Origin of the sequence: Jiella soli (genome assembly GCF_020615385.1) — a bacterium.
Classification (GTDB): domain Bacteria; phylum Pseudomonadota; class Alphaproteobacteria; order Rhizobiales; family Rhizobiaceae; genus VKMB-3413.
In genome coordinates, this window is record NZ_JAJAVB010000002.1 from 56,401 (window position 1) to 110,271 (window position 53,871).

At 67.5% G+C, this 53,871-nt stretch carries 65 protein-coding genes and 2 pseudogenes (1 of these 67 only partly in view); 25 read left to right on the forward strand and 42 right to left on the reverse strand.

Going from position 1 to position 53,871, the window contains the following annotated elements:
- The 3 genes in view from LH400_RS00535 to LH400_RS00545 are tightly spaced (each overlapping or abutting the next) and all read left to right on the forward strand, a layout consistent with a single transcriptional unit that may run on beyond the window.
- Positions 1–13, forward strand: partial view of a thermonuclease family protein gene (locus tag LH400_RS00535; protein WP_229150695.1) — the end only. The gene continues 407 nt to the left of window position 1, outside the view; the window shows 13 of its 420 coding nt (coding positions 408–420); the start codon falls outside the window, past its left edge; the stop codon is at positions 11–13.
- Positions 10–258 carry a hypothetical protein gene (locus LH400_RS00540; RefSeq protein WP_229150696.1) on the forward strand — a complete coding sequence of 83 codons (249 nt, stop codon included), beginning with the start codon at positions 10–12 and terminating at the stop codon, positions 256–258. The genes LH400_RS00535 and LH400_RS00540 overlap by 4 nt, the downstream gene beginning before the upstream one ends.
- Positions 255–614 (forward strand): hypothetical protein, encoded by a 360-nt coding sequence (locus LH400_RS00545; RefSeq protein WP_229150697.1) that lies wholly within the window; start codon positions 255–257, stop codon positions 612–614. Before LH400_RS00540 ends, LH400_RS00545 begins: the two co-directional genes overlap by 4 nt.
- A 212-nt stretch (positions 615–826) precedes the next feature.
- On the opposite strand, the gene LH400_RS00550 is transcribed toward LH400_RS00545, so the two are convergent.
- The 9 genes from LH400_RS00550 to LH400_RS00590 form a co-directional block, all read right to left on the reverse strand.
- Positions 827–1,327, reverse strand: coding sequence for a hypothetical protein (locus LH400_RS00550; protein ID WP_229150698.1), 501 nt, complete (start codon positions 1,325–1,327; stop codon positions 827–829).
- The gene (locus LH400_RS00555; protein WP_229150699.1) at positions 1,314–1,589 is read right to left on the reverse strand and encodes a hemolysin XhlA family protein; all 276 of its coding nucleotides are present in this window, start codon (positions 1,587–1,589) and stop codon (positions 1,314–1,316) included. Before LH400_RS00555 ends, LH400_RS00550 begins: the two co-directional genes overlap by 14 nt.
- A 402-nt stretch (positions 1,590–1,991) precedes the next feature.
- Positions 1,992–2,252 (reverse strand): hypothetical protein, encoded by a 261-nt coding sequence (locus tag LH400_RS00560; protein ID WP_229150700.1) that lies wholly within the window; start codon positions 2,250–2,252, stop codon positions 1,992–1,994.
- On the reverse strand, positions 2,252–3,622 hold the full coding sequence (locus tag LH400_RS00565) for an N-acetylmuramidase domain-containing protein (protein WP_229150701.1): 1,371 nt from the start codon (positions 3,620–3,622) through the stop codon (positions 2,252–2,254). Before LH400_RS00565 ends, LH400_RS00560 begins: the two co-directional genes overlap by 1 nt.
- A 505-nt stretch (positions 3,623–4,127) precedes the next feature.
- Complete coding sequence (locus tag LH400_RS00570) at positions 4,128–5,216, reverse strand: phage late control D family protein (protein WP_229150702.1); 1,089 nt, start codon at positions 5,214–5,216, stop codon at positions 4,128–4,130.
- Between the two features lie 12 nt (positions 5,217–5,228).
- Complete coding sequence (locus LH400_RS00575) at positions 5,229–5,459, reverse strand: tail protein X (RefSeq protein ID WP_229150703.1); 231 nt, start codon at positions 5,457–5,459, stop codon at positions 5,229–5,231.
- A gap of 2 nt (positions 5,460–5,461) precedes the next feature.
- On the reverse strand, positions 5,462–5,905 hold the full coding sequence (locus LH400_RS00580) for a phage tail protein (protein ID WP_229150704.1): 444 nt from the start codon (positions 5,903–5,905) through the stop codon (positions 5,462–5,464).
- Between the two features lie 3 nt (positions 5,906–5,908).
- Complete coding sequence (locus LH400_RS00585) at positions 5,909–8,269, reverse strand: phage tail tape measure protein (RefSeq protein ID WP_229150705.1); 2,361 nt, start codon at positions 8,267–8,269, stop codon at positions 5,909–5,911.
- Positions 8,270–8,271: 2 nt separating this feature from the next.
- A complete protein-coding gene (locus tag LH400_RS00590) occupies positions 8,272–8,796 on the reverse strand; it encodes a phage tail assembly protein (protein WP_229150706.1) in 525 nt (174 codons plus the stop codon).
- A 19-nt stretch (positions 8,797–8,815) separates the two neighbouring features.
- Between LH400_RS00590 and LH400_RS00595 the strand changes: the two genes are divergently transcribed.
- A complete protein-coding gene (locus LH400_RS00595) occupies positions 8,816–9,226 on the forward strand; it encodes a hypothetical protein (protein ID WP_229150707.1) in 411 nt (136 codons plus the stop codon).
- Positions 9,227–9,244: 18 nt separating this feature from the next.
- On the opposite strand, the gene LH400_RS00600 is transcribed toward LH400_RS00595, so the two are convergent.
- The 5 genes from LH400_RS00600 to LH400_RS00620 form a co-directional block, all read right to left on the reverse strand.
- Positions 9,245–9,769 (reverse strand): phage major tail tube protein, encoded by a 525-nt coding sequence (locus tag LH400_RS00600; protein ID WP_229150708.1) that lies wholly within the window; start codon positions 9,767–9,769, stop codon positions 9,245–9,247.
- A 131-nt stretch (positions 9,770–9,900) separates the two neighbouring features.
- Positions 9,901–11,127 (reverse strand): phage tail sheath protein, encoded by a 1,227-nt coding sequence (locus tag LH400_RS00605; RefSeq protein ID WP_229150709.1) that lies wholly within the window; start codon positions 11,125–11,127, stop codon positions 9,901–9,903.
- A 121-nt stretch (positions 11,128–11,248) separates the two neighbouring features.
- Positions 11,249–11,740, reverse strand: coding sequence for a hypothetical protein (locus tag LH400_RS00610; protein WP_229150710.1), 492 nt, complete (start codon positions 11,738–11,740; stop codon positions 11,249–11,251).
- A complete protein-coding gene (locus LH400_RS00615; protein ID WP_229150711.1) occupies positions 11,737–12,333 on the reverse strand; it encodes a hypothetical protein in 597 nt (198 codons plus the stop codon). The genes LH400_RS00610 and LH400_RS00615 overlap by 4 nt, the downstream gene beginning before the upstream one ends.
- Complete coding sequence (locus tag LH400_RS00620; protein WP_229150712.1) at positions 12,330–12,659, reverse strand: hypothetical protein; 330 nt, start codon at positions 12,657–12,659, stop codon at positions 12,330–12,332. The genes LH400_RS00615 and LH400_RS00620 overlap by 4 nt, the downstream gene beginning before the upstream one ends.
- A gap of 230 nt (positions 12,660–12,889) precedes the next feature.
- Between LH400_RS00620 and LH400_RS00625 the strand changes: the two genes are divergently transcribed.
- Genes LH400_RS00625 through LH400_RS00635 form a run of 3 tightly spaced genes read left to right on the forward strand, consistent with a single transcriptional unit; the run spans position 12,890 to position 14,684 of the window.
- Positions 12,890–13,666, forward strand: a complete 777-nt coding sequence (locus LH400_RS00625) for an FkbM family methyltransferase (RefSeq protein ID WP_229150713.1) — start codon at positions 12,890–12,892, stop codon at positions 13,664–13,666.
- 9 nt (positions 13,667–13,675) lie between these two features.
- Positions 13,676–14,515, forward strand: coding sequence for a GT-D fold domain-containing protein (locus LH400_RS00630; protein WP_229150714.1), 840 nt, complete (start codon positions 13,676–13,678; stop codon positions 14,513–14,515).
- A gap of 1 nt (position 14,516) precedes the next feature.
- Positions 14,517–14,684, forward strand: a complete 168-nt coding sequence (locus LH400_RS00635; RefSeq protein ID WP_229150715.1) for a hypothetical protein — start codon at positions 14,517–14,519, stop codon at positions 14,682–14,684.
- On the opposite strand, the gene LH400_RS00640 is transcribed toward LH400_RS00635, so the two are convergent.
- The 20 genes from LH400_RS00640 to LH400_RS00735 form a co-directional block, all read right to left on the reverse strand.
- Entirely contained in the window at positions 14,685–17,648 is a 2,964-nt protein-coding gene (locus LH400_RS00640) for a hypothetical protein (RefSeq protein WP_229150716.1), read from the reverse strand. It abuts the gene before it with no gap.
- Between the two features lie 3 nt (positions 17,649–17,651).
- Positions 17,652–20,039, reverse strand: coding sequence for a hypothetical protein (locus LH400_RS00645; RefSeq protein WP_229150717.1), 2,388 nt, complete (start codon positions 20,037–20,039; stop codon positions 17,652–17,654).
- A gap of 4 nt (positions 20,040–20,043) precedes the next feature.
- On the reverse strand, positions 20,044–21,306 hold the full coding sequence (locus LH400_RS00650; RefSeq protein WP_229150718.1) for a phage tail protein I: 1,263 nt from the start codon (positions 21,304–21,306) through the stop codon (positions 20,044–20,046).
- Positions 21,306–22,235: a baseplate J/gp47 family protein gene (locus tag LH400_RS00655; RefSeq protein ID WP_229150719.1), complete on the reverse strand. Its 930-nt coding sequence runs from the start codon at positions 22,233–22,235 to the stop codon at positions 21,306–21,308. The genes LH400_RS00650 and LH400_RS00655 overlap by 1 nt, the downstream gene beginning before the upstream one ends.
- Complete coding sequence (locus LH400_RS00660) at positions 22,232–22,630, reverse strand: GPW/gp25 family protein (protein WP_229150720.1); 399 nt, start codon at positions 22,628–22,630, stop codon at positions 22,232–22,234. The genes LH400_RS00655 and LH400_RS00660 overlap by 4 nt, the downstream gene beginning before the upstream one ends.
- Complete coding sequence (locus LH400_RS00665) at positions 22,627–22,908, reverse strand: hypothetical protein (protein ID WP_229150721.1); 282 nt, start codon at positions 22,906–22,908, stop codon at positions 22,627–22,629. Before LH400_RS00665 ends, LH400_RS00660 begins: the two co-directional genes overlap by 4 nt.
- A 9-nt stretch (positions 22,909–22,917) precedes the next feature.
- Positions 22,918–23,160, reverse strand: coding sequence for a PAAR domain-containing protein (locus LH400_RS00670; protein ID WP_229150722.1), 243 nt, complete (start codon positions 23,158–23,160; stop codon positions 22,918–22,920).
- Between the two features lie 19 nt (positions 23,161–23,179).
- A complete protein-coding gene (locus LH400_RS00675) occupies positions 23,180–23,641 on the reverse strand; it encodes a baseplate assembly protein (protein ID WP_229150723.1) in 462 nt (153 codons plus the stop codon).
- Positions 23,638–24,453, reverse strand: a complete 816-nt coding sequence (locus LH400_RS00680; protein WP_229150724.1) for a hypothetical protein — start codon at positions 24,451–24,453, stop codon at positions 23,638–23,640. The genes LH400_RS00675 and LH400_RS00680 overlap by 4 nt, the downstream gene beginning before the upstream one ends.
- Positions 24,453–24,833 carry a hypothetical protein gene (locus LH400_RS00685; protein ID WP_229150725.1) on the reverse strand — a complete coding sequence of 127 codons (381 nt, stop codon included), beginning with the start codon at positions 24,831–24,833 and terminating at the stop codon, positions 24,453–24,455. The genes LH400_RS00680 and LH400_RS00685 overlap by 1 nt, the downstream gene beginning before the upstream one ends.
- A gap of 13 nt (positions 24,834–24,846) precedes the next feature.
- Positions 24,847–25,896: a major capsid protein gene (locus tag LH400_RS00690; protein WP_229150726.1), complete on the reverse strand. Its 1,050-nt coding sequence runs from the start codon at positions 25,894–25,896 to the stop codon at positions 24,847–24,849.
- Positions 25,897–25,994: 98 nt separating this feature from the next.
- The gene (locus LH400_RS00695; RefSeq protein WP_229150727.1) at positions 25,995–26,708 is read right to left on the reverse strand and encodes a head decoration protein; all 714 of its coding nucleotides are present in this window, start codon (positions 26,706–26,708) and stop codon (positions 25,995–25,997) included.
- A gap of 49 nt (positions 26,709–26,757) precedes the next feature.
- Positions 26,758–28,023 (reverse strand): S49 family peptidase, encoded by a 1,266-nt coding sequence (locus LH400_RS00700; RefSeq protein WP_229150728.1) that lies wholly within the window; start codon positions 28,021–28,023, stop codon positions 26,758–26,760.
- An 11-nt stretch (positions 28,024–28,034) separates the two neighbouring features.
- A complete protein-coding gene (locus tag LH400_RS00705) occupies positions 28,035–28,289 on the reverse strand; it encodes a hypothetical protein (RefSeq protein WP_229150729.1) in 255 nt (84 codons plus the stop codon).
- Positions 28,289–29,881, reverse strand: coding sequence for a phage portal protein (locus LH400_RS00710; protein ID WP_229150730.1), 1,593 nt, complete (start codon positions 29,879–29,881; stop codon positions 28,289–28,291). The genes LH400_RS00705 and LH400_RS00710 overlap by 1 nt, the downstream gene beginning before the upstream one ends.
- Positions 29,881–31,854, reverse strand: coding sequence for a phage terminase large subunit family protein (locus tag LH400_RS00715; protein ID WP_229150731.1), 1,974 nt, complete (start codon positions 31,852–31,854; stop codon positions 29,881–29,883). Before LH400_RS00715 ends, LH400_RS00710 begins: the two co-directional genes overlap by 1 nt.
- Positions 31,851–32,435, reverse strand: a complete 585-nt coding sequence (locus LH400_RS00720; RefSeq protein ID WP_229150732.1) for a hypothetical protein — start codon at positions 32,433–32,435, stop codon at positions 31,851–31,853. The genes LH400_RS00715 and LH400_RS00720 overlap by 4 nt, the downstream gene beginning before the upstream one ends.
- 225 nt (positions 32,436–32,660) lie before the next feature.
- On the reverse strand, positions 32,661–33,263 hold the full coding sequence (locus LH400_RS00725) for a hypothetical protein (RefSeq protein WP_229150733.1): 603 nt from the start codon (positions 33,261–33,263) through the stop codon (positions 32,661–32,663).
- A gap of 94 nt (positions 33,264–33,357) precedes the next feature.
- Positions 33,358–34,206: a hypothetical protein gene (locus tag LH400_RS00730; RefSeq protein ID WP_229150734.1), complete on the reverse strand. Its 849-nt coding sequence runs from the start codon at positions 34,204–34,206 to the stop codon at positions 33,358–33,360.
- 360 nt (positions 34,207–34,566) lie between these two features.
- Positions 34,567–36,393, reverse strand: a complete 1,827-nt coding sequence (locus LH400_RS00735; protein ID WP_229150735.1) for a DNA primase family protein — start codon at positions 36,391–36,393, stop codon at positions 34,567–34,569.
- A gap of 99 nt (positions 36,394–36,492) precedes the next feature.
- Between LH400_RS00735 and LH400_RS00740 the strand changes: the two genes are divergently transcribed.
- A complete protein-coding gene (locus LH400_RS00740) occupies positions 36,493–37,128 on the forward strand; it encodes a hypothetical protein (protein ID WP_229150736.1) in 636 nt (211 codons plus the stop codon).
- A gap of 128 nt (positions 37,129–37,256) precedes the next feature.
- Here the strand turns inward: LH400_RS00740 and LH400_RS00745 are convergent, their stop codons facing one another.
- From LH400_RS00745 to LH400_RS00770, 6 genes are read right to left on the reverse strand one after another with little or no spacing between them, the layout of a single operon-like run.
- Positions 37,257–38,546, reverse strand: coding sequence for a DUF7146 domain-containing protein (locus LH400_RS00745; protein WP_229150737.1), 1,290 nt, complete (start codon positions 38,544–38,546; stop codon positions 37,257–37,259).
- A complete protein-coding gene (locus LH400_RS00750) occupies positions 38,543–38,812 on the reverse strand; it encodes a hypothetical protein (protein WP_229150738.1) in 270 nt (89 codons plus the stop codon). The genes LH400_RS00745 and LH400_RS00750 overlap by 4 nt, the downstream gene beginning before the upstream one ends.
- Positions 38,809–39,693: a DNA adenine methylase gene (locus LH400_RS00755; protein WP_229150739.1), complete on the reverse strand. Its 885-nt coding sequence runs from the start codon at positions 39,691–39,693 to the stop codon at positions 38,809–38,811. The genes LH400_RS00750 and LH400_RS00755 overlap by 4 nt, the downstream gene beginning before the upstream one ends.
- The gene (locus LH400_RS00760) at positions 39,690–40,286 is read right to left on the reverse strand and encodes an MT-A70 family methyltransferase (protein ID WP_229150740.1); all 597 of its coding nucleotides are present in this window, start codon (positions 40,284–40,286) and stop codon (positions 39,690–39,692) included. Before LH400_RS00760 ends, LH400_RS00755 begins: the two co-directional genes overlap by 4 nt.
- Positions 40,283–41,410, reverse strand: a complete 1,128-nt coding sequence (locus LH400_RS00765) for a hypothetical protein (RefSeq protein ID WP_229150741.1) — start codon at positions 41,408–41,410, stop codon at positions 40,283–40,285. Before LH400_RS00765 ends, LH400_RS00760 begins: the two co-directional genes overlap by 4 nt.
- Positions 41,407–41,877 (reverse strand): hypothetical protein, encoded by a 471-nt coding sequence (locus LH400_RS00770; RefSeq protein ID WP_229150742.1) that lies wholly within the window; start codon positions 41,875–41,877, stop codon positions 41,407–41,409. The genes LH400_RS00765 and LH400_RS00770 overlap by 4 nt, the downstream gene beginning before the upstream one ends.
- 95 nt (positions 41,878–41,972) lie before the next feature.
- On the opposite strand from LH400_RS00770, the gene LH400_RS00775 reads away from it, so the two are divergent.
- Positions 41,973–42,266: a hypothetical protein gene (locus LH400_RS00775; protein WP_229150743.1), complete on the forward strand. Its 294-nt coding sequence runs from the start codon at positions 41,973–41,975 to the stop codon at positions 42,264–42,266.
- 119 nt (positions 42,267–42,385) lie between these two features.
- Here the strand turns inward: LH400_RS00775 and LH400_RS00780 are convergent, their stop codons facing one another.
- Entirely contained in the window at positions 42,386–42,769 is a 384-nt protein-coding gene (locus tag LH400_RS00780; RefSeq protein ID WP_229150744.1) for a hypothetical protein, read from the reverse strand.
- An 88-nt stretch (positions 42,770–42,857) separates the two neighbouring features.
- Between LH400_RS00780 and LH400_RS00785 the strand changes: the two genes are divergently transcribed.
- The gene (locus LH400_RS00785; protein ID WP_229150745.1) at positions 42,858–43,574 is read left to right on the forward strand and encodes a S24 family peptidase; all 717 of its coding nucleotides are present in this window, start codon (positions 42,858–42,860) and stop codon (positions 43,572–43,574) included.
- Between the two features lie 13 nt (positions 43,575–43,587).
- On the opposite strand, the gene LH400_RS00790 is transcribed toward LH400_RS00785, so the two are convergent.
- Positions 43,588–44,097, reverse strand: a complete 510-nt coding sequence (locus LH400_RS00790; RefSeq protein WP_229150746.1) for a hypothetical protein — start codon at positions 44,095–44,097, stop codon at positions 43,588–43,590.
- 159 nt (positions 44,098–44,256) lie between these two features.
- On the opposite strand from LH400_RS00790, the gene LH400_RS00795 reads away from it, so the two are divergent.
- The 15 genes and pseudogenes from LH400_RS00795 to LH400_RS00860 all read left to right on the forward strand — a co-directional run bounded on the left by LH400_RS00795 (position 44,257) and on the right by LH400_RS00860 (position 53,836).
- Positions 44,257–44,637 carry a hypothetical protein gene (locus LH400_RS00795; RefSeq protein ID WP_229150747.1) on the forward strand — a complete coding sequence of 127 codons (381 nt, stop codon included), beginning with the start codon at positions 44,257–44,259 and terminating at the stop codon, positions 44,635–44,637.
- Between the two features lie 9 nt (positions 44,638–44,646).
- Positions 44,647–45,000, forward strand: coding sequence for a hypothetical protein (locus LH400_RS00800; protein WP_229150748.1), 354 nt, complete (start codon positions 44,647–44,649; stop codon positions 44,998–45,000).
- The gene (locus tag LH400_RS00805) at positions 44,997–45,143 is read left to right on the forward strand and encodes a hypothetical protein (RefSeq protein ID WP_229150749.1); all 147 of its coding nucleotides are present in this window, start codon (positions 44,997–44,999) and stop codon (positions 45,141–45,143) included. The genes LH400_RS00800 and LH400_RS00805 overlap by 4 nt, the downstream gene beginning before the upstream one ends.
- The gene (locus LH400_RS00810) at positions 45,140–45,334 is read left to right on the forward strand and encodes a hypothetical protein (protein ID WP_229150750.1); all 195 of its coding nucleotides are present in this window, start codon (positions 45,140–45,142) and stop codon (positions 45,332–45,334) included. Before LH400_RS00805 ends, LH400_RS00810 begins: the two co-directional genes overlap by 4 nt.
- Positions 45,331–46,788: a hypothetical protein gene (locus tag LH400_RS00815; protein ID WP_229150751.1), complete on the forward strand. Its 1,458-nt coding sequence runs from the start codon at positions 45,331–45,333 to the stop codon at positions 46,786–46,788. Before LH400_RS00810 ends, LH400_RS00815 begins: the two co-directional genes overlap by 4 nt.
- A complete protein-coding gene (locus LH400_RS00820; RefSeq protein ID WP_229150752.1) occupies positions 46,785–47,528 on the forward strand; it encodes a hypothetical protein in 744 nt (247 codons plus the stop codon). The genes LH400_RS00815 and LH400_RS00820 overlap by 4 nt, the downstream gene beginning before the upstream one ends.
- Positions 47,525–48,421 (forward strand): ParB N-terminal domain-containing protein, encoded by an 897-nt coding sequence (locus LH400_RS00825; protein WP_229150753.1) that lies wholly within the window; start codon positions 47,525–47,527, stop codon positions 48,419–48,421. Before LH400_RS00820 ends, LH400_RS00825 begins: the two co-directional genes overlap by 4 nt.
- Positions 48,418–49,095, forward strand: a complete 678-nt coding sequence (locus LH400_RS26210; RefSeq protein WP_370638298.1) for a DUF2312 domain-containing protein — start codon at positions 48,418–48,420, stop codon at positions 49,093–49,095. The genes LH400_RS00825 and LH400_RS26210 overlap by 4 nt, the downstream gene beginning before the upstream one ends.
- The gene (locus LH400_RS00835; RefSeq protein WP_229150754.1) at positions 49,092–49,970 is read left to right on the forward strand and encodes an AAA family ATPase; all 879 of its coding nucleotides are present in this window, start codon (positions 49,092–49,094) and stop codon (positions 49,968–49,970) included. Before LH400_RS26210 ends, LH400_RS00835 begins: the two co-directional genes overlap by 4 nt.
- Positions 49,967–50,218 (forward strand): hypothetical protein, encoded by a 252-nt coding sequence (locus tag LH400_RS00840; protein WP_229150755.1) that lies wholly within the window; start codon positions 49,967–49,969, stop codon positions 50,216–50,218. The genes LH400_RS00835 and LH400_RS00840 overlap by 4 nt, the downstream gene beginning before the upstream one ends.
- On the forward strand, positions 50,215–50,700 hold the full coding sequence (locus LH400_RS00845; RefSeq protein ID WP_229150756.1) for a hypothetical protein: 486 nt from the start codon (positions 50,215–50,217) through the stop codon (positions 50,698–50,700). Before LH400_RS00840 ends, LH400_RS00845 begins: the two co-directional genes overlap by 4 nt.
- 99 nt (positions 50,701–50,799) lie before the next feature.
- Positions 50,800–51,993 (forward strand): DUF5131 family protein, encoded by a 1,194-nt coding sequence (locus tag LH400_RS00850; RefSeq protein WP_229150757.1) that lies wholly within the window; start codon positions 50,800–50,802, stop codon positions 51,991–51,993.
- Positions 51,986–52,336: pseudogene (locus LH400_RS00855) on the forward strand (DUF4326 domain-containing protein); the annotation flags it as partial. The gene LH400_RS00850 and the pseudogene LH400_RS00855, both read left to right, overlap by 8 nt.
- Positions 52,337–52,499: 163 nt before the next feature.
- Positions 52,500–52,673: pseudogene (locus LH400_RS26215) on the forward strand (helix-turn-helix domain-containing protein); the annotation flags it as partial.
- A 14-nt stretch (positions 52,674–52,687) separates the two neighbouring features.
- On the forward strand, positions 52,688–53,836 hold the full coding sequence (locus LH400_RS00860) for a tyrosine-type recombinase/integrase (protein WP_229150758.1): 1,149 nt from the start codon (positions 52,688–52,690) through the stop codon (positions 53,834–53,836).
- Positions 53,837–53,871 lie beyond the last annotated feature (35 nt).

Here is a 53,871-nt window from a genome sequence, read left to right on the forward strand (position 1 = left end):
CTGCGAGCGATGAGCGAGATCGTCCTCGACACGCTCGGCCGCCTTGCCGCTCGCAATCACGGGCTGGTCTTCTACTGCGACGACGCGGACTGCCGCCGCAGGCTGGACCTGACGATCGAGCGCGCGATCGAGATCTACGGTCCCGACCAGAACATCATCCGCTGGCGCCCGGCCGGTATCCGCTGCGCCGCCTGCGGCTGTCGGGAAGTTGAGTGTAGGGTGCAGGCGCCAAACCCCGACGGGAGCACCGGCCGATGACAGCCGACAACAGGAAATGGCGCCCGTCCATCCCGGCGGATCAAGAGTTGGCGCGAGTGCATCAAACTATCCGGGAGATCGAGGGCGAAGAGCTCGCATCGTTAAACCATGCGACCGCGCGAAACACCGTTCAGGAAGAGCTTGGCCGCTTCGGCGCTCCTGAAGACGCCTACAACCTCTCGGACCAAACGCGCGATATCCTCCTCGTCCACTCCCGACAGGACGCAGCGTGGGGAGCGCTGAATTCTCAGTCCATTCTGGAGCAGATCAAGGGGATCAGGCGCCTGCTGCTAGCTCTCCTGATGCTCACGAGTGCCGGCGTGCTTCTGCTTCTCTGGCATATTCGGGCCTCGTGAAGCGTAAAAGACCCGCCGACCCGGTGAAGGATCGGCGGGCGCTTCATCGCGACTGCAGAATGTCAGGTAACCAAAACGATCGCCCATGACGCGACGGCGCACAGCGCGCACGCCATCATCAGATTGCTCTTGAACATCGCTCGGTTGGACGCCTCGACGAGTGGCGCGACGTCTCTGCGGAGTATCATTCGCATTGGAAAACCTGCCAGTCGTTAGGTGTCTACGCCAACCTGGAAGGGCGGCGTCAGTTCCGTCACGACGGGGTTATCTCTCCGGTGTGGGCAGATATGCTTGACGCGAATGCGGACGAGCGAGCCGGGCGAGACGGCGGGCAGTTCGATCTGCCATCGACCGAAGTCCTGGAAGCCGGCGGGCCGGCTCGAGTCCGTCCGGTCTGTGATGAAGGTGATCTGGCTCTTGACCGGGACGCTCTCCGGTGTCGCCTGAATAAGCGCCGTGACCATCTGGCCAGGGATGTATTCGCAGCTCTGGTCGACCTTCCGGCCGGAAACCCTGAACGACCAGCGCTGCGTCTCCGGGTCGAGGCGCCAGCCGCGGGCGTGGAAGTCGATCGCCACCGGATTGACCCATTGGAACAGCCGGTCGCCGAGATTGTAGAGGAATGGCTGGGCGGCAAAGAGCGGCGGCAACACGATCAGCAGTGCGATGATGAGTGTGCCCACCTTGCCTGTCGCGCGGTCAAGGAGCGACATGGAGCCCCCCCTTGACCATGAAGGTGATGAACGCTGCGATGATCGCCCCGACGAGGACCCGGATAATCCAGGTGAGGTGACCATTGAGCTTGCCATAGTCGACCTTCAGGCCATCGAGCTTTTCGAGGACCTGTTTCTGCCGCTCTTCATCGACAGCTGCCTGGCGCTCCAATGTCGTCATCCGTTGGTTGATGGCCCGGTGGTCGATCCGAAGCTCGACGATGTCGGCCTTCAGCTGGGCCGTCTCTTCGGGTGAAGTCATCTGCTATCGGCTCCGGATGATCGGTCTCCAGCGCTCCCAAACCACGCACCCGCGCGCATCCAGAACGGAGACCATTAGAAACCCTTGGCGATCTACCTTGACCGCCCTGATGGTCCCGCCGCGATTGCAGGAGACGTCGGAAATTCGCCGAGGCTGTTCTGGGATCGGTGCCGATTGCGCCGGCTGGTACAGGATTGCGACGGCGCCAACGATGACCCCAGCGACGATGACCTTCGGCGACAGCAACCACCTCACCGCGGCACCGCGTTGTGCCGACGGCACTCCTGAGCCTTGTAGAGGCCGATCCGGCATCCACCCGCCACCGTGTCATCGATGCTCTCCTGATCTTGCGGGGTGGCGCCCCGCGTGCCGGGGAGCGCTGTCCCGAGCGCGCGGCGCAGGTCAGGGGTTGCCGAGACACTTGCCAGGCGGGGTGAAGTCCCAGCGCAGCCCGCGAGTGACGCACTCACGGCGATCAAGACGAGCGTTCTCGCCAGCATTGCCGGTCTCCCTGTTCTGGTTGATGGTGGTGGTGCGCTCAGCCTGACGCCCGCCGTCTTTGGCGCTGTGCAGCGACCAGGCGAGCCAGATGCCGGCGACGGCGGCGACAAGGCCGATGACGATCCATTTCGGCTGGCTGAGCAGCCCGAGCAGCGCGGCCATCACGCCGCCGCCTTCACGGGACCGGCGACGGCGACGTTACCGGTGATCGCGTCCTCGACCCGCGCCTCTCGAATCGCGTTGGCCGCTCCGATCTGCGTCTTCGCCGCGTCCTCGGATGCCTTCGCCTTCCGCGCGCCATGCACCTCGAGCCATATGATGACGATCAGCAGGATCGCGACGGCGAAGCCGCCGAGTGCGTAGAGCGCGGTCGGGTTCTCGACGAGCATCGACAGGATCGAGGTGAGGCTCAGGCCGCCCATGACTGAGCTGAGCCCGCCCCGGGTGATCGCCTGGCGCACCATCTCCTTGCCGTTGGCGATGAGCTGATCGGCCGTGTCCTGGATCACGTCGGTGTTCGCGATCGTGCGGCTGCCTTCATTCTTCAGCTGCTTCGCGGCGTTGCCGATCGACTTCACGGCGAGATCGGGCCGCGCGATCGGGATCGGCAGATTCGCCGGCAGGGAGGCGATCGGCATCGGCCTTTCCGCCGGCGCCACCTTGAGCCCATCGACAGCCGAGGCGAGCGCCTTCGTCGTCTTCTCGCCGACCCACCCGTCGTCGAGGAGGCCGTGCGCCGTCTGGAATGCCTTGACGGCGGCTTCCGTGGCGGGGCCGAAGTCGCCGTCGATCCCCGCGCTGTAGAGCCCGAGCTTGGCGAGCGCCTGCTGGACCGTCTTCACTTGGCTGTTCCGGTCCCCCCTTCGCAGGACGATCGTCGCAGTGCCTTCGACGACAGGCGCCGACCCGGCTGCGCCGTCCCACGGCGTGTCCGGCCGCTTCGACCACCAGGCGAACCGGCTGGCGAGCTTGGTGTCGTACTGGTTCTTGCGGTAGCCGGCGCCGTTATAGCCGCGCGCGAAGGCCGCCCAGTCGTGCCGCCGAATCTCGTCGTCGAGGCCCGACCCGATGATGAACTGCACCATCGCTTCGAGGTGATGCTCCTCGTCGTCCATGATCGCGCGCCACATCTCTTCCGGCGTGTCGTAGCCGCAGAGCTTGTGGTTGAAGGCCATCGTCTGGCCCATGCCGATCGAGCAGGACATCAGCGCAGCGGTCTCGTCGATCGCCATCGCCTTTTGCAGACGTGGATAGCTGTCGGCCGGATAGGGTTGCTCGCCCCAACGCGGATAAGCGAGCCCCTGCCGCTGCGCCTCCGCGCGCTTCGCCTTCGGCAGCTGGCGATAGAAGATGTGCGGCTCGAACAGCATCTTCGGCCGCCCGTAGGGGTCGAAGCCCTTGCCGTTGCCGGTCTCGACGTCGATCACCGCGTGCAGCTCGTCCTCGCCCGCGCCGATCCGGTTGGCGATGCGCGGAATGTCGATGTCGTCCAGGCGCTTCGCCGCGCCCTGGAACCCGTTCCAGTCGGTCATGATGGGTCTCCGGTCAAGAAAAAGCCCGCCGGCGGGATGCGGACGGGCGGCAAGGTTCGCTCAAGCTTCGACGGTCAGCATCCCGTCATGCGGCGAATGCAGGTGGTCCGAACGCGACAACGGATGCCACCGCAGAAGCGGCTCGGCGGGAGAAACGAAAGTCAGATCCCGCCGAGCCCTTTAGTCACACGTCAATTCCGCCCTTGGACATTACGCAGAGTAATTGCTGCATGGCCAAGTAGTTGATAAGATGCGGGGCTGCTTGCGCTCACTCCAGCAGCAGGGGGCTCGGTGGGGCGTGGGGCGGCCTTTCGCCGAGCCCTTTCGCATACTCAAGAGATCGACAGGACGTTCAAACGATAGCGGCTGGCGCTTAAGGTAACCTAAAGTTAGGACATACAGCGCAAGATGTTTCACATCTCTCCTAGCGCTGCGGGGGACGAGCAGACTTCCGCAGCACCGTGGCCCGGTGGAAGCCCCCCGCTTCCGCCGGGCCCTTTTCGTCTCACCGCGGCGCCGGCGTCGGCACCGGCACATTCGCCGGCGGCTTAAGCGCGCTCGTCGTCGGCTTGCGCGTGTCCTTGCCGGCGCCCTCCTGCGGCTGCGCCAGGTCGAGCTGTGTGACCGCCCCGCCCCCGCGGTTCGCCCGCTGGGTGGCGCCGGAGATCCGGTAGAGCCCGTCGATCCCAGGCCGCGCGCCGGAAAGCGTGAACCCACCCTCGGCCATCGCGGTCGGATCGAGATCGATCTCGACCTGGCCGACGCCGGCGTCGCGCTCGGCGTCGCTCTTGTGGCCGTCCGCCATGTCCTTGGCGTGATCCTTGTCCGCCGCCAGCCAGCGCTGCGTGTCGATCGCCTCGCCGACATCCGGCATCTCGATCGTCACGTCCTTCTCGACGAACTTCGCCGCCTTCCGGTCGAACCAGCGGACCCGCTTGGTCTTCGCCCGCGGCCGCCCCTTCGACGGGTCGATGTTCACGCTGATCACGTTGCCGCCCTGGCCGCAGACGCCGCGCACGACCGGCAGCGCCGCCCCGGTCACCGACTTGCCGGAGCCGCGCTTGGCGAGCACGGCCTCAGTCCCGCCCTTGATCTTGAACGTCGCGCCCAGCTCGGCGCGCAGCCGCTCGCCCCATTCGATGAAGTGCATCCCGGCGGGCGACCAGTAGTCGCGGACGATCTGGCCGAGCTCGGGATCGACCGTCACGTCGATCCCGGCGAGCTTGCCGGCCTTCTTCAGCGCCTCGGAGAGCGGCTTGTCGTCGAGATGCCAGAACTGCGGCTCGATCGCCTTGCCGCGCGTGTCGAAGGCCTTGGCGTTCACCTCGAGCACGCGGCCGCCGCCGCGCGTCAGCCGCCAGGGCGTCGAGTCGACCACGCCGTCGAAGATCACGACGCCGTTCAGAAGCACCTTGATCAGCGTCTTCGGCTTCGGCAGGAAGAGCTGCCCCTTGGAGTCGTCGAAGACAAGCCGGCAGCGGTCGCTCTCGATCCCGGCGCGATCGACGACCTCGATCTCCTGGAGATAGGGCCGCATGCCGATCGTGGCGTTCGCCCCGCCGACGAACACCTGCCAGTAAACCTTCCAGGCCATCGGGGTCCCTCGTTACGCCGCGCCGAACAGGTCGACGACGTCGACGGCGGGGACCGCATTGCCCGGCCGGTCCGGGATGATCAGCATCGTCCCGATCGGGAGCACCGGGCCGAGCGCGGCGAGCCCCGGATTGAGCTCAAGCGCCTCAGTGAGGATCGCCCGCGCCGTCCGCGGGTCGTATTTCGCGGCGAGGATCGCGTCGAGGACGAGGCCCTCGCTGCGCACGGTGAGCGTCGACGGCATGGTCAGCCTCCCAGCGCGCCGAACAGCGAGGCGATCATGCTGATCACCCCGGCCCCCGTTCCGCTCGAGGGCACCGGGACCTTGGTCAGCTGCATCTGATATTGGACGGCGAATCCGACACCGTTGCGCATCAGGTCCTCATGGCTCTCGCGGATCTCGTCGATCACCCGCCAGCCGAGGCTGCCGCCGTCGCCGCGCATCGCGGGCAGCGCGGTCTGGGTGATCCGCAGCTGGTCGGCGAGCGCCAGCTCGGTCAGCCCGCCGATCTTGAACGGCAGCAGCTGGCCGGACAGCGTGATCACGTCGTCGCCCTCGCCCATCGGCTCGCGCGGCGGCAGGCTGCCGATGACCGGCTTGACCGCATAGTCGCCCTTCGCCCGCCGCTCGAACTTGTCGGCGTTGAAGGGGAAGGTGTCGAGCATGATCGGCCCGATCATGTAGAGCATCGCTTATCCTGCCCGTGTGGTGTTGGCGTGGAGCCCGGAATAGTCGGCGCGGGCGGAAGCGGCGGCCGCGCTCGCCGAGCGCGCCAGGCCGGCGATCTGCCGCAGCTCTGCCGCGAGCTGCTGTGCCTCGCTCCGCGCCGCCCGGATCGAGGAGGCATCGACGACCGGCGAAGCGGTAATCGACAGCGCCGTCCGCATCGCCGCCCCGGTTGCGCTCGCCTTCATCGACGCGCCGTCGAGCGCCGAGGTGTCGACGTCGATTCTGGCGGGTGGACTGGCTTCCAGCTCGTTTCGGCGCTGCATCAGCCGCTCCATCGCGTCGCCGATCTGCCGCATCGTCTCGATCGCGCCGTCGGTGGGCGCAAGCCTGAAGCCTTCCTGCAGCTGCCGCTTCTTCTCGATCAGGTCGCCGAGCGCCTGGTCAATGTCGCGGATTTCCGATTGCGCCGGCGAGAGGCCGATGCCGGTCTGCGGCAGAGCCGCAGACGCGGACGGCAGCGGAGACGGCGAGGCCGGACGCGGCAGGGGCAAGCCTGATTCCCGCGGCGCCGGCGATGGGGTCGGCAGAACCTGCGGACGCGTGGCCTCGCGCGGCGCTGGCGTCGGCACCGGAATATCATGCCGCAGCCCCCGAGGCGCCTCGGTTGGCATAGTCAGATCCGGCAGCACCATTCTGCCCGGCGTGCGGGGCGGCGCCGTCGGATAGTCGAGCGGCGGATAGCGGATGTCTCCGGGCTCGCCGAAGGCGTCCCCGTAGACCGCCTTGGACGCTTCGCGGCCTCGCTGCTCCCGTTTCGAGTGCGCCTCTTCCGACTTGGCCCGCGCCGCTTCTGCCTCTTCCTTCCGCTTCTTCACGAACTCCGGGTTGTGAGGAATGCCGCGCTCGTCATACCAGGACTGCGGGCGCTCCTTGCTCATGTAACCCGTCGGATCGTCGAAGAACTCGGCAATGTCGTTCAGTTCGCGCGAGACGCCTTTCACGAAGCCCGCGGCCTGCGAGATCATCGTGCCGATGTCCTTCATCGTCTTGTTGAAGTCGGACTGGCTCCCGTCGATGTTCAGGAGCTCGCCGATATTGCCGATCAGCTCGCCGACCGCAGCCTTTGCACCGTCGACCTCGCTCCAGTCGATATTCAACTCGACCTGTTTGATGCCGGTGCGGATGTCGTCGATCAGCGCCCGCGCCTGCTCCATGCCGGCGACGAGGCCGGGCATGCCGAAATTGCCGACGTCGATCGCGGCCGCCTCGATCTTGTTCTTCAGGATCTGCCACTGGCTCCAGAAGTCGTCGAGCTTCAGGGCATAGGACTTGTCGAGCGAGCCGAACCACTGCGACTGATCGCCGGCGAGCTTCAGATTGCGCCGGTATTCGTCCGACGCCTCGACGAACCGCAGCATCTCGTCGGCCCACTCCTTGCCGACAAAGGACGTCAGGAAGTCCATCTTCTGCGACTTGTCGAGCGTCTTCAGCCGGTCGAGCATCGTAAGCAGCGCGCCGTTCGCGTCCTCGTCGACGACCTTGGCGAACTCCTCCGTCGGGCCCATGTACCGCTCGAAGGTCTTCTTGGCCTTCCCCGACAGCTTGCCGATCGTCAGGAGATTGCCGGTCAGAGCGCCGACCATGGTCGCCGACTTCTCCGACTGCATGCCGACATTGAGGAGCGTCGCGCCCAGCGACAGCGTCTCTTCCTTCGTCAGGCCCAGCGTCTTCAACGAGGCGCCGGCCCGGTCCATGAAGTCGACGATGTCCTTCTCGTCGGAAATCCCGGCGTCGGCGAGCGAGTTGGTGAGGTCGAAGACCTGGCGGACCTCCTTGTCCGTCATACCGAGCGCGGTCTTCAGCTTGGCCGCGAAATTGCCGACCGCCTCCGCCGGCATCTCGAAGGCGTCGGACGCCTTGGCCGAGAGGATGGCGAATTGTCGCAGGTCCTCGATCGGCAGGCCTGCGGCCGCGCCGCGCTCATAGGCACCGAGGATCTCGTCCATCGGAACGGCGAGCTCGCCGGAGGACGCGAGGTCCTTGATCTCCGCGCCAAGCTTCTGCGTCGCCTTCTCGGTCAGGCCGGCCTTCTTCTGGATGCCGGTCAGCGACGACTGGAAGTCCGCGGCCGCGGTGACCACTTCCTTCGCCCCGAAAGCCGCCGCGATCGGCGCGGCATAGCCCGCCGCCGATACCAGCGCCAGCCGCTGCGCACGACCCATGCCGGCGACCGCCTCGGCAGTCATCCGGCGGCTCGCCATCATCCGGCGATCCATGCCGGAGACGTCGTGCTTCAGCCGGTTGATCGACCCCTCGACCCGCCGGGCCGGGCCGGATACCCGGTCGGTCAGCGACAGGACGAGCTCGGACGACAGGCGCGCCATGGTCAGCGCCCTCCGATCTCGGGCGCGAGATGCCGCGCGGCGATCGTCACCGTCTCCGTGTCCGGCCAGCGCAGCGCGCGCAACTCGGCGACGGTCCGCCCGCTCATCCGCGCATGCAGTTCAAGCTCCGAAATCTGCCCGGCGACAACGGCCTCGACGTCGCCGCGCGCCGGCGGCCGGAGGTCGATCCGGTCGACGCGGACGCCATCGAGGGTAAAGGGATAGGCGACCGGCACGCTCACAGCCGGCGGCCCCGGATCATAGTCGGCGCGGCGATGCGTCTCGTCGACCTCTGGCCCGGCCTCAGCGGCGCCCGCGCCCTCCTCCTTGTCGGCGGTCCTCTCAGCCTTGGGCTGCTCACCCGTATCGGGATCAGGCAGCGCCTCGGCCATGGCCATCAGCGCGGCATAGCCACGGCCGTCATCCGCGGCTTTTGCCGGCGCGTCCTCGCCCGCCGCGGCGGTCTCCGCCCGCTCGACCTCGACCCGCGAGAAGACCGCGCCGTCTTTGATGATGACGTCGTTCATGCGAAGGTTCGCTTCCTGATTGTCGTTTGAAGAGGGTGATCTTGTGGACCAGTCCGAGTTTACGCTGATCGTGGTGGTGCTGCTTCCCGCGCTTCTCAGCTGGTACGCGCCGCCACTGGTCCTGTTGCTTTGCGGCATCCTGCTAGTCTGGTCCGGCGTGGTGACCGGCATCGCGACCGCCAACCCGATGCAACTCCTTGTCGTCGGTCTCGGCACGACGATGATGTGCGCTGCGCCGGTCGTCTGGCGCCTCATCCGCTTTCTCGAAAGCCGCCACAGCGATGACCGGAAGAACGATCGTCAGGCTGGTCGCGCGGCCCAGATTCGGCCGCACCCCGAAACCGAGCGAGATCTGTCGCGGCGCTACGAAGCACTGCAACCGGTCAAGCCGGTCCCGGGACTGGACCGGCAGCCGAAATGGCCCGACTGAGCCGGCGACCGCCTCAGACTACCCCAGCGCCGCCCGAAGGCCCCCGGCGTCCCAGAGGTCCGCGCCGTCGAGCGTCCGCAGCGTCCGCTCGAAGAAGTCATAGTAGAAGTGCCCGCGCCCATCGATTTTGAACTCGAAGTGGACGCACTCGGCGAAGCTGTGCGAGCAGCCCTGGAACTCCGTCGGGTCGGTAGCGTCCGGCTCCCAGCCGGAGACCGCCGCCTCGATGATGCCCCGCCCGCTGAGCGCCTTGTTGGTGAAGGTGTTGCGAAAGGCCGCGGAGAAGATCCACTTCTGCCGGAGGCCCATGCCGCGGAAGATGTCGCTATCGATGCCGCCGGCGTCGAACTTCGGCTCGAGCATCTCGATCCGCGGCTGCAGGAAGCCGACCGCGCCGACGCCGCCGCCGGGATTGTGCTCAGCCGAGACGAAGGTCACCGGCGGAAACACCAGGCTCTTGATGATGATCTTGGAATCGTCGCCGGTCTCGTCGGCGCGACGCAGGTCCACGGCCTGCAGGAGAAGAAGGGGCTTGGACGCCATCGTGGCCGGTCCTTGTTTTGGAGGAAAGCTGGACAGAGGCGGCACATGCCGCCGGGCAACCTCCCGCTTCGCCAGCGACACAGCGAAGCGAGGAGCTTAAGGGCGAAGCGCAGGCAAAAACCTCAGCTCGGTTACGAGCTGATGCTCAGCCGCGCGACGATGTCGGCGACGAGGCCCTCGACCGCCGGGCGGTAGCGGTGGATGTCGTTATGCGCCCGCTTGAACACCGGCGCCGGCTCGATGCCGAGATCGAGCTTGATCCGCCCGAGCCGGATCTGTTCCGGCGAGTTCTGGTCGGGGATGAAGACGTCCTGGTTGTAGCCGAGGATGTCGTCGGCGGCCTTGTGGTCGCGCAGCATGAACAGGATCGAGTTCACATAGGCCTCGACGAGATCCGCCGTGATCTTCTTGCCCAGGAACTGCCGGGTGATCTGGATCAGCTTCACCGTGATGTAGTCGGCGCCGCGCACCTGGTGGATCTGCTTCCAGAGCTCGCCGGTATCGGTGTTGTCCGTGCCGATGAAACTGTAGCCGCCCTCGGCGATCGCCCCGTCGACATTGACCTCGCCCTTGGCGACGATCGACACCTCGGCGTCGAGCATCTGCTGGCCTTCGGTCGAGCCGTCGAGCAGCGAGAACGGGATCGCGCGGGAGAGCCCGGCGAGGCCGTAGATCGCCCGGTTCGCGATCGGGTCGAAGGGCTTGCCCTCGTTCTCGTTGTCGACGCGGATGAACAGGCCGAGAACGCGCGGCCCCATCGGCCGCGTCACCACGCTGGCGCCTTCGTAGACCCGCGCCGCGACGCCGATCGGCATCAGCCGCTGCGAGCTCATCGTCTCCCGGTCGGCGATCGCCAGCGCCGAGGACGTGTCGCGCACATCGACCGGCGCCACGCCGAGCACCGCCTCGCAGGCCGCCGGGAGCGCCGCGACCACCGGATTGACTGTTTGCGCGTCCGCCCGCCAGCCGGTGCGGCCTGCCCAGACGAGGCGCGGGGTCGCATTCACTTCGCTCGCGACGTAGGAGATCTGGCCGAGCGCCGCGGCGATGTTCGCCGCCGTCGCCGCCGTGTCAGTCCCTTCCGCGACGCGGAAGATGGTTGCGTCGGCGCCGCGGTTGAGACCTGTCAGCTGCGAATTGATTGCCTTGATCGCGTCGAGGATGCCGCCGGTGCCGAGCTTGGCAAGCGCCTCGGGGTCCGAGGTCGAGATCCGCACCGGCTCGCCCTCGGGGAACATCGTGTCGTCGGCATCGGCCGAGGTCTCGAAGATGATCGGCTTGGAAAAGTCGGCGCCAAGGACCGGCACCGGCTCGTCATTAGGGCGCGACTGCGAATAGCCGAACACGGGCTCGGTCATGAGGATCTCCTTTCGAGGGGCAAGGGGTCCCCGCCAGCGGCTTGCTGACTAAGGGCGGGGCAAACAAAAAGGCCGCCCAACTGGACGGCCTCGGATGAGGATCATGATCGGTTGCGGTGGCCTACTGGAGCGGCCACGCCGCTATTACAGCGGCTGCGCCATTCGGGATGTAGCCGAGGCCGTCCAGCGCAGCGAGCGCCGCCGCGGTGACGGGATGATCGCGATGCACCTCGCTCGCCATCTGGTATTTCACCCAGAATGACTCGAGAGTTGGATCTTTGGATGCCTCGGTCAGTTGCGCGTCCGACGTCCCGCCGGCGTGCTGGACCAGCAGCATGAAGTCGAGCTTGCCGAGCGCCAAGGGTTGCGGGTTTGGTGCTGGGGGGAGCGCAACCTGAACCCAAGCCGCGCCGTCCCATTCGACCCGGTGGCCTGGGTCATGGTCCGGTGCAGGGTCTGCCTGGACAAACCCCCAGCCGGATATCTGCTGGTGCGACAGATGACCTTCGGCAAGTTGGCCTGCGAGATCGGTCCAGACCTCCCCATCATCGTCGACAAAGCGGATGGGGAGCGGCGCCGGGACAGAGCCGGCCCGTGTGTAGAGATCGCTCATGGTGACCACATCCCGCCATAGACGCTCTTGGCGAAGGCGAGCGCGGCCTTGTAGCTGGTGAAATAGGTGATGCAGCACAGCCCGTTGACGCCGAGAAAGGTCCAGCTGCCGCCGCTTCCCGGCCCGCCGGTCTTGCTGGTCTGGAACCCTTTTGGTCCGGCCAGCCGTCCGCCGCCCTTGCCGGGGTCCGATGTCGTCGCCGCCTCTCCTGCGTACTTACCCGTCGCCGCCCCGCCGGGAGTCGTGCCATTCCCCTTCTTCGCCGTGTCGGCCGTGGTCAGCGCGTTGCCGGCAATGGTGATCGAGGATTTGCGATTGGCAAACCCGTCGCTCCAGTCGGTGCCGCTGCAGCTCGTGGCGACCGTCGCCGAGACGGCCGCACCGGGCGTGACGGCGAGGATGTCGTCCGTCGCCGGGCCGCCGCCGCCATTGCCAAGATTGCTGCTTGAGCTGGCCGGAGCTCCGGGGCTCAGCACCTCGCGAAACGCCCACTTCGCCTTCGCGGGCACTGTGCCGGCATAGGTGTCGTGGATCAGCACCTGCGCGACGAAACCCGCCGCAGAGGGCTCGCCGAAGGTTGGGAACGCCGTCATGCGAAGGCGACCCCGGACAGGACGACATCGACGTCACCCGCGGCCGATGCCTTGATCTGGATCGTGCTGCCGGCGGAAAGCCGCATCGGCGTCTGTGCCGTCACGACGTTGAGGCCTTCGCCCGCGGCGACTGTTGCGCCCTTGGCCCGGTAGCGACCGGTCTGGCCGTTCGGGGTCACGAAAACGTCGAACGTCGCGTCGTTCACGCCGTCGATATTCGCCGCGACCAGGCTATCGATCCGCGCAACGGTGGAAGCTGGCACGGTGTAGATCGTGACGAGCGAGGTGGTCGCCGTCGCCGCGACGATGATCTCGGACTCGGCCACTTACAGGCTCCCCCAGAAGGACAGGCGGGCCAAGGCAGCAGCGATCAGCGCCGCAATTTCCGCCTCGGACAGGGTTGTTCCGGCGCGTTCGGCGAGGTGTCGAGAATTGCTCATCAGAGATCTCCGTGGGCGGATTGCGCGGCTCTCGCCGGGCGGTCAGGTCATGAAAAGGCCGCCCTTGCGAGGCGGCCCGGTTGATGCGAATGGTGGCTGAAAACTGGATCACCGCCATGACGATCGAACTATCCGCTCGCGCCATAGACCTCGCACTGCTGCAACAAGCTTCGCGCTTCCAACTCGCGACCCCGGAAGGCCGGCGGGAGTCTGCTGCGTGGCTTGCGAACCTCTACAGGCAGCTTCTGGCCGCGACGAAACCTGAGGTTTTTCTGGAGATTGGCGCGTTCTCCGCGATGTTCTCAAGATCCGTTCGGGCGTCGCTCCCGAATACCGAGTTCCACGCGATCGAGGCGAACCCTCACAACTTCGAAGCGTTTCGACGAGATGTTGAGACCGCCGATGTTCGCTACCACCATGCCGCTGCCGGCGATTCAATCGGGCAGGTGACGTTCAACGTCGCCACAGAAATCAAGGGCAAGACGATCCATTCGGTGCGCGCGGACAATTCCGTCCTGACGAAGCCCGGCGTCCAATACCAATCCGTGACCGTCCCCCAGACGACGGTCGACCATTTCGCGTCACAGAATGGCGTCTCAGGCCGTCGATGCTCCCTATGGGTTGATGTCGAAGGCTTGGCCTATCAGGTTCTGGATGGGTGCAGCCGGACCCTGCACAGCACTGATTTCGTCTTTATCGAAGTTGAGGAGCGCGAATTCTGGGCCGGTCAGAAACTGGCCGGCGACGTAAAACGGATGATGGCCGGGCGCGGATTCTTTCCGATCGCGCGAGACTTCGAATATGGGCATCAGCACAACCTGATTTTCACGAGCGGAGAGGCATTCGACCAGCCGCTTGTGCAAAAGTGCCTGACCGAAGCGCTTTCTAAATGAGGCCGCAACGTGCTTGAGGCCGCCGTCGATGCGGCAATCGGCGCCAGATTTGACGGCCGCGGCCTCTTTGCCGATTTCCTCTCTCGATGCGCGTCCCGCCAACCGGCCGGGCTAGTTCGTTTGGGCGACGGCGAGGGATGTTTGATTGGCTACCCCAAATATGTCGCATCGAACCTCCTTCGCGCCCAACTCGGTCGATGGTTCGGAGCCCGCGAGTTCTCGGAGCAAGAGATCATGCGATTGCGTTCGGACGTCATTTCTGCCGTTCGAGATGCGACGCACCTTTGCCTTCCGACCCCATCCAGACTGTCGCCATCTGACGGCAAACTCACCAAGGACGCGGGCCTCGTCCGCGCGCTCTGGCAGACCCTGCTTGACGAGGGGATCGTTCGGCCAGAGATAGTCATCGGTGAAGCCAGCTTACATCTTTGGATACAGCGGCAACGCAAGCTCGCCGAACTGTTTCGGCAGAACCATCATTTCGTGTTCATTACCCGATCGGCTGCGGCGGTCGCGAACATCGTCGGGGCGTTCGGGCTTAGAGACTACGAGGAACATATCGTTCCCGCCGAAACGTGGTCGCGGAAGGAACCAGTCAGCACGCATTATCCAGGTCGCTACAATGAAATCAGGGAGCGCCTGACAAACCTGCCGTCCTATTCCCTTGGCATTGTCGGCGCCGGCATTCTTGCGAAGGTCTACGTTGCGGATATGATGCGGGCCGGGTCCGCCGCCGTCGATGTCGGGTCGCTTTTCGATGGCTGGGCCAATGATATTCCTGCGGCCCGAAAGATGCTCGCCGCTGATGGTGAGCGCCTGACTGCCGCATATCTCGCAAAGGAGGAATAGCATGACTGGCAACACGGTGGACATGGTCGCCGAACTGCGGCGCAGACTTCAGGAGACCGAACGATTGGTAGAACACCTCAAGGCCGAGTTGTCTTCCGCAGATCGAACCATCGAAGATCAGTCAGCAACGATCGCAGCGTTGCAAATGTCACGCCGCGATCTCGGCTGATTAGACAATAGAGACGATAATCCCGCCCTTGACGGTGACCGTCTTACCGTCCGCAGTCGTAAAGCTGGAGCTAACGACACCGTTTTGACCGTTCACACGGAATATGTTGACCGTCTCGACTGTCCCGGAGTCGAAGATACGCGCCACCATCGTCCCGTTTGACTTGAAATCGATATTCCCCGTCGCCGGATCGTATTCCATCTCGCGTCGGACATGATTGGCCCCGTTGGAAAACAGCAGTCCGCTCTTGCCTCCGGTCGATATCAGGAATGTCAGGTATGCTTCAAGCGTGTCCTCAATGACGGCCACGCCCTTAGTCGCCTGGATAGCGCCTAGGTCCGTCACCCGCCCAGAGATACGTATAGCTTTGCGGCCGTTGCCCAAGCTACCCATGCCGGATTGCGGCAATTCCTCGCCAGCCTGCTTGATCGAACGACGGCCAAGACAGGCGTAGTTGTCACCCCATACGATCGGAACTTGCGTCGTGAAGTTTGCCGTCGCCGCTGCTGTCGGGCTCTCAAACGAGTTGCCGGAAACCGTGACCGCTTCACGGAAGACCGGGCGTGCAAGGTCTGATGAACGGTCGTTCGCAACGGCAGCGCCGTCCCATTTGATGTGTACGCGCTTGGTGCTGCCCGGATACGAAAATTCGTTGTCTTGGATTTTCCAATAGGAGCCGCGCTTAACCCATATATCATATACAGTGGTACTTGTCTCAGCATCCGTTGCATCGACGTTGTAGAACGAGATGTTCGTAACTTCTTCGACCTTGCAGCCATCCGCAACGATGCCATACCGGCCGAAATTGATGTGGCAGTTGTTGATGATCCCGCCCGGTTCATTGCCGAGTGTATAGATATCGATGCCGTCGCGAACCTGAACGAACGCAGAATGCTCGATCCGGTGCCCCTCAGCGCCGGGCGATACCCCCGACCCGATCTTGAGACCGAGAGCGGCGAATTTTCCTGTCGAGAAGATCACTTCCGGCCCATACGAACCGAAGAAGTCGTAGCACGATGTCATGTCGTAGATCGGGCTGTTCGGAGCGAAATTCGCACTGTCGGCCAGCGACCCGATGCGCCCGCGCACCGTGCAATAGCTGACCGTTGGCCGAAGCACGCCGCGGACCACGATGCCCCGCGTGAAATAGTCGTCGTAAGCGTTTTCGCCGAACACCTCGACGCGCTCGATGATGACCGCACGTTCGTGCTGATTTCCGCCTTCGGGGTTTTCAACGCGCAAAGCATCCCCACGTGCCGCGCCGCGCGCAACCAAAGAGAAATCGCTGGCCCGGAACTTCACATCACGGTTTGATGTCGTGATCTCAATGCCGCCTTCACCAGAACAGATGAACTTCGTCGCATAGAAGCCCGCCCCGTGAAGCCCCATGCGAATGCGGGCATCCGATCCAGAGACGTTGACGGCAACCTTCGAAGTCAGAAGATGCGTACCTGCCGGCATACGCGCTGAGACGTTCGCGATATTGACGAAGGTCAGAAGGTTCTGGACGGCCACCGTATCGTCGGCGACGCCATCACCTTTCGCGCCGAATTGATATTGGTTCGGCGAGAGTTCGGCGATCTCCCACCACCCGCCGTTCGCGCTGTCCGAATTGCCGTCAGCCGTCCAATGGTCTTGCGACCGAAACTTGCCGGAATGGGCGGGCTCCGCGTTGACGCGCTTGTAGTGGGCACCGCCGCCATCGTTCCGGCTGGCGAACCCGTTCGTGCGAACCGTCGAGATGGTCTTGCGGATTGTGGAAGCTTCGGCATGCGCGACGGTGCGACGAACCAACTCCTCGCCAAGATCGAACACCTCGACCGCCGTGCGCTTTTCATTGTCGCCGTCTATCTCTGCCGTGGCGACCAGAGTTTCGTCGCTGAGATCCGCCGGTGCCGATGCCAGTCCAGATATTTTTGCCTGAGTGAGTGCAGCCGACTCCGCGGCATCTGAGATCGTGGTGACAACAAGGTTGGGAAAGGCGACGACGCGCACGAGGTCACCAGCCGCAGCCCCGCTCGTCAGGGCGACTTCAGTGCCAGACGTGATGTCGGCTTCGTCGCGGTCCAAAAGCACGCCGTTGCGGTAAACGAACGCAAAGCCCGGCGCGTAGAGCGACAGCCCCATATCGAACACGGTCTGGGCAGCCGTCGCGGTGAAGCTCCGGTCGATCACCTTGCCTTCGGTGATCGAACCCGCGATCTCCCAGGCCGTGCCGTTGAACACCTCGACCCGGTTGAGCGTGCTGTTGTAGCCGAAGACGCCGGCGGTCAGCGGATCGCCATCGCCATCCACGGTCGGATGACCGGCGCTGTCCCCGAAGAACTTTGCCTCGACGAGCCCTCGCGCCGCGACCACCGCCACACGGTCCGCCGCCGTGGCCACCGCATCCTCGGCCGCCTCCTGCGCCGCCTGCTCCGCGGCCGCCTGCGACGCCTCCAGCGCGTCGAGCAGCGCCGTCCCGGCGATCGCCGAGATCGCGCCGATCTCGACGAACAGGTCGTCAAACGGCCCGGCATCGCCGATGACCGCGACGATTGTCGCCGTCAGCCTGCGCGTCGCCGGGTCGTAGCCGGTCTTGCGCGCAATAGCGTAGTCCGCCGTCGAGCCGGTGCGGGAGATCATCACCACCGGCGACGGCAGGAACGGCAGCGGTCCGCCGGACTGCAGCGTCAGCGTGATCGGCCCGGCGGTGAGCGAAGCCGTCTCGACCACCGTCGCCGAGACGAAGTCGCCGGACTGCAACGCGGCGGCGGAGGTCGCCGACGCGGTGAGGAGGTCCGTGAACTCGTTGGTGAACCGCGCCACCAGCGAGTCGACGGACTCCCGGTAGCCGGTCTGCAGCACGCCGACCGCCGCCTCTTCCTTCGACAGCCGGTCGTGCAGGTCCGTCAGCGCCTGCTTCAGGGCCGAAAGCAGCCCTGAGCTTGGCGTGTTCAGCCGGTCGGCCGGGTTCTGCGCCATGGATCAGGCCTCGAGGCGGTAGAAGGTGGATTCGAGGTGGATCGGCACCGCCGCGTTGTTCGTCGCCAGCGTGATATGCGCTTCGAACACGTCGTCGGTCGGATCCGTGGTGAAGGTCCAGGTCGCCTGGTAGCGGTCGATCGCCGGCAGATACTCGATCACCGGCGCGCCGTCCGGATTGACCTGCGTGGTCAGCGCCGTCCCGACGTCGACATGGGCGCCCAGCGTGTGCCGCGCCGCGTCATAGTTGCCGAGCTGCGCCTTGAGATAGACCTTCGACCAGACGGCGTCCGGCACCTCGCGCGGGATCGAGACGTGGTGGCCGGCAACCCCGGGCCTGAACAGTGTCATCTCGGACTGGCCGAGATCGAGCACCGGCATCACCCACTCGTTTCCAGTCAGGAAGACGCGGAAGTCATAGGTCGCCTGCGTACCATTGCCGAAGGCGGTGTCCTCATCCGCCGGCACGCCGGAGTCCTCGATCGCCGGCACCTGCGCGATCGTCCGCCAGGCGCCGTTCGAGAACGGCTGGAACTGGATTGCCGTGTTCTGCGGCACGGTCGTGCCGGAGACGATGTCTGCGCCGGCGATGCCGCCGTCCAAATTCATGTTGGCGAGCCGCACGTCCATCGTCGACGCCCGGAACTTGCAGTATTCGACGGCGAAGGCGCTGTCCTTGGTGATCGTGCCGACGAAGAACTGCCCGTCGGTCGACTCGAACCAGTTGCCGCCGGTGAAGCGGTCGCCGCTCGCCATCGCCACCTGCACCTGGCCGGTGGTCGACCAGATGATGCCGTAGCCGGCGCGCTTGGCGAAGGCCGGCTCCGGGAAGACGAAGCGGGTCATCGTGTCGACCTGCCCATTGCGGTAGCTCTTGAACGCCGCAGCCGAGAGCGTCACCGTCTGGATCACCCGCTCCGGCAGCGGATCGCCGTCGTCGTCGATCTCGCAGAGCGCGGCCGTCACCTCGGCGCCCGGCTCCCAGCTGACGATGCCGAGCCGCACGGCCGGGATGTAGCGCTCCTGGCTCTGCTGGAACGACTGGCACTTGATGACGCCCTGGATCGTCGTGTCGACCTTGACCCAGGCCTCGTAGGGCTCCTTCCAGACGTCGACCAGGACCTGCCGCAGGCGCACCCCGTAATAGAGGTGCTGGCGCCAGTGCCAGTGCCGCGGATCCCACCAGTTGATCGCCGGGTTCTGCCAGGCGAGATCGGCGACCAGCGGGAACACCTCGCCATAGCGGCGAAAGATCCCGTTCGCCGGGTCGTAGGCGCCGAGGCGCCAGTAGGCCGCGGTGGTGCAGGGCACGAAATACGGCCCGTAGCGCACGCGGCAGCGGGTCCGGTAGAGTTTGCGCAGCGCAAGACTCTGGGTGACCGTCCCGCCGAGCGGCGCCGTGTCACCGGTCGAATGGACCGCGAAGCCGACGACCGGATCATAGGCCGGAAAGACCAGCCCGCGATCGGTGTGCATCAGCTTCGGATCGTTGGCGTTGTAGAGCGACAGCGCCACCCGGTTCACATTGGCGTAGGGCAGCCGGAAGCCCTCATCGATCCGCCCGGCATAGTCGACATTGTCGGTCGCGGTCTCGCTGTCGTCGAGCAGCCGGTCGAAGCCGTAGGGCGCGCCGAGATCCGGCACCTCCGCCTTGTCCTTCAGGAGCGCGATGTCCTGCAGCATGAAGGCGATCGTGTTGGTCGAGGCCGAGTTCCGCAGCTGACCCTGCAGGCCGACCACCTCGTTGCGCAGCGCCTGGATCTCGGCGAAGGCCGCGTCGAGCAGCGCCGCCTGCTGCAGGATCTGGAACTGCAGCTCGGTCGTCTTCGGCGCGCGGTAGTCGGTCAGCATCAGCGGCGTGCCGACGATGCCGTTGGTGTCGAGCGTCACCTGGCAGAACGGCACGACATTGGCCGGGATCGACGGCCACTGCGGCTGTCCGGAGAGATTGCCGGGAAGCGGGGTGATCTCGGCCGCGTTGATGACATAGGGCGGCGTCGTCTCGGTCACGTCCTGCAGGATGTAGCTGCCATTGCCGTCCGGCACTTCCTTGGTGGCATCGCGCACCACGGCCGCGGCGGGCCGATCGGGAATGCCCTGCGCAGCGAGGATCACGATCCGCTTGTCTCCGGCGAGCAGCGGCTTCAGGTCGATGAGCGAGACCGTCCGCAAATCGGTCAAGGCGTACTGCCGAGCGCCGATATAGGCACGGCCGGTCGCCACCGTCACGGCGTTCTGCCCGTCCGCCACCGTGGCGAACCCGGAATAGCGCAGATCCCCCAGCCAGTCGGAAGTCAGCGCCTCGTCGCCCTCCTGCGGGAAGGTGCCGATATTGGTGGCGTCTTCCTCGCGAAAGTGCTGGTCGGCCGCAATGACGATGCGCTTGTACATGGGTCTACCTTCTGGCGGTGAGGCGGGTCTCGCCGACGCGGGTGTCGGCGTCGACGAAGCGGAGATCGGCGACGGTGAGGTCGCGCACGACGTTGAAGTTGACGAAGACGCGGTCGCGCCCGGCCTGCGCCGAGGCGAGAGCCGACAGGACCTTCTCGGCCTTTTCGGCAGGGTCGGGGACGAGGCGGGAGCCGGAGAACGGCCAGCCGCGGCGGCGCGGCCGGGCGAGCAGCACCGACAGCTCCTTGGTGTATTTGGCGCGCGGCATCCGGTCCCGGCCGATCGCCCCCTGCCGCGGCCGCGCCCCGGACGGGCCGGAGCCGTCGGCGACGTGCAGCGCCAGATAATAGGCATCGCGCGCCGGAGACGGCGCGATCGCCGAGCGGAGCGGCGTGCGCCCGACGATCAGCCGGTGCCCGTGATAGGGCTGCGGGATCGGCTCCTTGCGCGGCGTCGTCTCGACCGGGATCAGCGACGGCACGCCCGGCTTCAGGTCGAACGGGTCGCCGGAGGCCGGCAGCCAGTCGAACGAGAACACCCGGCGCGATGACGGCCGCCGCCCGAGCGGCGCCGAAACCGGCCCGCGCCCGACCGCGAGCGTCGCCTTGACGGCCTGCGGCACCGACACCCGCTCGATCTCGGAGAGCACGATCCCGTCGGGCGACGCCGTCTCGCCGGAGACGACGAGATCGGTGACTCGGTCGCCCTGCCGAAGCTCGGCCCGGCGCGCCCGCTTCACCTGCCCGGAGCGGAACAGCGGCGAGCGCCCCACCACCGCGAGCGGCGGGAACACCGGGATCATCTCCGGCTCGCTCTGGCGCAGCACCGAGAGCCGCGGCGGCAGCGGATAGATGCGGATCTCCGGCAGCGAGGCGATCCACTGCCGGTAGCGCTCCGGCGAGACCCCGGGCGAGACCGCGAAGCCGTCGCGCGGCAGGTGGTAGGAGATCAGCTCCGCGTCGACATAGCCGCAGGCCATGCGATCGGCGACGATCGTCCCCTTCGCCCGGTGAAACGGGATGCTCTCCGCGATCACCTGGCGCTTGCGGTTCGTCGACCAGGCCTCGTCCCAGATATCGACCGACCACGCCCAGGCGAGGATCGGCAGCTCGGCCTCGGCGCAGGTCCACGGGTCCCAGAGCGTGCGCAGTCGCTCCGCCAGCGGCCGGACCTCGTCCAGGCTGGACTGCGCGAGCGCGGCCAGCACCGCCTCGAACGTGACCGGCGGCCTGGCGTTCAGCAGCGAGACGGCGTCGTCGAGGCGCATCAGACGATCTCGGTCTCAATCGTGATCGCCGACGGATCGATGTACGGCGCCTTGACAATATCGCCGGCGATATCGGCGGCGGGCTCCTCGACGCGCACGGTGATCACCGGCGAAACATGCGCAGCCGACGCGATCGCCTCGCGATAGACGGTCGTGCCGATCCGGTGCAGCGAGGCCGCATAAGTGGCGAGCGAAGCCCGCGCCGCCGCCGCCACGACCTGCGGATCCGGGCCGCGGCCGAAGACCAGCGTCAGCCGCGGGGCGATCGGCACGATCTCCGCCGAGAACACCGACAGGATGTCCGTCGACTGCGTCATGCCCTCAGGTTCGAACGCCCGAAGCACCTCGGCGACCGTCGCATCGTCGACAGCGCCGTCGCCCGAGCGACCGAGAAGTCGCAGCTCGATATGCCCGCCCCCGCGCCGGATCGGCCGGACATCCTTGATCCGGTCGGCAAAGGCGGTGCGGACCTTGTAGATGTATCCGCCCGGTGTCAGCGCGAGATCGGCCAGCGCCTCCGGCGCAAGCTGCGCCCGCGCCCGGAGCTCCGCGTCGGTCTCATAGACAGCCGGCGTCGTCTCCGTCGCCGGCACGATGATCTGGCGCTGCGTCCGGTGATAGCTCGCCGTCAGATGGTCGAGCGCCCCATTTACGGCCCGGGCGAGCCGCAGCGAATCGGCGGCGTCGTTGATCGCTTCCTTGACCAGCGTCAGGCCGTAGGCGAACTCGTTGTTGAGCAGCGCCGCGGGGTTCGCCCGCAGGCCGAGGACCTCGAGCGGCGGCAATGTCGGATCCTTGACCCGCGCCTCGTCCCACAGCGACTGCAGCACGCCCAGCATCTGCAGGCGTGTCGCCTCGGCGTCCACAGTGACGAGCGGCGCCGTGTCGAGCCGCGACAGGTCGAGCGGCTCGGCGGTGTAAAGCGTCATGCCGCCCTCGCATAGCCGTCGAGAAAGGAGAGGCCGAAGGTGCGGACACCCTCGACGGTGAAGTCGGGCGGCACAAGATGCGCCCGCGGCCGCCAGTCGACCTCGATCAGGAAGTTCGCCCGGCCGCCCCGCAGCTCGTCGACAGAGCCGTTGACATCGACATGGCGCACGACGAAGCGCGGCTCCCAGACGTCGATCGCCGCCTTCACCAGGAGCTGGAAGACCGCGAACAGCGACGGCACCATCAGCCGCCCGAGCAGCTTGGTGAGGTCGCAGAAGGCCTCGCGCAGGAGGACGACCTGCCCCGGCGGCGTCGTGAAGATGATCTCCACCGACTGCAGCGCCGAGGCGTAATTGTCGATCGGCTGCCCGGTGCGCCTGTCTATGTCGGTCAATGGGGCCGCGGGGCTGCCTCGCCCTCGCCTTCGCCGCCTTCGCCGTCCGCAGCCGGCTGCGACCACGACTTCGGATCGGGCTTTTCAGACTCGACGATCCGCTCGAGCTGCAGATCGTAGCGGGCTTCGGCGGCGGACAGGGTCACCTCCGTCTGGCCGGCCTTCAGCTTCCGGCCGTTCACCCAGCCGATGCCGGGTTTCACCCGATAGGCCTTCGGCCCGGCGTCGAGCACAGCACTTGCGGCCGCGGCCTTCGCCACAGTGGGTTTGCGCGCCATGAAGGCCTCCTAACCGTTGTCGGAATGGGTGGGCGAGCCGGTGACGATCACCGCCCCGCACTCTGTGCGATCGCCGACCCGTGCGACCTTCCGCCCCTCGGCGGTCGAGATCGACGAGCCCGTGACGATCGGGTTCGGCCCGTGGATCGGGCAGTCGTAGATGTCGCCGACCCGCGCGACCTTGAGACCGTCGCAGCTGCGCGAGGGCGACCCGGTGACGATCTGGCCGCCATGCGACCCGGTGTCCGTCACGCGCGCGACCGGCGGCATGTCAGCCCGGGTTCACGTCGAAGGCCGGAACCACGAACTTGATGTTCGTGCCGATCTCCAGCGTCACGGCCTCGTCGGCGGTGACCTTCAGCTTGTTGTCGACGACCTCGATCCGCACGCCGGCATCGTGGAACACGTTAGCCTGCATGTTCTGGTTCGGCGTCGGATGCTCGTCCGAATAGCCGCCGCGCAACAGAAACCCGATGCGCGGGTCGCCGGCATGGTTCACCCGCCCGACCACCTGCCCCATCTTCAAGGGCACCGACGTCTTGCCGGTCTCCGGATGCGGATACCAGGGCGAGAGATACGGCTCGTCGTCGGTCCCGCCGAGCCGGATGCGATATCCCTTCTCGGCATCGAGCGCGGCGACCGGACCGACATGCACGGCATTGCCGAACAGCGTCTTCAGCTGCTCGAGCTCGACCTTCAGCGCGTTCATATCCGCGACGAGCGCACCGATCATGACGGCGTCACCTCGACCGTTCCGACGCCGTCGATCTCGACCGTCGTCGCGACATTCTCCGGCGTCGCCCCCTCCGCATCCTGCGGGATCGGCCCGCGCCCGAGCGCAAACAGCTCGTCCGCCGTCAGCCCCATACGCCGCTGCAGCACCGCCCAGCCGCGATCGTCGACCGGGCCGAGCGCCATCCGGATCATCTCCGCCTGTGTCTGCCGGACCGGATCTTCGCTGGCGTCGAGCAGCGCCAGGAACTGGCCGAACGGCGTGTCGGCGTCGAGCGCCTCGCCCGGAATGGGATCGTCCGCGAGATCGGCCGACAGCATCAGCTGGTGGCCGGCCACCCGCTGCCCCTCGGCCCGGCGGGTGGTCGCAAATTCCAGTTCGGCGATATGGCCGATCAGGCCGAGGAACACCGCGCCCCAAGCATTGCCCGGATCAGTGAGCGCCGCCCGGATCTGCCGCCCGACAATGCCGAGAATGAACTCGTTGGCGGCGTCGGTGTACGGGAGGTCCGCGACCACCACCTTCTCGTTCTTCTCGTTGCGCACCGTCATCGTGGCGGCAATGCCGATCTCGAAGCCGATGTCGCAGCGGCCGTTGACGAACAGCGAGCGCAGCTCGCCGGCTTCCCGCGCATGCTTGCCGCTGTAGAGATAGACCGAAACGAACGGCTTCTCCTGATCGGTGACCAGCGAGCCATCGGCCCGGGCGTCGAGCGCCGCTGCCTCGGAGTCGAGCACGTTCCCGCCGAACAGCGTCCGGCCCCGGATCGCCTCGACGGCGGCAATCCGGACAGCGATCGCGACCAGAGACATCAGCTCTCCGACAGTCCGATGATGAGCCGCGGCGCATTCCGGTCATCGAAGGTCTCGACCGCGAACCAGGGCTGCCCCGGCCGCTCCAGCGCCCGGATCTCGTCGTCCTTCCGGATGACGAGATCCGGATACCGATGCTGGTCGAGATGCAGCTCCGCCTTTCCGGCCGAGAGCATGGTCCGCCAGGACTGCGCCATCCCGCCCTCGGTCATGTTCGCGTCCTTCACCGGCCCGGTCCGTAACACGCCGACGATCTCGACCTCGCTGCGATCCGGATCGACCTGCCCCTTGACCCGCGGCACCACCAGGATCCGCTCGCCGAACGCATCGTCGGTGATCACCGCCCTCTGCGTCTCGGCGAGCGTCGAAAGGATCGGCATCGAAGGGGCAGTCTTAGTTCGTCGTCACGTGGACGACGCACTCCGGCTGCTTGTTGATCGCCAGCGTGTTCGACTGCGACTTCATCTCGACGCCCTCGCCATGGTCGAGCACCTTGGTCGAGATGTAGATGAATTCGTTGCCGCCGGCGGGCGCCTCGTTGACCATGTCGATATGGTGGACAGGCCCCTCGAAGGTGCGGAACATGCCCTGCGTCCCAGCTGGGTAGACCTGGCCGGAATTGTCGGCGACGTTCTTCTCGATCGTCGTGCCGCCCTGCCCGTCCTTCACCGGCAGGCCGCCCTTGTATTCGCGCCAGAGGATCTCGCCGAACTCGAACACGCGGCCCCAATTGCCGGCGAGCTGCTGCCGGGAGATCAGGCTATGCACGCCGGAATTCTGCGCCTGCAGCCAGAACTTCTCGACCTTCGGATGCTTGATCAGCTTGGAGAAGAACATCGGGTCGACGACCGACTCGAACATGCCGACGGTCTCGCCCTTGATGTTCGTCATCACGTGGTCGCGGACCTCCTCGCACTTCTCCATCACGTCGGTCGTGTCGGTGCCGAGCGCGAAGTCGACGACCTTCTTGGTGATGTCGAAGACATCGTAGAGGTCGTAGAGCGTGCGACCTTTACCGTCCTTGATCAGGCCGCGCAGCATGCCGAGCCGCAGATATTCGCGGGTGATCGAGTGATGCCGGCGGATCGACAGGATCTTACGGGTCGTCTCGCGCACCAGCGAGCGCTCGGTGATCTGGCCGTTGACGACCTCGAGATTGCCTTCCAGGTCGCCGACGCGGATTGCCTCCAGATGCGGGAAATGCGGGATCGTCACGATCACGCCGGTCTCGGTATCGTCCGGCGTCAGCTGCGACGGACCGCCGGGAACCTGCGCCGCGAGAACGACCAGCTCGCCATCGCGGAAGTCAATCCGCACCATGCGCGACGCCTTCGGCTCGGACGGCGCGAGGTTCAGCGCGTTGAGGAGGCCGTAGGTGTTGGGAACGCGGTTGACCTCCTGGGTCAGCTCCACATTCGTGTAGGGAAACAGAAGTTCGGGCATTGTCAGGCGCCTTTCGCGTCGCGGTCTCGCCGCTCAAGAAAAAGGGCGGGTCGCCGCTCGGCGCCCGCCCGGTTCACCGGGTCCGAGAGCGGGTCCCGTCAGTCGCGCAGAATGATGCGCGTCGGCATCGCCTTGAGGTCGGCGACCGCCTTCGCCTTCTGGTCCGACGTGAGCCCGTTCGGCCACTGGATCGCGCCGATGAACAGGATCGAGTCTCGACGCGTGAACAGAAGGTCGGTCGTATTGTCGACGCCGTCCGCCGCCGTCGCCTCGACCAGGCTGACGCCATGGATGACTTCAGAGCCGTTGGTCGCGTCCGGGTCCCATGCGACGATCTTGCCGTCGTCGTCGTCGGCCGCGATCGACACGGTCACCGAGAAGGCATCGCCGGGTGCGAAGGCCGTGCCTCCGCCGGCGATGGTGAACTTGATCTGCTTGGTGAAAGCCGCCCCGCCAGTCGCCGTGCCGACCTGCACGCCCTCGGGATCTTCGACCCGAAACTTCGAGGTGCCGTCGGCGCCGCCGGTCGTGCAGACGACCCGGTAGATGCCGGCCTTGGCCGCCGTCGTCGTCGACGGGTCGGCCATGGTCATCGTGCCGTTGCCGGTATTGCCGGCATCCGCCGAAGCGCTCGCCGCCATCGCACCAGCGGCGGTGATAAGGCCGAGCAGCGTGCCGAGCTTCACAATACGCGCCGCGCCGGCGCCGGCGAGCAGCGTCCCGGTTTCGCGGCAGAATTCCGGGTTGGATTCCCATTTGAGCAGGCCCGACATGATCGGCGCGCGGCTCATCTTGAAGACGGGCATGGACATGGGTCAGTTCTCCGTTGAGGTCGGGCGGCGGGTGCCGATGATTGGCGCGTCAGCTGCGCTTCATCGACGCGACGGCGGCATCGACCGAGGCCGAAAGCCGCGAACGCGCCGGCTTGTCACCGCCAGCGTCGGCCACCGGCAGATCTCCCTCCTGGTTCGCTGCCTGGCGCGCCGCGAGCGATGCGGTCGAGACCTGCGCCGGCGCGTGGACATTCGCCGCGACGAAGGACGCGACGTCTTCCGCCGCCATGCCCGGCGACTTGATCGCAAGATCGACAGCCGCGGAAATTTTCGCCGGATTGCCCTCGACGCCTTCGGCTGCGATCACCGCCGCAATGCGCCCACGCTCGGACGTCGCGCCGGCAGTTTCGCCCTCGCTGCGCGCGGCCGCGACAGCCCGGTCGTGATCGGCCTTCGAAATGCCCGCGGTCTCGGCTGCGGGCCCGCCGTTGGTCTCGCTCATGGAAAGTCTCCTGCTTTGCGAGGGGGTGCGCCCGTCGGAGGCGCGGGAAAGATCTGCGACGACGCCTTCGAACGAACCGACCCGGTCGGCCATTCCGGCCGCGATGGCTTGGGCGCCGGTCTCGACACCGCCCTGGCCGAAGGTTTCGAGCACCTTCGCCTCGGAGACCCCGCGATGGCGGGCGACGGCGGCGATGAAGACGGTGGCGAGCTGATCGACCATGCGCTGCAGCTGCTCGCGGCCGCTGTCGCTCTGGGGGTCGGGCCGCTTGTGTGGCGACTGCGACGAGACGAATTCGATCCGCTTGACGCCGTTGCGCTCGTCCCGGGCCGACGTGTCCGTGACGGCGAGCGCGACACCGATCGAGCCGAGCAGCGCGCCTTCCGCGACGACGATCTCCGAGGCGGCAGACGCGATCCAGTAGCCGCCGGACGCGGCCATGCCGCCGACATAGGAGACGATCCGCTTCTGCGACCGCGCGGCGTAGATCGCCGCGGCCAGTTCGTCGCAGCCATTGGCCTCGCCGCCGGGGCTGTCGACGTTGAGCACGATCGCCGTGATCGACGGATCGTCGAGCGCGACCTGGAAGTCACGCCGCAGGATGTCGTAGGATGTCGCCCCGGAAAACTCGGTGAACAGATTGGCTCGCCGGAACAATGGCCCGATCACCGGCAGAACCGCGACATTGCCGCGCAGGCCGAGCTTCTCGGCAGACGGTACCGAGCGCGCGCGGTACGCCTCCAGCGCTTCCGGTGTCACCTCGTTCTCGCGCCCGGCGATCTCGATCAGTTCCGCGACACGCTCGGGCAGCATCGCCCATGGCGCCGAACGCGCAGCTTCGAGAACTCGCATCGCCAATCTCCTCAGTAAGACCGGAAGCCGGCGCGGATCGCATGCCGCCGCGGACGGCCGCCTAGCTTCACGGCGCACTCGTTTTTCAGAGTGGTGATGCGGGCGGCGAGCGCCTTCATGTCGGTCGGCTGCCAGCGCTTCTGGTCGGTGCCGAACCGCGCCTCGACGACCTGCTCCCCAGCCAGCAGACGGTCATGGATTTCCTGTAGCTTCGGCCACAGCGCGCAGGGGTCGCTCATGTCGATCCCGTCGAAGATCGAGGCCATCAGGCGTCTCCTTGCGGGCGATCGGCGGGATCGGCGGGATCGTCGAGCGGCGGTCCGCCATTTTGGCCCATCATCGGATCGGGCAGACCGAGCCGCTCGCGGTTGGCCTTCTCGCGGGCGAGCTGCTCCTGGACGTCCTCGTGATCGACACCGAGATCGTTGCAGATCATCTCCTGCGTCATTACGCCGAGGCCGGACCAGATCTCGTGCGCCTTCGCCGCCTTGACGTCGTCGGCCTGAGGCTTCGGCGGACCTTTCCAGTCGCAGCGCGTGATCGAGGCGCGGTTCGCGACGAATGCGTCGATCCCGCCGGGCAATTGCATCCGCCCGGCGTCGATCTCCTCCTCGAGCCACGCCTGATAGCCAGCTGTCGCGAGCCGCCCCGGTATGTGCCGGCGCCGATATTCCATCAGCGGCCATTTCTTGGCGATGCCCATCCGGACCGAGGAATAGGTTGCGCCGCGAAAGTCGCCGGTCATGTCCTCGAACATCACACCGAGGCAGGCTGCGATCTCCCGCAAGAGGAAGTTGGCGAAGGCCTCATAGGTCGAGTTCGGATGTTCCGAGCCCTGCAGCTTCAGATGCTCGCCGGCGAGCAGATGCGCGATCTTGCCGTGGCGGCCGAGATCGATGTTGACCTTCTCGTGCCATCCGACCTTCTGGGCAAGAAACGCGTCGAAGGCGCCGGCGAGCTCGCCGCCGCTGCCGGCGACCTCGTCCTCGTCCTGCAGCGCCTGCATCACGTCCGAGGTGGGATAGTCGCTCTCGATCGTCGCGGCGAAGATCGCGTGGATCAGCGCGGCGGTCAGTGTCGCATCGGCAAGCTGGTCGAACTGACGAAGCACCTTCAGCGCCGGAGCGAGCGGCGTGATGCCGCGCACCTGGCGGGCACCGCCGTCGAAGACATGGACGATCTCCGGCCGTCCGAACCGATCGCGCGCACGCCGCTCGCGCGTCTGCATCATGCCGGTCGCATCGCGCGTGTCGAAGACATAGCCGACCGGCAGCGAATGCGGATCGAGCCGGATGCCCTGGAACAAACGGTTGAACGGATCGGACGTCTGCGACAGCCAGTGCGACGGCAAGAGCGAGATCTTGGTTGCAGCCTCGGCTCCGGGGCGAGGGACCCACGGCACCTCGGCGACGATCTCGCCAGTGGCGAACCACTGCCGCACCGCGGCAGCCTGGATCTGCCCCATCGTGTACCGGCCGCCCGCGTCGCATTCATAGGGCTGCGACGACCAGATGTGGTAGCGCATCTCGGCACGCCGGGCCCAGGCCGCAGTCTGCTTCTCGTCGAAACCGAACATCGACAGGTCCGGCTTGGCGCTGAGCCGGAGCTCGGTGCCGATCATCAGCGCGATCACCTGGTCGAGGACGCCGGCGATCCAGCCGGAGTTCATCGTCGCGTCGTCGGCCAGCGCATTGGTCTCGCGCCAGGCGAGCCGGACATTGTCCGCCCGGTCGCGCAGCACCGGCCGCGGCGCCTGCAATCCGACGACCGATCCCGGAACGCCGCGCAGATAGCCGGCCATCGGCACGGCATGCGACCCCGCTGGAACGCGCACCCGAGGCTTCACGACAGCGCTCATCAGCGATTCAGCCGCGAGGAGATCTCGGCCGGCGACTGCCGCGGCTTCTTCGGCTTGACCGGGAGACCTTCAGCCTTCGCCTCGATGTCGCCGGTCCCGGCGATCTGCATCGCCGCGGGCGACAGCATGTCGGCCTGCGGCGACGGCAGCACCCGTGCCCTCAGCCGAGCCCAGCCATCCGGCGTCAGCCGCGACAGGCCGAGATGTTCGGCCATCGCCATGGCGTAGATCCTCGCGTCGAGGAAGTGATTCTCCCGTCGGGCCCGCTTCCAGTCCTCCTGCATGCGGCCGCGGACGATCTGCTGGTCGAAATACTCCGCCGTCAGCTGCTTGAAATATTCGGCATCGTGGAACGGACCGAAATGACAATAGCCCGGCGGGTCGATCTCCCCGCCGGCGGCCGCACCGGACTTATGCAGATTGGCGTAGAGCTCTGACTTCAGGCCCCATGTCCCGACCGGCCAGGCGAGCGCCGAGCCATAGCGCTTGCGCTTGCCGCCCTTGGTGACCGACTTCTTCGACGGAAGACCTATGGCCGGAACGCCGCGTCCCGCGACGCCCTTGATTGCATAGGCGCCGGCATGCTGGCGGCACCACTCGAGCACCTGCGTCGTGCGGCCACCGTCGCCGCTATCGACGGCCATGGCTTCAATCCGCCGCTCCTGCCCGTAGATGTCGGTGAAACGTCGCGCGAGCAGCGCCTCGAGCGCGGTCCAGGCGCCGGCCTTCGGATCGTCGGTTGGCCCCTCCAGGAACAGCGCCTCGATCGACCAGCTCTGCCGGTCCTCGCCGAACGCGACCACCTCGACCGGCAGCCCGTTGTGCTGGACGTCGCAGCCGGCGACGAGGATCAGCCCCTTCGCCGGCACGACGCCGCGGACGAGCGACGCCTCCCGGCGCTCCATAAGCCGCTCCCACTCCGGCGCGTTGCCGCGCATCTCGTAGGGCAGGCCGAGCCAGAGATTGTGGAAAGTCTTGTCCTTCGACTCGCTCTTGTGCGCCGCGACCGCAGCCTCGGCGAGCTTGTCCCAGGTCGTCAGCTGCGAGATCAGCGCATCGACATGGAAGGACGGATAGAGCCCGTCGGGATTGGTCGCGACGAACCGACCGGCGCGAACCAGACCCGCCTTCTCGTGATGCTCGATCGGTCGCCCGCAGCACGGCGCCGCATAGTACGCCTGGAACGGCGGATGGTCGTTGTGCTTCAGATGCTCGTAGGTGAGCACGATCTCATCGTCGCAGCCCGGGCACCGGATGTGCCAGAACCGCTGGTCACCGTCCTTGAACAGCCGGTCGATCCGCGACGTCTTGGCCAGCGTCGGCGTCGATAGCGCCAGGACGCGCCAGTCGCCGGTCGCGTGGAAGGCTGTGAAGCGGCCGAGGAAGAGATCGAAGGCGTCACCCTGACCGTCGAGGTCGAATGCCCACTCGTCGACCTCGTCGCCGATGCCGACCTTGAGCGTCTTGCTCTTCAGCTCCGTCGCGACGCCGGCATTGAGCAGCTTGAGCGAGCCCCCGGGGAACCGCTTCGAGGTCTGCGTCGACCCCTCGCCGGAGCGCGACATCTGCCCGCGCACCTTGGCCTTGAGCGACTTGGTGCCGGCGATCGACGGGCCGAGCTTCTCGCGGTTGAACTCGCCGATGTCCTCCTGCCGCGGCACGGCATAGGCAATGCGGCACGGCGCCTGATCGATATAGGCGCCGACCAGGGCGATCCCGGCGACCGAGATACCGGTCTGCTGGGACTTGCGAACAGCCACCATGTTGTGCGGCGAGTCGGGGCCGAGAGCGTCGATGATCTCCGGCACGTAAGGGGTCAGCGACAGATCCCAGCGCGACCCGGCGCGCGGACCGTCCGGCACGACGAGGTTTTCCTTCGCCCAGGCCGACGGCGTCATCGGCGCCTGCGGCGTCAGGATACCCGCAAAGATGCCGGCGATCAGCGCGAGGGCTTTCGGATGTGTAGCCATCATTCGCCCTCCTCTTCCTCGTCTGGGGCGGCCGTCAGCCGCATGTTGTCGGACAGGCTCTGTTTCAGTTCGCGCGCCGCGCTCTTCAGCACGTCGCGCACGCCGGCGACGCCGCTCCGCTGGAAGGCGGTGGCGAGGTCGTCGGCCTTGGTCGGCAGCTGGTCGATCCCGCGCAGCAGCATCTCGGCGCAGCGTTCCATCGCCCGGCGCACGTCGTCGGTCGGGATCACCTCGCCGACCATCTGGCGGTATTTCAGCTCCGCCATCCGGGCGTTGTAGCGCTCGGTCTCTGTCCGGGCCTGCGTCAGCCCGTTCGACGACGATTCCCGCGTCGTAGGCATAGGCGCAGACGGCGCGGCAGCTGGCGGATCCTCGCGACCGATGTCGAGCCGCATCCGGTTCTCGCCGAGCACGAAGTCGGCCTCGGCCGCGTCGATCAGCTTCCGGCCGCCGGCGCCCGGCCGCGTCGGGATCTTCCCGGCCGCCACCATCTTGCCGATCGCCTGCTTGGAGACGCCGCGATGCTTGGCATACTCGACCTGGGACATCAGCCCCGTCGCGCCCTGCCCCACCGTCTCGGTCACCCGCGTCAACTCCGGAACGTCAACCCGGTCAACCCGGTCAACCTTGGCTTTTCAGACGATAACTGCCGGTTTTTCGGGAGCAGTCCCGCCCGCGGGGTGGCTGGGAGGGCCAAAAGGGACCCGTCTCGATCGCAAATGCCACAGTGTTGCAGATTGGCATCAAAACCCGGCTATGGCTGCTGCAGCAGGCTTAGAAACCCAGCATTTCCAGCCCTTTGCGGCCGGTCAGAAGACCCCGCCGCCCGTGAGGTCGCGCAGCCGCGCCGAGTGCGCCATCTCGTGCGACAGCCGGTCCGACAGCGCCTCGGCCGCCTTCTCGAAGGCCGCAGCCGTGGCACCCTTGACCATCTCCGCTGGAATGATGACGCCCGACGTGCGCTCTTCCTTCCCTCGCCCCCACTTCGGGTTCGACAGATCCGGCGTGAACACCGTGCCGCCGCGGTGAATGTCCTTCCGGTTCGGAAAGCGACCGCCGCGGATGAAGGTGTGCGGGAACACTTCTCGCCGCCCGAACGGCGCAGCCGACACGCCGGCCCGCGTCTCCCGCGCGTCGAAATACTTCAGCGCGATGTCGCCGCCGGACGAGGCCATGGTGTATTCGAGCCGCCCGGCCGTGGCCGGTCGCACCTTCACGGCCCGGACGATGGTCTTGCGCTTCAGCCCGGTCTGCTTGGTCAGCGCACGGATGACCTGCGTCTTCGCCTTGCCGCCGGTGTGGTTCAGCGCTCGCTTGGCGATCGTCGCGATCTCGCCGTCGGATAGCGCGGCCACGAGATTGTCGAACCGCTTGAGCCCGTCGCCGGTGACACGCAGGGACACATCAGCCACGGCACACCCCCCCAACGAAAAACACCCCGGGGTGGCCCCGAGGCGTTCTGATCTTTTTATCCGTGCTTGGTATCCACCAAATCATCGTCGCACGTCAAGCGGCTTTTTCGGCCCGCCCGCTCGCCTCGCCCGATTTTTCCGAAATCGAGACCACCGCCGCCGCATGCGCGCCCTCGCCCTCCCATGGCCACAGGCGCACGTACGGCCCGTCAACCGCATGCCCAGCCAGCCGCCCGGCGAGATCGCCCGCAAGTGTCGCCAACCCCAGCGCCCAGGCCTGATAGTCCAGCCTCTCGGCGACGAGCCCTGCCGGGTCCGGCACCAGCCGCGTCTTCTGATAGGCGCCGGGATGCGGCCGCCGGCTCGCCCGGTTGAACCCGTCGAGTTCCACCGGCAGATCCGGCCTGCCCGCCCCCGCCGACCGCATCACCGTGCGGAACCAGGCCGGCCCGCCCTGCGGGTTGAGCACCGCCCGCCGCTCGACCGTCCCCGCCGCCGACCAGCCCGGCCGCGTCTGCAGCATGGCGTGGCGGATGATCAGCCCGGGCACGCGCCCGGCCATGCCGACCCGCGCCAGCGCAAAGCCGCGCGCATGGCAGTCCGCCCGCTCGCCGTCCGTCAGCCGCTCCCCGCCCGAAAGCCTCACATCGGCGAGCATGTCGAAGCCATCCGCCGCCTCCGGCATCTCGAACCAGGCGTCGCCGAGCGCCTTCACCGTCCGCCCGACGATCACCGCGTCCGGATGCGGCTCGGCCTCGGCCGAATAGTCCGGCACGCAGCCCCAGGCGTTGGAGCTGTCGATCAGCGTCCAGATCTCGCCGAAGTCGCTGATCGCGTCCCAGCCGCCGCCGAGCGCCTGGCCGGCCTCGCCGCCCGACCCCGCCTTCGGCAGCTCCTGCCTGTAGGCCCAGCTCAGCAGCGCCTCGATCCCGATCCGTTTCATGCCCGTCCCTTCATTTGCGAGGGTTTGCGATAGTTTTTCGATAGTTTGAGAGAGTTTTAGCGATAGTTTTTGACGATATATTTCAATGAGATAAGCCGTTTTTGCGAGGGTTTTTCCTCGCCTTATAGGACGTGAGCCCTCATCACCCCGCAGCCCTTCTCATGTGTAGTAGGGCCGCCAGAACCCTCGCAAACCCTCGCAAAGCCCTATGCCGCAAGCCCCCGCACCCCGTTGAAACCATCGCAGAACCGTCGCGAAACCCTCGCGACCCTCGCAGAGAAGGCGGCGGTTCGGGCGCGTGCGAGACCCCGCGAGAGAAGCGGGGAAGCCGAACGGGTTCGCGGGCTTGGCGACGTTCGCTCATGTGAAGCGGCCGAGATCCGGGTCGTAGAACGGCCGGTCCTCCGGCGGCGTGCCGGGGTCGCCCTCGCGGCGCGGCGGGTCGATCAGCGTGATGTCGCGGTATTTGCGCACCCGCCCGTCCTCGCGGGTGAACTTCTTGGCCATGTTGCGCCCGAAGGCCGTCTCCGAGATCGGCTTCACCGACGAGCCCTCCGCCCAGGAGAAATAGGCGTGATAGAGGTCGCGCGCGGTCACCTCCTCGCCCGGCCGCGGCCGCACATGCGCGGCGACGAAGGCGGCCGTCGGGTCCATCTCGTCGCGATATTTCTGCGTCTCGCGCTGGACTGTCTCGGGGATCTGCAGCCCCTCCTCCAGATAGATCAGCGCGCCCTCGATCAGCCAGTTGAGGATGCCGGCATGCTCGGGCTCGAAGCCGGCGACGACGTCCTCGAAGTCGCGCCGCGCATCGATCGGAATCGTCTTCGGCCAGAGCACCACGGCCATGCGCCGCCAGATGCCGTCGTCCGTGCCGGTGATCGTCGGGTAGTTGTTGCCGGACATGTGGACGGTGAAGATCGGGCGGAAGTCGAAATAGCCGGCGAAGAGGTCGCGGCCGGTCATCGTCTCGCCGCCGGTCAGCTCCTTGACGAGGTCCTCGCGCAGGGGCTCGCCCTTCGGCAGCTCCTTCACGCGCAGGAGCCGCCGGCCATAGAGCCGGGCGATATCAGGCGAGGCCGCGCCCGCCTGGCCGGAGGGCCCGAAGAAGGAGGAGGACGGCAGCGTCACGGCCGACTGGCCGAGCACGCGGCAGATCACCTCCATGCAGACGCTCTTGCCGTTGGCGCCATTGCCATAGTGGAAGAACAGCTTCTGCACGGTCACGCCGAGGAGGCCGAGCCCGAAGGCGACCTGCACCATGCGCCGCACGGCCGGATCTGGCAGATATTCGTCGAGAAAGGCGCGCCAGGCGGGGCACGTCGCCCCGGCATCATAGGCGACGGGCACGACCTCGGAGATCATGTCCTCGCGCCGGTGCCCGCGCTCCACATGCAGCGTCCCGCGCCGCACGCGGATGTGGTCGGGCGTCTCCGCCGGCGCGTCCTCGCGCTCGGCCTCCGGGTTCACCTCCAGGACATCGCGCGCCGAGAAGGACAGCGTCGCGTTGCGCACCGCCACCTTCAGGCGATCGGCGTTGAAGGCCTCGGGATCGGTGATCAGATGCGGCGCCGCCTGCTCGAGCATGGATTTCAGCCGCGCCGAGTTCTCGCAGGAGATCGCGAAGTCGCGCCGCGCCTTTCGCGCGCCCGCGATCCCCTTCTCGATCGCCGCCGCCTCGTTCAGCACCAGCTTGTCGGCGGGCGACAGTTCCTCCGCCGGCCTCGCGCGCAGGGTGACGGCCGCTTCCAGCACCGCCGCCTGTTTCTGCGACGGCTTCAGGAAGGCGATCTCGCCGAGGATCCGCCCGCCCAGCCGCTGCGCCACGCGCTGCGCCCGGGGCCGGCCCTGGTTGATGTCCCAGTGCCGCCCTGTCCAGACGACGAAGAGCGGCTTGTCGGCCTTTTCCTGCGCCAGAACGCGGATGTCCCGGCCGAAATGCGCGATCAGGCGGATGCCGTTGTCGGTGTCCGACTGGTGGAGATCTGCACAGAAGCCGCTGACGATCTCGTCGACCGACTCGGGATCGGCGCCTTGCGGAATCTCGCGACCGTTGACCCGGATCGTTCCCGCGGAAACGGGTTCGCGGGCTTCGGGCTCGGCGGGCAGCACCGTGCCGGAAGCCATCGCGCTGGCGCGGGCCAATATCGCCTGGACGGCCGCAAGGCCGCTGTCGTCTCGCTTTGCCATGGATTAGGCCGCACAGGGTGGATTGAGGACGCGATTCTCGGTTGAATCGCTGTGGCTTCCTTGGCCACTTCCACAGAGAATAGTGCTATTCAGACCACCATGCTGAATGGTCCCAAGAGCACACTTCTCCTCCACGCTGCGGCTGCAGCGTTCGGCGGTTTCATGGCGGTGCTGATCACCCGAACGGCCTTCGAGCAGTCGGCCTGGTGCATCACGACGGACGATCACTGTCTCAGGGAATGGTTTGCCGCATCGAGCGGATGGGCTGCGGCTGCCGGTGCATTGCTTGCGGCGGGTCTCACACTGCCGGCCTTGCGGCAACAAGCCAATGAGGCAAGGAGACAGGCGGATTTCACTCTCGGAGACGCTTCTCCGACTGTCGACGTGCTTACGGTGCCAAAAGACAATCTCTCCGCAGATATCCGGATCGTAAACTGGAACCGGCGCCCAATGGAGATCTGGGCCGTAGGATGCTACGGGCCAAATTGGGTTGGAGAGCCTGTCTGGGTCGAGCAGGAAGGGGAACGGGGCGCATTCGGAGATATGGTGGCCTGTCGCGTACCCGGGTGGGAAGATCGGAGCGAACGCCCGCCGTCTGCAACGATTCGTCTCGAGGTCTCCCTTCGGGACAGACGCGAGCAGGTCGCAGCCGGCATCTTGATCATCGGCGAATTGATCGGGGAACGGCGAATTCCGATCGAACTCAAAGCTGAGGCGCCGGATCTTCTTACTTGAGTACGGGCTGCCATGGCATGTCATTGCCAGCGTCTGAACGGCGCCGAAACGGCTATCGCCAAGATCGAACTGGCGATCTAGGTGCAATTTTCGTCGCATCTTAGGTTCGAAGATCGACTGCTTTGACGTCACGCCGCCCTCCTCTCGCCTGCGCCGCTGAGCAGTTCGGCAAAGTCCATTCCCTTGGGCGGCCAGGCGATCGTGACCGCGCGCCCGCCCGCGCTGAGCCGCGCTTCCGCCCGCAGCATCGCCGCGGCGGTCGCGTAGCGCTCCGAATCCCCGTCGGCGACGAGCAGGATCTCCGTCAACCCTGCGGGCGCCTGGACGGCATCGCCCGCGTCCTGGTCTGGCTTCGGCACCGGCCCAGCGACCCGCAGAGGCCGCGCCTTGCCGTCCTTGCCCACCTTCGTCAGCTCAGGATGCGAGAAGGCGCTCCTTCCATCGGCGGGCCCGGCGAGATTGCCGAGATCGCCGGCGGCCGCATAAAGCGTATCGGCGCGAAACCCTTCGGCGACCCCGATCGCCAGCACGTTCTCGATCCCCTCGCCGAGGACGAGCCGCGTCCGCGCCGGGTCGGGCAGGATCCGCCCGTCCGCGTGCAGGCCGAAGCCGACCAGCGGCAGCAACCCGCCCTTCTTGGAGCCGCGCATCTTCTTGGTCGGCAGACGCTCGCCCGTCGCGGGATCGCAGAGGGTGGGTCGTCCCTTCGGCCCGCTGGGATCGAGCCAGGTGAGATGACAGCCGATCACCGTCCCGCCCGAGTCCACGAAGGGCAGCACCATCGCCGCCCCCTCATGGATCGCCACCGCCCGGCCGTCCTCGCCCGTCCCGTGCCAATAAGGCTCGGCGGCGATCACCCGCAGCGCCGGCAGAACCGGCAGCACGCGGCGCCCCAGCCCCAGCCGCGCCTCGAGATAGCCATAGGCCAGAAGCTCTTTCCCATCCGCCTGGAGCCATTTGCCAGCGGCCTTGCGCCGCTCCCGCTCGCGAAAATCCGCCTGCGTCCGCGTCTCCCGCGCCGCCCGTGTCGCCGCCGCCTCGCGCCGCGCGGCCAGCGCGGCCTCCCGTTCCGCCCGCGCCTCGTCGGACTCGGCCCCGCCCTCCGGCACCGGCCGCCCCAGCACCGCGGCGCAGGCGGCGAGAAACGCCTCCCGGCGCTTCACGTCCAGCCCGAGATTGTGCGCGGCGAGCCCGATCCCGTCATGGCCGCCGTCGCCGCATCTGCGGCAGTTCCAGGCGTTCTTGACCGTGTTGACCGAGAACCCGTCGCGCCCGCCCGCCACCGGGCACGGGCCGACGCTCTCGCCGATCCCCGCCGGCCTCAGGCCCGCCACCCCCAGCCGCTCCACCGCCTCGCCGACGGTCACGGCCCGCGCCTCCTCGACGAAGAGGTCGGTGAGATCCCGGTCGCCGCTCAAGCGCCCATCTCCTTCAGGCTGATTCCCCCGATCGTCCCGCCGCCCGCCTCGGCGCTCCCGGCGAGCCGCCGCAGCGCCGCCTCGAACGGCGCCGGGGCCATCGGCTCGGCGCCCCGCCGCCGGCAGAACCTTGCAAAGCGCGCATGCGCCTCTGCCGCGTCGAGCGTCCCGCCGGCGACGAGATGCACCTGCGCGAAGACGAGCAGCTGCCGGTCGAGACCCGCATCGCCGGCAGCGAGCGGCAGGCTTGGAGCCGTCGCGGTCATTCTGCGGCCTCGACGAAAAGCGGCATGGCGCAGTCGCGCCGCGCGGCGACGGCCGCGGGGTTCGACCAGACCACTTCCGTGCGGGGCCTGGCCCCGTCGGCGAACGTCTCGAAGGTCGTGCGCTCCCAGCTAGCCAGCGCCTCGTCGTAGAGCGCGGACGCGTAGCTCGAGACCACCACCATGCCCTTGAGAGACAGGAGCACGTCGAGCATCGCGCCGTGATCCGCGTCGCTCATCTCGTGCCGGTAGAGGTGCTTCTTGCAGTAGGGATTGCGCCGCGATCGCGTGGCATGCGGATAGGGAGGGTCGACATAGTGAAGGGTCGACGCGCCGTCGTGCTGCTGCATGATCGGGATCGCGTCCTTGCCCTCGATCACCACGCCGCGCAGCCGCTCGGTCAGCGCCGGCAGCGCCTGCGGCAGGTTGCGCCAGTCCATCGAGGGCGTTGTGCCGGACCGGTTCGCGTTCGAGCGGAAGCCGGTCGAGTTGGCGCCCTTGTGCTGCGTCGCCGCGGCGTTCGAGCCGAACCCCATGAAACTGCGCACGACCAGCTGCCGCGCGGTTTCGATCGGATCGACCGCGCTGGATCGCTCGTAGCTGTCGCGCAGCTCTGCTCTTGCGAACGGCGTCAGCTTCAACCGGCGGATCAGCTCGGCCGCCTGCTCCGGATCGCGCAGCACCCGGAAATAGGAGACGACCTCCTCGTCGCGTTCGTTGTAGACCTCGCCATAGGCGCGCGGCTTGCGCAGGAGGACCGAGGCCGCGCCGCCATACGGCTCGACATAGATCCGATGCGGCGGAAAGAGGCTGATCAGCTTCGGCGCCAGCAGCCATTTGCCGCCGAACCAGCGCAGCGCGGGGCGTGTCGGGCAGGCGCTCATTGCGCCACCTCGGCGCCGGCGAACTTGCCGACCTCGTTGCCCCAGCACGTCCAGCCCGGCCGGTCCTCGCGAGCGAAGATGTCGGCGCGGCGCCCGTCCGGCACCAGCGCCTCCGTCAGCGCGTAGAACTCCTCGGGCTTGCGCGAGTGCTCGCGGGCGATCCCGTCGACGGCCGCATGGTCGAGCGTCTCGACCAGATTCATGCAGCGCCCCATGGCGATCGCCGCGCCGGGCAGCGCGCCGACGAGGAACGGCTCGCACACCGAGCGAAGCACATAGCCCGTACCCCAGCGCAGCTTGCCGCTCGCCGTCCGCTTCGCCCAGGCGCCGCCGGTCACCGGCTTCAGGCCCCAGCGGCGCATCACGCCCGCCTGCCGTTCGATCAGCGGCCAGGTCGCCCACATCACGAGGACGCCCGCCGGCGCCAGGAGATCGCCGACCCGCAAGGCCGCGATGTCGTCCATCGACATCACGTCATAATGCGCCTGCGGCGACTTCCCCTGCCCGGCGGCCGACCAGGTCGCCCAGGGCCACGGGCAGTCGATCACCACCAGGTCGAAAGAGAACAGCGGCAGGCCGAAGTCGATCGTCATGCCGCCCTCCGCGCCCGATATTCCGCCTCGCCGCTGGCCATCGCCGCGTGGGCCGCGCACCAGGGCGAGCGCACCGCCGCGCCGTCCCGCGTCGTCCCGGTCACGGCCTGGACCGCGTCGCAGACGAAGACCGTCGCGCTCGCCATCGGGTCGGACCCGTCGACATGCACCGGCCAGCGGCAGCCGCAGGCGTCCCACAGCCGCGCCGGCTCCGTGCTGGGCAGCGGCCGGAAGGCGTCCGCCTTTGCCGGCGGCGCCGTGTGCGCGCCGGCGTCAAAGCTGCTGATCTCCCCCCTGGCGGGGGAGATGCCTGGCAAGGCAGAGGGGGGCGAGACGCGCGCCGACCTAGCGGAGGATCGCGCCGAGGCGCCCCCCTCTGGGCTGCCGCCCATCTCCCCCACGGGTGGGGAGATCGCTGCCTCGCCGCCGCGCCCGATCGGCGCCGCCCGCGCCGGCTTCGCGCCGCGCGACCGCTTCGGAAACCGCGCGCGGTTCGTCCGCCGGATATGCAGGAACACGTTGTCCCGCATCCCGAGCGCATCCGCGATCGCCGTGGCCGTCGAGCCGGAGGCCCACATTGCGGCCGCCCGGTCGATCGTGCTGTCCGCCACGGGCGCCGGCGCCGCCGGAAACCGCTCCGGATGCGCCGCCTTCAACTGCTTGATCGTCGAGGTCGAGACCCCGAGCGCCCCGCCGATTTCGCGCAGGCTCTGGCCCTGGGCCGCGAGGTCCGCCGCCGCGTCGAGCCGCGCCGCCTGCCGCCGCGCCGACACGCCGTCCGCTTCGTCGCTCCGCGCGAAATCCTCCGGATAGGTCCGCATCAGCCGCTGCACGGTCGAGACCGTCCGGCCGAGCGCCGTCGCCATCTCGGCCTGCGTCGCGCCGTCCCGCCACAGCGGCGCCACCAGCGCCACCTTTCGCCGCTCCTCGGCCGCCGCGGTCGCGTCCTTCCGCGCCTGCCGAACCGCCGGATCGGGCTCGGGAAACCGGTCCAGATGGTTGAGAATGAAGCTCCGCACAGCCTGCCGCGTGCGCCCGATCGCGGTGCCGATCTCGCCCATCGAATGCCCCTCGGCCCACAGCGTCTCGGCCTGGCACGTCTCTGTCTCGGTCCAGCGCTTCATGCCGCGTCCACCTTCGTTTCGATCGCATCCAGCACCTGCCGCAGCTCGGCGATCTCGCGCTTGATGTCCCGCTTTTCGTTGGGGCTGAGCGCCCCGTCGTCGATCGCCGTGATCAGCGTCAGCTCGACGTCCCGCGCCTCGACGATCAGCGCCGCGACATCGGCGAGCCCCGGCCCGGCGCCCCGGCAGGCGTGGCTGTCCAGCGGCTGAAGGCAGAACCCCTGCGCCGAGGCGAGGGCTCTGGCGTGAAACGGTTGGCCGGCGACGAGGTCGAGGTCGAGCCCCACGTCCAGCCCGGCGAAGCGCTCGGTCTCGTGCGGCGCGGCATAGAGCGACAGCATGGTCGCGTTGACCCGCGTCAGCTGGTTGCGCGCGATCGCCGTCCCGCCCCCGCCTGCCTGAAGGGAGGCAAAGGTCGCGGTCTTCAGGGCGGCGCGCTGCTTGTCGGAGGAGGCGCGGAAGGTCATCGACCGCGCCTCTTGTCAGCATCCCGATCATGGCCCGACACTAGCCGCTGCGACAACCGCAGGAGGATACGATGAAGGCGTTCACAGAGGCTCAGATGGAAGCGTGGCGCGATGCGGCGACGCGGAAGCCGCCGCGCATTCCCGACGACGCCTTCGAGCGGTTCGCACAGATCCGCTCGATCGAGGTCGCGGTCTATCCGCACGCCCTTCTGCTGCGAATGATGAGTCGTCACGGCGACGTTGCCGACGTGCTGCTCAATCCGGTCCTGGCCCGTGATCTGGCCGCGATGATCCTGACGGCCGGTCAAAGCGCCGGATGGCTGGATGAGAAGGGGACCGTCGTCATTCCCGAGTTCGACCCTCTCCCAGATGATCCCGACGCCAGCTGAGTCCGCCGGCACGACTTGCGAGAACTGGCGCACGGTCAGCGTCGTCGACACGAGATGCCGGCACAGGATCGGGTCAATCGCCATGTCACGTGACCAAGGGACGGAGATCGGCGAGCGGCTCACGACGCGGCTCCCTCGGTTTGCAAAGTCTCACTGACGGAATTTGCGTGATCGCTGCGACCGCCTGCCGCAGGTTCGCCGCCATGAGCCGAGCCGTCAGCGCCAGCGCCGCCAACGACACCCGCCCCGTCCTGCGGCTGCGGCGTGGGGCGTGCGACGCCCTCCGGCCAGACGGCGCCCTCCGGCCAGTGGTCGGACAGCCATTGCATCGCCATCTCGAACTTGACCGTGCCGACGTCGCTCGACCCCGCGGCCAGTTCGTCGAGGCGCGAGCCGCGGTTGAAAATCTGAGCCGAGATGGTGCCGCGCCGTCGCTTGATGGCTTTGCCGTAGACGTCGGCGACGGTGACCAGCTGCTCGCGGAGTGATGGGATGGCGCTCATGGCTGCGGAAAATGCGGCATTGTTTCCGCACTGTCAACGGCATTCTTTCCAGGCGACAATGCCGCAGTCGCGGCATATCTTCCGCGACATGAGCGAATCGCTGCAGGACCGCATCCGGCAGCGCCTGAAGGCGCTGGGAAAGACGCCGCGTCAGGTCTCGGTCGAGATCGGCCGCAGCCCCGACTTCCTGCGCGGCGTCCTGCGCAATCCCGACTCCTCGCCGCGCGGCGAGAATCTGGAGGCGCTCGCGCGACATCTCGAGACGACCGAGGCCTGGCTCCTGCGCGGCGGCGACGTCGCGCCGCCGCCCCTGCCCGCCGCCGTGCCGATCAACGGCGACGTCGTCCCGGTCGCGGCCGTCAGCCTCGACGAGATGCGCGCGGCGATGCCGCAGGACGTGCCGGTCTACGGCACGGCGGCCGGGTCACTGGCGGTCAAGCACGAGGGCGCCTTCGAAATGGAGGCGCGGGTGATCGAATATGTCCGGCGCCCGCCGGCCCTCTTCCAGGTGCGCGACGCCTACGCCTTCTACGTCTCCGGCGGCTCGATGGTCCCGGCCCACAATCCCGGCGATCTGCGCTTCGTCCACCCGCACAAGCCGCCGCGCCAGGGCGACACGGTCGTCGTCCAGGCGCGCTATGCCGAGCACCGGGGAATGGAGGCCTTCATCGCGATCTACGAGCGGCGGACGGCCGAAAAGGTCGTGGTCACCAAGCTGTCGCCCCCGGCGACGGTCGAGTTCGACACCCGCTTCGTCCAGCACGTCCACCGCGTCCTGACGCTGAACGAGCTGTTCGGGGTCTAGCGCGCCGCCATTCTCAGGCCGGCGGCTTGGTGAAGCAGTAGGCGAGCGCGCGTTCGGCCCCGGCGGTGGAACCGCGGGCGGTGAAGGCGCTCGGATCATTGTTGCCGATCTTGACGTAGATCTTGCTCCGGGCTCCGGCGAAGGACGTCAGGATCTGGCGCGCCTCGTCGCCACGGAACACCGTGTCGAACCCCATATTGCCGGTGCCGAGCAGCGCGATGTCGGCTGTCGAGTCGTGCCGCTCGCCGGTGTCGAAGGCGAGCGAGAACGGCAGGTCGGCCAGCTCCGGCGGCGCCGCCTGGTCATAGGGGAAGGACGACGCCCAGCGCACGATGATCGCGTCCGACTTCTCGTCGCACATGATCAGCATGCCGGTCTTGATGCTGTCCAAGTTCATCATGGTCAGCTTGCCGAGATTGTCGAACGGGTCCTCCTCGATCTCGACGTCCCACCGCTGGAAGCCGGCATGGGCCGCGGTCGCGACACCGAGAAGCCCCAGACACGCCAGAACCAGAACCTTCACAGCGCCCTCCCGAGCCAACACACGCCGCAGTATCGAAAGACTACGGCCACCGCCGATCCGTGCAAGCGGAAAACATGCGGCATTATTTCCGCATCTGTCTTGACGCGGAAAAAAAGCCGCATTAGCCTCCGCACCCATCAACCCCGATGGGAGCCCTTCATGCGACCGCTACTGTCCCCGACATCCCTGATCCCCGCCCCTGCCGCGCTCGTCGCGGCGGGCCGACCCGCGTCCGCCGCCGGCGCCACCTCCTCCCGGCGTTTCTCCCAGGTGGCGGACGCGGACGAGACCTGCGCCATCGAGGGCGGCGCCGTTCGGACCCTCTGGGGCGAAGGCGGCCTTGCGGCCGAAGCCCTGGCGACGATCGACTTCACGCCCGGCCCCTTCGCCTTCGTCGATCCCGAGACTGGCACGTTGCGCTCGCCGCTCACCGCCGCGCCGGACGCGATGGGCCATGTCGCGGTCAGCGTCATCGTGATCACCGCCGCCACGCTCCTCGGCGTCGCCGGCGGCTTTCTTCTGTCCCTCTTCCTTCTCTGAGGCTTCCCGATGATCGAGACCCGTCAGATGACCCCGGCCGAGATGGCCGCCCGCGACCGCGCCCTCTGCGCGCAGATCTTCTGGGACCCCGCCAGCGGCTTGCCGCTTAAGGGCGGGGCAAAGAATGCCGCCAACGACCGCGGCCAGCGCCGCCGCACTTTCAACCCGGCCGACCGGATGTTTCCGGAGATCTCCAAGGCGGCCGAGTGCATGGCCGTCCACATGATCGAGATCGCCGCGGCGCAGGACGGCCAGTGCACCGACGCCGACCTGATCCGCCGCGGCTGGACCCCCGACGAGCTCACCTGCCACGGCGAGGCCGCCCGCCAGCTGGCGCTGGGCAAGAGCGGAGGGCGGGCGTGAAAACCTGGCCTGACGTCTTTTCGCTCTTTGGCGATCTGCTCCTGTTCTTCGCCTGCCTTTCCGCGGCGGGAGTCGGCTTCGCCTGGTTCTTCGTCCTGCCCTCCATAGGGCTGCTCTGGTGGATCGGGTGGCTGCCGTCATGACCGCCGCCCTCACCCCCTTCCGCGTCCACTTCGCGCCCGACGCCGGCGACGCGCCGGAGCCGCTGGCGATCGCCGCCGCGACGCCGCAGGCCGCCAAGGCCGAGGCGCTGGCGCGCCGGCCCGGCGCGATCGTCGCCAAGATCAAGGTCGACAAGGCCGCCGCCCGGCCCCGCGCAGGAGACGCCGCATGAGCCCCCGCTACAGCGCCGGCACCCTGCCGACCACCGACCGCGCCGTCTTCGGTCTCACACAGTCGGGCAGCTATGCCGAAATCATCTGCCACACTTTGCGCGCGGCGGACGCAAAGGCGATCGCCCACGCCCTCAACGTCGTTGCCGGCGACCGCGCCGCGATCGCGGCCGAGCTGGCCGAGGCGATGAACGGGGTTCCGGTGAGCGCCGCCGATCATTCCGCCGCCCTCGCCGCCCAGGCCGAGCAGCTGCGCGCCGCCAATCTCAATGCCGCCTTCGCGGTGATCGACGAGCAGGCAAAGGCCGCGATCCTCGAGCGCAACGCGCTGCGGGTCGAGCGCGAGGCGCTCGGGGAATACATTCAGACGCTGGAGCTTGAGATCCGGCGGCTCCGGGCGCGGTACAAGGCTGTGGCGGACGAGCTGTCGGCTTTCAAGGCGGCCCACGACATCGGCCTGCCGCAGGAAGGCCATCGCGAGATGGTCTGGCGCGAGGCGACGGAATTCTTCTACGAATGCGCCGGCACTCTCTCGGCGGAAACGCATGCAGAGACCGTCGTGAAGGCGGAAGTCCACGGCTACCGCGCCGGCTTTGCCGAAGCCGAGGCTCGCCTTCGCGCCTTGGCCGCGATTGCCGACGATCGCCTCGAAGAAGGCCCGGACCTTCAGAGCTGGTCTGATGTCGCCGGCATCGAAGGCCGTTCACTGGCTCAGCAGCTGGAGGCTTGGAGCGACGGCGCAGTCGGCACCTTCTTCGATCTCGCCGCCGACTGCGTCGCCGCCTGGGCGAAGCACCTTGCCGGGTTCGAACCCGCCACCATCACGGCGCCAGCCGCCGCCCCCGCGCCGGCCAATCCGGCGGACCACGGTGCGGACGGCGGCAGCCAGGAGGGGAGCGCCAGCGGGTCGCTCCCCGCCATGTCGGTCCGAGCGATCGCCGCAACCACAGACGAAATCGCAGAGGCGGTCCGGTGGCACGAACGACAAGCGCAATCGGCCATGGGATCGCTCTCTTGCGGCTCGGAAAACTGGGAATATCGGGAAGCGCATAAGGTCTGCGGCATGCACCGTCTTGCCGTTGAAGCGCTTCGCGCCTCCTCTTCTGCGGAGGAGTCGCAGGACGCCGAAGCATCGATCTCCCCCCTGGTGGGGGAGATGCCTGGCAAGGCAGAGGGGGGCGAGACGGGCGCCGACCTGTCGGAAGATTGCGCCGAGGCACCCCCCTCTGGGCTGCCCGGCCCCGGGGCGAGCCGCGGGTCTCGCCCGTCCTTCGGACCCCCCACAAGGGGGGAGATCGACGCGGCCCAGGCGGCGCTTGAGGCGATCGAGGCGCTGACGGCAATCGAGGTCGGGGCCGAACCGCAAAAGCTGCAGGAAATCATCGACCTCTGCGGCGGCCTCGCCCAGGGCGCGCTGACGAACCTGACCCGCGCCCGCTCCGGAGGCGCCGCATGACCGCCGCCTTCGCCGCCACGGTCACCGGCCGCGCGATCGACTTCGCCGCGCCGATCGTCGAGCCCGCGCATCTCTTCTCCGAGATCGCGCACGGCCTCTCCTTCATCGCCCGCTTCGCCGGCCAGACGCCGACCGCCTATTCCGTCGCGCAGCATTCCGTCCTGATGGCCGAGGCGGCCGAGGACGAGACCGGCGAGCCGGCGCTCGCCGCCTATTGCCTCCTCCACCACGGGCACACCGCCTATCTCGGCGACACGCCGTGGCAGACGGCGCTTGCCATCGAAGCCGAGCTGATCCGCGCAGCGGCGGAGAAGGGCGTGCCGGACATGATCGTCGACTCGCAGATCGCCCGCTGGCGGGCGCTGCGCCGGCGGGTCGAGGCACGGCTGGACGCGGCGATCCACCGCGCCGCGGGCCTGGAGGCCATCGACGATCGCGGCCGGGCGATCGTCCAGATCTACGACGTCCGCGCGCTCACGACCGAGCGCCGCGACCTGTTCCTGGGAGGCGACGGGGCCCCCGCCAGCGGCTTGCCGCTTAAGGGCGGGGCAGAAAACTCTCCCTGGCCGGACCTCTCGGACGCGCCGGCGCTGCCGCTCCGCCAGGGCCGCATCCGCACCTGGCCGCCGGGCGTCGCCGCCGAGCGCTTCGTCCTCGCCCTCACCCGCCTTTGCCCCGACGCCGCCCTCGCGGCCGGACGCCTCGACGATGACGAGGCCGAAGAGAGGAGACTGGCATGACAGACCAGGCGACCATGCGCCGGATCGAGGTCGCCCCGGGCGACCGCCCGGCTGCGATCGATCCCGGGCCGGCGCCGATGCTGCAGTGGATCGACATCGCCGCGCTCGTCGTAGACGAGGGCTACCAGCGCGAGCTGAAGCGCGGCAACTGGACGGCCATCCGGCGCATCGCCGGCCAATTCAAATGGTCGCGCTTCTCGCCCGTGTTCGTCGCGCCGATCGAGGGCGGCCGCTTCGCGGTCATCGACGGCCAGCACCGCACCCACGCCGCCGCGATGTGCGGATTTGCGCAGGTGCCCTGCCAGGTCGTGCCGATGGAAAAGAGCGAGCAGGCGGCGAGCTTCGCCGCCGTCAACGGCCTCGTCACCAAGGTGACGAAATGGCAGATCTTCAAAGCCGCGCTCTCAGCAGGCGAGAAATGGGCCGTCAGCTGCGACCGCGCGGTTTCCGAGGCCGGATGCCATCTCATGACGCGACACGGGGACCCGAACAGGAACAAGTCCGGCGAGATCTATCCCGTCGCGCTGATCCACCAATACGTTCGGGCAAAGCAGGCCGACGTGGTCACCGCATCGCTCGGCGCCATCCGCCGATCCGAGTTCGGACGCGAGGCCGCAGCCTATACCAACGAGATCGTCAAGCCGCTTCTGGCCGCGGTGGCCGACCGCCCCTGGCTGATTTCTCAAGACGTCGATCTCGCCGGCTTCCTGGACGACTTCGACGTCTGGTCTGCCCTGGATCGCGCGGCCGAGCTGACCAAACAGAAGCGGCGGCAGGGCGTCACCGGCGTCTCTCGCTACGACTTCGCCGCGGCCGAATTCGGCGAAGGCCTCGACCGCGCCTTCCCCCAACGCATGGCACTGCCGGCGCCGGAGAAGGAGCGCGCGGCATGACAGAGACTCCCCGCGCCGGACGCAACGGCGTCTCTGGCGAAACGCTCCTCTCCTTCCTTCATCGCATCGAGCGGCTGCGGGAGGAGAAGGCCGTCTTCGACGATGACGAAAAGCAGGTCTTCGCCGAGGCGAAGGCAGCCGGGTTCAACGTCAAGGGCATGCGCCGGGTCCTGAAAGTACGGAAGATGAAGCCGCACGAGCGCGAGGAGGAAGACGCGCTCCTTGACCTCTACCTGCACGCGATCGGCATGGCGCGCGAGCTACCCCTCTTCCGCAGCGTTGGGATGATGGCCGTCGACACGGCTGGCCGCGAGAGCGTCGTCGCGGCTCTCAAGCAGATGGTTCCGGAGAACGGCGAGATCGTACTGACGGTGGCCGGCCAATCCATGCGTCTGTGGCGGGACGACTCCGGTGAAGCGAAGATGGAAGAGGTCAAGCCGCGTCCTGCCGTAGATCATGATCCTTTCGCACAGCCCTCACGTCTTCCAGAACGTCCGCGTCAGGAGGTGCCCGAGGTCGACGACGAAGGTGCGAAGGAACTTGGGCGTCAGGCTGCGCGGGACGACGTCCCGGTCATCCGCAATCCGTTCCCTTGGGACGACTCAAGACGTCCGCTTTGGGATGCCGGTTGGCGTGAGATCGCCGGCTCGGATGGGATGGGTCCGGGCGGATGAAAACCCGTTCTGAAAAGTCGGCACTTCGCGATCTGGCGGAGGTTCTCTATCCCGAAGATTCGGCCGAACCCATCCTCGCGCGGCCCGTGCGCGGCGCCTTGATGGAATGGCTGACCGAAATCTGGGCGGAGCGCGAGCTTCTGGATGTCGGCCTGACGCCGCGCCGGCGCGCTCTCTTCTACGGACCGCCTGGCACCGGAAAGACGACGCTCGCGCATCATCTCGCAGCGCGGCTGGGGCTGCCGATGGTGATCGCGCGCGCGGACCAGATGATCGATTCCTATGTCGGGTCGACCTCGCAGAACATCGCCAAGCTCTTTGACGCGGTGCGCGCCAGCGACGAACCGTCTGTTCTGTTTCTGGACGAGTTCGATTCGCTCGGCATGAAGCGGATGCAGGCGCGGCAGGGATCCGAGTCCGAACGCAATCATTCGGTCAACACGGTTCTCCAGCGGATCGACGCGCACACAGGAACCTTGATCGCCGCGACCAATCGTGCCGATGATCTCGATCAGGCCGTCTGGCGACGTTTCGAAATCCAGATCGAGATCGCCCTCCCCGGCCCCATCGAACGGCGACATATTCTCGCGCGCTACCTGAAGCCTTATCAGCTGCCGGAGGACTCTCTGGCAACGCTCGCCGATGCGTTCGGAGGGTCGTCTCCTGCCCTGATCAGACAGTGGTGCGAGGGTCTCAAGCGGCAGATGATCGTCGGCCCGAGAGCCGGCTGGGACATGAACCGCGACCGGGTGATCGAACGCCTGATTGCATCCATCGCGCCCCATCCGGATCTGCCGCAGCCGAGACTGTGGTCGAAGGGCGTCCTGGACCCTGCCGTCCGCGGCCTTGTCTGGCCGCTGGAGCGGACACAGTGACCGCCCGCCCCGTCCAGATCGCCATCTGCGACAGCCTCGGCCCGGCCTATGCCGACGCCGGCGCCTTCGTCCAGGCGATCTGCGACGCGGCGGCGATCGAATGGCGCAAGGCCGGCGTCGCCGGCGTCCACCTCCTCGACGCCAGCTTTGTCGACGGCTGCCTCTGCCTCGTCACCGGCCCCGGCCAGGAGCCGCTGACCAGGGCCGCCGTCCGCACTTTCCTCGAACAGAAAAGGCATGCCGCATGAAAACCCGCCGAACCGCTGCCGCTCGCCAATGGCTTCCGACGATCTGGCTGGACGAGGTCGTCCCGTCTCTCGCCGAAGATCCAACCGACTTCCTGGAGAAGGACGAGGCGGGCATTTGGCATGTCCGCCCCTGCGATGAGCAAGACCGCGAGAGCGGGTGCTACGATATCGTGGTCGAGCCAGGCCAGATCGTCGGCTGGTGCTACTTCGAACCCTATGACGACGTCACCCTGACGATCGATGAGAGCGGCGACTTCGTCGTCGACGGCACCTATCCGGCCGCCGCCAACGGCTTCATCGCCGACAACGACGGCGACACCTTCGCCGAGAGCATGGACGATCTGGTCTCTGGCTGCGGCAACCCACTCGATCCCGGGACTTACAAGGTCCAGGTCTATTTCTGGTCTGACGAGATCCTGCACGTCGCTGAGATCGCGCCCGAAGGCAGCCTCCGCTTCAGGCTGTGCGCCGAAGCGCAGTGATGCGCGGGCGGCTCGACATCGAGACCGAGCGAGCGAACCGCGCCGAGCGAACCATGCGGATCGTCGCGGCCTATCGCGACGGCGAGAAAGGACGGGACCATGGCTGACGGCACCAAGATCGAATGGACCGACGCGACCTGGAACCCGGTCACCGGCTGCGCCGTGGTCTCGCCCGGCTGCACCAATTGCTACGCCATGAAGCTCGCCGGCACCCGGCTGAAGCACCTGCCGAGCCGCGCCGGCCTGACGATCGACACCAGGGCCGGCCCGGTCTGGAACGGCACGATCCGCTTCAACACCGAGTGGCTCGACCAGCCGATGCGCTGGCGCCGCCCGCGCCGGATCTTCGTCTGCGCCCATGGCGACCTATTCGCCGAGGGCGTGACCGACGCCATGCTCGACCAGGTCTTCGCCGTCATGGCGCTCGCCCCGCAGCACAGCTTTCAGGTGCTGACGAAGCGGCCGGAGCGGATGCGGGATTATGTCATCGATCTGCACAGGAGATGCAGGAACATCGGTGGCGCAGCGACTGACATCATACTCGGCCACACGGCGGTCATCAGCGGCGCCGTCAAAACGACCTTTCCGCTGGCCGCTGGAAGAGCTCGAGACACGGCGCTTAATCAGCTTGACGCTGGCCTGCCCAACGTCTGGCTCGGCGTGTCCGTCGAGGACCAGCAACGCGCCGACCAGCGCATCCCCATCCTGCTCGACACGCCGGCGGCCGTGCGCTTCGTCTCGGCCGAGCCGCTGCTCGGGCCGATCGACTTCGGCGTCGCATGGCATGGCGAGGACGCTCTCGAGTCTGAGTGCTGGGGCGATTGCGCCTGGTGCGAGAAGGGCCATCCGCCGCTCCACAACTGTCACCGCGGCAGACAGAGCGAGGCAGCCTTCATGAAGGGCCGGTCCGGCCTCGACTGGATCATCGTCGGCGGCGAGAGCGGCCACGGCGCCCGGCCGATGCATCCGGACTGGGCCCGCGCGATCCGCGACCAGTGTGCCGACGCCGGCGTGCCGTTCCTGTTCAAGCAGTGGGGCGAATGGGCGCCTGTCACGGCGGAATCCGACGAGAACGGCGAGTTGGATGCCGTCTATCCGATCACCGGCTGCAGCGATCCGAGCGTCCACCGCGGGGAGCAGGAGTGCCTGTTCTGGCAAGGCGACGACGTCGTGCGCTGGCCGCTCATCGACACCCTACCGACCACTGGCGTGCGCCGCGTCGGCAAGAAAGCCGCCGGTCGCCTCCTCGACGGGGTGACGCACGACGGTTTCCCGGAGCCGCGCCATGGCTGACACCGCCGCCCCTGTCCGCCTGCGCCTCTCCCGCGCCCGAGGCTTCGACCTGCAGGCTCTGTCCCGAAAGACCAACGGCCTGCCGGCCAGGAACTGCGCGCGGCCGGGCAAGTGGGGCAACCCCTTCGTCGTCGGCCGGGACGGCAGCGCCGCCGATTGCGTCGACCTCTACGCCAAGCTCGTCGGCGCCGGCCTAGTCGCGATGACCACCCCCGCGCCGGTCGCCGATCAGCTGCGCGCGATGGCGACCGTCCGCGCCGATCGCCACGAGCTCGCCGGCCACAACCTCGCCTGCTGGTGCCGCCCCGGCCAGCCCTGCCACGCCGACGTCCTGCTCGACGTCCTCGAGACCGAAACGCTGGACGCCGCCCCCCAGGCGACGGCCGACCGCGTCGCCGACTTCCTCCACGCGCGGCTGCGCGAGACGGACCTTCGCACCGACGCACTCCAGGTCACCGCCTACGACCCGGCCGCCCCGGCACCGACGCCGGCGGAAGGCAGCGGCCATGGCTGAGACGAGCGACGCCCTCCTCAAGCCCGCCGACGCAGCGCGCCGCCTCGCGATCTGCGAGGACCACTTGCGCGAGCTCTCGGCCGCTGGCTTGATACCCTATGTCAACATCGGCCGCGGCGAGATCCGCGAGCGCCGCCGCTACGACCCGGCCGATCTCGACGCCTATGTGGAGACGCAGAAATGCCGGGTGTCTACAAGCGCGGCGGTGCCGACGCCTATTCCTACGACTTCCGACGTCGCGGTCGTCGATTTTCAGGCACGACGGGCTGCACGACGAAACGCGACGCGGAAGCCTTCGTCCGGGCGCTGAAGGACAAGATCGACGCGGCGGTGATCGACACCGCCCGGCCGATGAGCTTCGCCGAGGCCTCGTCGCTCTACTGGCACGAGGTCGGCCAGCATCACCAGAAATCCGACGACACCGAGCGCACCCTCGCCTGGCTGCAACAGCACGTCGGGCACAAGACGGCGATCGCCGACATCGACGACGCCATGATCGCCCGTCTCGTCTCGCGCCGCCGTGGCGAGAGCGTGATCCGCATCCGCGCCGGCGAGCGCGTGCCGGTCCTGGTCAGCCCGGCGACGGTGAACCGCACCGTGACGATCCCGCTGCAGGGGATCCTCCGCCGCGCCGCCGAGGTCTGGGGCCAGCGCGTCAGGAAGATCGACTGGAAGCGGCACAAGCTGAAGGAGACGAAGGAGCGCGTGCGCGAGGCGACGCGCGAGGAGGAGGCGACGCTCTCGGCTGCGATGCGCGAGGACTACCAGCCCGCCCTCGCCTTCGCGATCCTGACCGGCTGCCGGCGCGCCGAGATCGTCGGGCTCACCTGGGCGCGCGTCGACTTCTTCAACCGCTGCTTCACTGTCACCGGAAAAGGGGACAAGATCAGGACGATCCCGATGTCGAGCGCGGTCCACGAGCTGCTCTGGAGCCTGAAGGACCATCACCCCGAAGCGGTCTTCACCTATCGCGCCGTCCGCGCCCGCAAGCCGACGCAGTGCGGCGGCGCCCGCGTGCGCGGCCAGCGCTATCCGATCACGATCGAGGGATTCAAGACGGCCTGGCGGCGCGGACCGAAGGCCTCCGGCGTCGCCGACTTCCGCTTCCACGACACCCGCCACACCGCCGCGAGCCGCCTCGTCCGCGCGCGGGGCAACCTGAAGCTCGCCCAGAAGATGCTCGGCCACTCCGACCTCGCGACCACGACGAAATACGCCCACGTCACCGACGACGACCTTCGCGAGGCGATGGAAGCTGCAAGCACCGCGCCGACGAAAACTTCCACGCAGACTCCACCAAATCCACGGCGTCGAATTCCAAAGCATTGATGCTCATGAGGTTTTTCGGACTAGGCGCCACCGCA

Bases quoted from the DNA above. Each gene is read 5' to 3' on its own strand.
- LH400_RS00730 (WP_229150734.1), bottom strand. From the start codon at position 34,206: ATGAAACGGATCGGGATCGAGGCGCTGCTGAGCTGGGCCTACAGGCAG.
- LH400_RS00640 (WP_229150716.1), bottom strand. From the start codon at position 17,648: ATGGCGCAGAACCCGGCCGACCGGCTGAACACGCCAAGCTCAGGGCTG.
- LH400_RS26210 (WP_370638298.1), top strand. From the start codon at position 48,418: ATGACAGAGACTCCCCGCGCCGGACGCAACGGCGTCTCTGGCGAAACG.
- LH400_RS00810 (WP_229150750.1), top strand. From the start codon at position 45,140: ATGACCGCCGCCCTCACCCCCTTCCGCGTCCACTTCGCGCCCGACGCC.
- LH400_RS00680 (WP_229150724.1), bottom strand. From the start codon at position 24,453: ATGTCTCTGGTCGCGATCGCTGTCCGGATTGCCGCCGTCGAGGCGATC.
- LH400_RS00735 (WP_229150735.1), bottom strand. From the start codon at position 36,393: ATGGCAAAGCGAGACGACAGCGGCCTTGCGGCCGTCCAGGCGATATTG.
- LH400_RS00615 (WP_229150711.1), bottom strand. From the start codon at position 12,333: ATGACGGCGTTCCCAACCTTCGGCGAGCCCTCTGCGGCGGGTTTCGTC.
- LH400_RS00570 (WP_229150702.1), bottom strand. From the start codon at position 5,216: ATGGCCTGGAAGGTTTACTGGCAGGTGTTCGTCGGCGGGGCGAACGCC.
- LH400_RS00740 (WP_229150736.1), top strand. From the start codon at position 36,493: ATGCTGAATGGTCCCAAGAGCACACTTCTCCTCCACGCTGCGGCTGCA.
- LH400_RS00690 (WP_229150726.1), bottom strand. From the start codon at position 25,896: ATGCCCGAACTTCTGTTTCCCTACACGAATGTGGAGCTGACCCAGGAG.
- LH400_RS00555 (WP_229150699.1), bottom strand. From the start codon at position 1,589: ATGACTTCACCCGAAGAGACGGCCCAGCTGAAGGCCGACATCGTCGAG.
- LH400_RS00550 (WP_229150698.1), bottom strand. From the start codon at position 1,327: ATGTCGCTCCTTGACCGCGCGACAGGCAAGGTGGGCACACTCATCATC.
- LH400_RS00545 (WP_229150697.1), top strand. From the start codon at position 255: ATGACAGCCGACAACAGGAAATGGCGCCCGTCCATCCCGGCGGATCAA.
- LH400_RS00635 (WP_229150715.1), top strand. From the start codon at position 14,517: ATGACTGGCAACACGGTGGACATGGTCGCCGAACTGCGGCGCAGACTT.
- LH400_RS00665 (WP_229150721.1), bottom strand. From the start codon at position 22,908: ATGGCGCGCAAACCCACTGTGGCGAAGGCCGCGGCCGCAAGTGCTGTG.
- LH400_RS00585 (WP_229150705.1), bottom strand. From the start codon at position 8,269: ATGGCGCGCCTGTCGTCCGAGCTCGTCCTGTCGCTGACCGACCGGGTA.
- LH400_RS00850 (WP_229150757.1), top strand. From the start codon at position 50,800: ATGGCTGACGGCACCAAGATCGAATGGACCGACGCGACCTGGAACCCG.
- LH400_RS00845 (WP_229150756.1), top strand. From the start codon at position 50,215: ATGAAAACCCGCCGAACCGCTGCCGCTCGCCAATGGCTTCCGACGATC.
- LH400_RS00815 (WP_229150751.1), top strand. From the start codon at position 45,331: ATGAGCCCCCGCTACAGCGCCGGCACCCTGCCGACCACCGACCGCGCC.
- LH400_RS00820 (WP_229150752.1), top strand. From the start codon at position 46,785: ATGACCGCCGCCTTCGCCGCCACGGTCACCGGCCGCGCGATCGACTTC.
- LH400_RS00825 (WP_229150753.1), top strand. From the start codon at position 47,525: ATGACAGACCAGGCGACCATGCGCCGGATCGAGGTCGCCCCGGGCGAC.
- LH400_RS00605 (WP_229150709.1), bottom strand. From the start codon at position 11,127: ATGACCGAGCCCGTGTTCGGCTATTCGCAGTCGCGCCCTAATGACGAG.
- LH400_RS00705 (WP_229150729.1), bottom strand. From the start codon at position 28,289: ATGGCCTCGATCTTCGACGGGATCGACATGAGCGACCCCTGCGCGCTG.
- LH400_RS00780 (WP_229150744.1), bottom strand. From the start codon at position 42,769: ATGAGCGCCATCCCATCACTCCGCGAGCAGCTGGTCACCGTCGCCGAC.
- LH400_RS00560 (WP_229150700.1), bottom strand. From the start codon at position 2,252: ATGGCCGCGCTGCTCGGGCTGCTCAGCCAGCCGAAATGGATCGTCATC.
- LH400_RS00565 (WP_229150701.1), bottom strand. From the start codon at position 3,622: ATGACCGACTGGAACGGGTTCCAGGGCGCGGCGAAGCGCCTGGACGAC.
- LH400_RS00785 (WP_229150745.1), top strand. From the start codon at position 42,858: ATGAGCGAATCGCTGCAGGACCGCATCCGGCAGCGCCTGAAGGCGCTG.
- LH400_RS00575 (WP_229150703.1), bottom strand. From the start codon at position 5,459: ATGCCGTCGACGCTCACCGTGCGCAGCGAGGGCCTCGTCCTCGACGCG.
- LH400_RS00600 (WP_229150708.1), bottom strand. From the start codon at position 9,769: ATGGCGTCCAAGCCCCTTCTTCTCCTGCAGGCCGTGGACCTGCGTCGC.
- LH400_RS00695 (WP_229150727.1), bottom strand. From the start codon at position 26,708: ATGTCCATGCCCGTCTTCAAGATGAGCCGCGCGCCGATCATGTCGGGC.
- LH400_RS00775 (WP_229150743.1), top strand. From the start codon at position 41,973: ATGGAAGCGTGGCGCGATGCGGCGACGCGGAAGCCGCCGCGCATTCCC.
- LH400_RS00770 (WP_229150742.1), bottom strand. From the start codon at position 41,877: ATGACCTTCCGCGCCTCCTCCGACAAGCAGCGCGCCGCCCTGAAGACC.
- LH400_RS00625 (WP_229150713.1), top strand. From the start codon at position 12,890: ATGACGATCGAACTATCCGCTCGCGCCATAGACCTCGCACTGCTGCAA.
- LH400_RS00655 (WP_229150719.1), bottom strand. From the start codon at position 22,235: ATGACGCTTTACACCGCCGAGCCGCTCGACCTGTCGCGGCTCGACACG.
- LH400_RS00675 (WP_229150723.1), bottom strand. From the start codon at position 23,641: ATGATCGGTGCGCTCGTCGCGGATATGAACGCGCTGAAGGTCGAGCTC.
- LH400_RS00610 (WP_229150710.1), bottom strand. From the start codon at position 11,740: ATGAGCGATCTCTACACACGGGCCGGCTCTGTCCCGGCGCCGCTCCCC.
- LH400_RS00645 (WP_229150717.1), bottom strand. From the start codon at position 20,039: ATGTACAAGCGCATCGTCATTGCGGCCGACCAGCACTTTCGCGAGGAA.
- LH400_RS00860 (WP_229150758.1), top strand. From the start codon at position 52,688: ATGCCGGGTGTCTACAAGCGCGGCGGTGCCGACGCCTATTCCTACGAC.
- LH400_RS00795 (WP_229150747.1), top strand. From the start codon at position 44,257: ATGCGACCGCTACTGTCCCCGACATCCCTGATCCCCGCCCCTGCCGCG.
- LH400_RS00760 (WP_229150740.1), bottom strand. From the start codon at position 40,286: ATGACGATCGACTTCGGCCTGCCGCTGTTCTCTTTCGACCTGGTGGTG.
- LH400_RS00765 (WP_229150741.1), bottom strand. From the start codon at position 41,410: ATGAAGCGCTGGACCGAGACAGAGACGTGCCAGGCCGAGACGCTGTGG.
- LH400_RS00710 (WP_229150730.1), bottom strand. From the start codon at position 29,881: ATGAGCGCTGTCGTGAAGCCTCGGGTGCGCGTTCCAGCGGGGTCGCAT.
- LH400_RS00715 (WP_229150731.1), bottom strand. From the start codon at position 31,854: ATGATGGCTACACATCCGAAAGCCCTCGCGCTGATCGCCGGCATCTTT.
- LH400_RS00750 (WP_229150738.1), bottom strand. From the start codon at position 38,812: ATGACCGCGACGGCTCCAAGCCTGCCGCTCGCTGCCGGCGATGCGGGT.
- LH400_RS00800 (WP_229150748.1), top strand. From the start codon at position 44,647: ATGATCGAGACCCGTCAGATGACCCCGGCCGAGATGGCCGCCCGCGAC.
- LH400_RS00650 (WP_229150718.1), bottom strand. From the start codon at position 21,306: ATGCGCCTCGACGACGCCGTCTCGCTGCTGAACGCCAGGCCGCCGGTC.
- LH400_RS00580 (WP_229150704.1), bottom strand. From the start codon at position 5,905: ATGCTCTACATGATCGGGCCGATCATGCTCGACACCTTCCCCTTCAAC.
- LH400_RS00700 (WP_229150728.1), bottom strand. From the start codon at position 28,023: ATGCGAGTTCTCGAAGCTGCGCGTTCGGCGCCATGGGCGATGCTGCCC.
- LH400_RS00540 (WP_229150696.1), top strand. From the start codon at position 10: ATGAGCGAGATCGTCCTCGACACGCTCGGCCGCCTTGCCGCTCGCAAT.
- LH400_RS00590 (WP_229150706.1), bottom strand. From the start codon at position 8,796: ATGAACGACGTCATCATCAAAGACGGCGCGGTCTTCTCGCGGGTCGAG.
- LH400_RS00685 (WP_229150725.1), bottom strand. From the start codon at position 24,833: ATGCCGATCCTTTCGACGCTCGCCGAGACGCAGAGGGCGGTGATCACC.
- LH400_RS00755 (WP_229150739.1), bottom strand. From the start codon at position 39,693: ATGAGCGCCTGCCCGACACGCCCCGCGCTGCGCTGGTTCGGCGGCAAA.
- LH400_RS00835 (WP_229150754.1), top strand. From the start codon at position 49,092: ATGAAAACCCGTTCTGAAAAGTCGGCACTTCGCGATCTGGCGGAGGTT.